Here is a 57,671-nt window from a genome sequence, read left to right on the forward strand (position 1 = left end):
TCATAGGTCCAGAATTTAGTGTCTTTTTCATCAACCCGATAATTGAGTTGCAGACCTTTTTTTGCGTAAACTGCTTCTACACGCTTGTGAAATTCTTCGAAAAGGCCACCTAAGGTTTCCCTGAACATCTGGTTGGAATCACTAAAGCCAAGGCCTCCGCTCATCATCCCCCCAGCAATAGGGAGTGGTTCGATCATGACAACGGATTTCCCTTCACGCGCAGCGGCTACAGCTGCAGTAATGCCAGCAGGTGTTGCACCGTAAACCAGCACATCGTATTCCTTTTTTGGCTTCCATGAAGTAAAAAGGAACAGGATTAAAATAGCTATATATGTGTACTTCATTTTAATTCAATTTAGGATTTGCAGACTAGTACCCCTGGTTTTGAGGCAGTAAAAGCGGGTTAAGGTTGATCTCGCGGTAAGGGACAGGGTACAATTTCCTATCGGCCGTGATACTCATGTTGGACAGCCTTGGATCGATAGAGAGGTATTTGGTTTTGAAGGCTTGCATGGTGCTCACTTCTTTACCCCATCGGATCAGGTCGTGCCAACGGTGCCCTTCAAAGCAAAGCTCAAGCCTACGTTCTTTTTCTATGGCCCATTGCGTATCTGCTTTTGACAGACCCGAAAGTGCAGGTAAATTTGCCCTTACCCGGGTTTTGCTGACATAGGTTAAGGCATCGCCTGTTTTGTCGTTCTGGTTAAGCGCTTCGGCATACATCAGTAAAACATCTGCATAACGCAGCACAGGCCAGTCGGTTTCGCCTTCATTTAAAATAGGCACACTGTATACAAATTTCTTTGCCCAATAATAGATCTTTGGATTGGTACCATCTTTAAATACACCCAGGTAAGCTGTTTTACGCAGGTCTGTGGCTTCAAAGGCATCATACAGATCTTGTGTGCCGGTATTGTTGCTAGTTGCACCTAAGGCTACAATTGAGGTTCCTGATTTTTGGGGTGCAAAAGAATAAGCAAATGAATTACCCAGACCCATACCGCCTGAAATGTACTGCACAGAGAAAATCGCTTCAGAGTTGTTGTCATTTCCGAGCCCGAATAGCTTCGCTAAATTTGGTTCGAAGGTATAAGCAGGAATGACCTGTTCGAGTATGGCTTCTGCTTCTGGCCATTTCTTCTGTTGTAGATAAACCTTGCCCAGTAGAGCCTTAGCTGCGCCACTAGTCGCACGGCCTACGTTTATCCCTGTAAATTTAGGAGGCAACAGGATTTGTGCATCTTTAAGGTCTTTTTCTATTTGCAGATATACCTCATTGGCCGGACTTCGTTTATAAGTATAGGCTTCTTCTTCTGTCTTTAATTCTTTTAAGACAAGGGGGGCATCACCATAGAATCTGACCATATTAAAATACATCAGGGCACGTAAAAATTTAGCTTCGCCGATGTACTGGTCTTTAAGGGCTGCGGCAATGGTTACATTTTCTATGCGCTCAAGAATAATATTTGTGGCGGCTATGGTGCGGTAGGACTGGTTCCATGGGCCTGAAACTCCTCCTGTAGAACGATAGGTTAGCCAATCGAACTCTCCATAGCTACCTTCATTCTCTGAAAATACCTGTGTGTTATCGGATGGTAGTTCGGTATAGATCCAGTAGGCATTGTAAATTTCTCTAAGGTTGCCATAAGCTCCGGTCAGTACAGCACGGATATCGGCTTCTGTCTTGTAATAATTGCCAACATCAATTACATGCTGCGGGCTGAGGTCTACGAAACCCTTTCCGCAACCTCCTGTTATGATGATCATCCCTGCGAGGAGGGTTTTATATATGTTAGAAAGATAACGATCCATAATTTTAGTTTTAAAGAGATTTGAAAAATGGTTAAAAACCTACATTGATCCCGAAAATAAAGACCCGGTTAGCGGGATACGTTCCCTGATCTACACCTGGACGGTACACCGCATCATCGGTATCACTGGTAACACTGGTTTCGGGATTGTACCAGTTGTATTTGGTAAATGTGAGCAGGTTTTGGCCAGTAGCGTAGAAGCGGACGGTCTGCATTTTAATGCTTTTTAATAAACCAGCCGGAAGTCTATAGCCAATGGTCAGGTTACGGATGCGTAAAAATGAGGCGTCTGAAACGGCTTTATTGGTTAAGTTGTTTAATGGTGTTACGCCTGAAGCTAAGGGCGCCGGATATTCAACATCTCTGTCTGGATTCTGGCTGTCGAACATATTGTTAAAATAAGTAGGACTTGAATTGACATTGTGCACACCAAATTGGTGACGGATATTACCGTTAATCACATTTACGCCTTGAACACCCTGTACGATGAGCGAGAGGTCGAAGTTTTTATATTGAAAAGTACTGGATAAGCCGTAAACGAAATCTGGAAAACCATGTCCAACTACAGCCATATCCTGCTCGTCAATTTTGCCATCATTGTTCTGGTCTTTAATGATCCAGTCGCCCACTTTATTGCCGGTCACCCATTGTGGGTATTTACCCAGGTCGGCCGTGTTTTTAAAAATGCCTTCCACCTGGTAGCCGCGCATCAAGCCCAGCGGATCACCAACTTTAACCTGGAATACATTGTCCCATCCAAAAATCGCTGCCTTTGCAGGAAGTGAGGAAGGGCCGCCGAGGTCATCAACTTTAGTCCGGTTTGCCGAAACATTGGCATCTACAGTCCATTTTACGGCGCCCAGATTGAAATTGGCTTTTCCACTAATTTCAAAGCCGCGATTACTTAGTTTTCCAAGGTTGGTGCGAAAAGAGGTGGCATAGCCGATTATACTTGGCAGATCTTTTTGAAACAACATACCTTCGGTATGGCGCGAGTAATAATCAATGGAAAGACTGTATTTGTCATTTAGAAAGCCAGCTTCCAATCCTAGATCTGCCTGACGGTTCTTTTCCCAGGTAAGGTTGTAATTGGCAAAGCCGGATTGCGCCGAGCCATAGCTGCGTTGTGAGCCGAAGCCATAATCACGACTGATGATGTTGTTAGACCAGGTAAAGTCGCCAATATTGGCATTTCCTGTTTCTCCATAACTTGCACGGATCTTTAGTTCATTAAGCACATTTTTTACTGGCTGCATAAAGTTTTCCTGAGTAATGCGCCATGCAGCAGAGACTGAAGGGAATACCGCAAAGCGGTTGTTTGGTCCAAAGCGGGAGGAACCATCCTGACGTAGTGCGGCAGATAAGATATACTTGCCTTTGTAATCGTAGTTTATCCTTCCACCAAGGGATAGGAATGAATTCTGGCTATAAGCGAGCGAACCTACCAGATCTGAGGAAGCCAATGGGTTTTCGAGCAGGGCTGTGGTATAGGTGCCTGATCTTCCATTTACCCCGGTTGATTTTGCCTGGTATTTTTGAAGAGAGTAGAGTAGGAGCGCGCTTAGATTATGGTTGCCTCCAAAAGTTTTATTATAGGATATGGTGTTCTCCCAAAGCCAGTCTAACACGGTAGACTGCGTTTCAGAAGAGAAAATTTGAGTCATGATTGGATTGGCTAAACTGGCCGCAGGCGCACTTCCATTGGCTAAGGTAGCCGGGATGTAAGCATACTGATCGTTCATGTTGAGCGTGGCCCCGATCGAGGTTTTGAATTTTAAGTCTTTAATCGGTTCGTATTCAATGAAGTTATTGCCCAGAATACGATATTCTCGCAGTCGATTTTTATATAACTCCAGCACGCCCAATGGGTTGTAAAGCGCTGCTTGAAAAAATACACCATTTGCAGAGTTTTTTAGACCGCGGTAACCTTGTGCGTAATCGCCGTCAGCAGCATAAACCGGGACAACAGGGGACATCAATACGGCAGAGTGGATTGGACTCGGAAGGGCTCTGGCTCCAGTGGTTTCCCCAGCTGAGGCTTCACTAAATTGACCTCCGGCAGGTTGACGGAACTGCTGAGAGAAGGAGGGAGCCATGGATATGCCTATTCTTAATTTCGGACTCAGGTCTGCATCCATATTAAAACGGATATTATAGCGGTCGTACGTAGTCCCGATCATTGTTCCATCCTGTTTGAAATATCCACCAGAAATGGAGTATCTGGTCTTTTCAGACCCGCCTCTGGCTGAGATTTGAAAATCAGAGATTGGCGCCTGCCTAAATATAACATCCTGCCAATCTACATCTGGCAGGCTTTGCGGGTTTGTATCAAAAATTGTTGGATAAGTGATGCTTCTCATCCGGGCGGCATATTTTGCATATTCAATGTACTGGTCGCGGTTAAGCAGATCCACTTTTTTTGCCACATTTTGTACACCGGTATATGCGGATACGGTAAAGCTAGTTTTGCCGGCCTTGCCACGCTTCGTAGTCACGATAACTACGCCATTTGCAGCCCTTGAACCATAAATTGCTGCCGAAGCTGCATCTTTTAAGATATCTATGGATTCAATATCGGCCGGATTGATCAGGTTAAACTGAGTTGATTCCTGCAAGGGATAACCGTCGACCACATACAACGGGTCGCTGTCAGTTCCTAAAGAGCCTATTCCCCTGATTCTAATGGTTGGGGCTTCACCGGGATATCCTCCACGGCCCGACTGGACCTGTACACCTGAAACAAGACCTGCTAGCGCTTCTCCAGGTGTAGAAACAGGTTGTATACCGATAAACTTGCCTTCGACCCTAGAAATGGCTGTGGATACCTTCTTTTTTGACTGTTCTCCATAACCAATTACGAGCACTTCCTCCAGTGCATTTTTTTGCTCTTTCAGTATGACGTTTATGGTTTTGCTGTCTTTTACCTGGATCTCATAAGTCGTAAAACCTACATAGGAGAACATCAGCAAATCGTTTTGGTCAGCGACAAGGATCTTGTAATTACCGTTCAGATCCGTCACAACGGTATTGGATGTGTTTTTTGTTTTTATGCTCACGCCGGGTAGTGGAAGACCTTTCTCGTCTGTGACTTTTCCTGTGATAGGAATAGCCGCGCTGACCTGTATTTCTACGGCTGCTGCGTTTTTTTTTCTGATCACTACGGTTTGTCCGCTTCTAAAAAGAATATCCACTTCGCGTTCAGAAAAGCATTTTTCAAGGATCTCTTTTAAGGAAGCCTGTCGCATATTTATAGTCACCGGCCCGAGCTCTTTTATCAATCCGGCATCACATATAAAGTTATATCCGGTTTGTTTGGTGAGTAGGGAGAAGACTTCTTTTATCGGCGTGTTTTTTACATTCAGGCTGGCTCTTTGCGCATAACTTGCCGCATTGACCTGTAAAAAAGCAATTAACAAAAAGGCAATGGTCAGTTTCATTCGGAGTACCCATTTAGTTTTGTCTGCCTTATAAAACCTGCTTGCAGGGTTCATAAAGATCAGAGAGCTTAGCGCACAGGAGGTCGTGTTCCTGGACGTAAGTTCAGTAAAATTTTCATACATTTGGTTAGGATTAATATTTGGTTGTCGTTCAATTGATTAGATATCCTATAGCCTTTAAAAGCTAAATGAAGCCGGGAGTGGTCTAAACACTTCCGGTTTTCAGGATATAAATAAGTACTTATTTAGCTATAACTTCGATCCTCCTTCCTTCGATTTTAAAATGGACTTTTTCGGTTAATTCTATATTTTCTAATAGACTTTCCAGGTTTTTATTGCGGGCATAATTTCCTACAAAAGAAATATGATCCATGTTGCCTTTGAAAGTAATCTCTACATCATACCATCTTGCAATCTTTTTCATGATGCTTTTGATGTTTTCATCGTTAAAAATGAAAAGACCATTTTTCCATGCGATTGCTTCTTCTGTATTTATTTCAGCAATGCTGATTCTGTTGTTGTTTAAGGTAGATTGTTGACCGGGTTTTAGAATGACGTTTTCTGCTTTGTTTAGGCTTAGGATGTTGACAGATCCTTCCAGAAGGGTAGTTGTGGTGCTTTGCTCATCCGCATAGCTATTGATGTTGAAATGCGTGCCCAGCACTTTTACTTCCTGTTTGGCTGATTTTACGATAAAGGGACTGGTCTTGTTTTTAGCGATTTCAAAATAAGCTTCTCCTATAAGCTCTACTTTACGTGTTTTTAGGCTGGCAAAGCTAGTTGGAAATGTAAGTGTAGAGGCGGCGTTGAGCCATACTTTAGAGCCATCTGGTAAAATCAATTGATATTGCCCTCCCTTTGGCGTTTCTATGGTATTATAGCTGGTTTTTCCTGATGGGTTGGGTTGATCTGTTAATTGATACACCAACATGCCTGTCGCGGTTTTTGTAATCTGTATTCCAGATTGTTCGGCAAGCTTCCCATTTGTAGCATCAGTTAGCGAGATTTTTTGACCATTTGAAAGGGTAAGGAAGGCCTTATTGCCACCTGGTGCTATGGGATTTGTTTTTGCGGTTTGAGCGAACGGTGTAGGTCGAACTGCAGGGTAAAAATAAAAGGCGAGGCCAAGGCAGAGTAGGATCGAAGCGGCAACGGAAAGCTTTTTCCATAATGGAATGGAAGGTTTACTTGTATTTGGCTTAATTGCTGCCCAGTTTTGCTCATGAGCAAGTTCGAGCTGTTCGTCAGAAAGGCCATGCTCAATTTCGGCATTATAGTTATGCAACCAATTTTCGAGCCTAGCTTTTTCTTCAGCTGTAGCCTGTCCTTGGTGGTATTTTAATAGTAATTCTCTGGCGTCTTTTTCCATGTTTATAGCGCTTTAATCTCTGACGATTATAGCAAAGACAGCTAAGCATACCCGAGTGGGTACTGTAATTGAAAAAAATTATAAGATGTGGCAGAAATAGATCAGGATGCCGAGTTTTGTCCTTAAAATTTTGAGTGCCCTTTTCATGTGTGTCTCTACGGTTTGTTCGGATATGCCTAATTGCTGTGCAATTTCCCTGTTGCTTAGGTATTGATTTTTTCTGAGTTCGAATACTTCCCTCATTTTTGGTGGAAGTGCTGCTATTTCGCGTTCAATTAAGATCGTAATGTCTTTTTCGCGGATTAAAAAATCGGCGGAGAGGGCATCTGAGTCTATCGCGTGTTGAAGTGAGGATATGTATTTTGTTTCGGATTGTTTGCGGGCAATAACATTCAATATCTTGTTTAATACAGCTTTATAGAGGTAGCCTGGTAATGTAGTTTTAAGCTCGAAATCTTTCCTGTTCCTCCATAAGTGTACAAAAACTTCCTGTACAATGTCTTTCGCTTCTTCTGAGTTTTGCAGTTTTTTATAAGCGTAAATGTAGAGTAAGCTATCGAAGCGTTTGAAAATTTCGCCAAATGCCAACTCGTTATCCGCCTTGAGCAAGGTCATGAGTTCAAAATCATCAAGATTGCTTATTAATTGCATTTAATACTATTTGGTTGGTTTGGTTTAAAAGGTACTGTGGGTTTGGTTGGTTCTTAATGCCCTAAGCAATATTAAATAATTATTTCTGAATGTGAAGGGGAACGGCCTTTTTTATGTTCAGTATATTAAAAATGATTATATTATTCGGCATATGCGTTTAAATATATGTCTGAAATTATTGCTTTAACGACAGATCGTTTGATCATTAGAGATTTGAATTGTGATGATTTGGATTTTATTCACGTCATCCATTCACATCCTGAAGTTCAAAAGTATGCCACACTTGATATACCTGAGTCCATAGATGAATCAAAAGATTATCTTAGAAAATATATGGAACAGCAACATCATAATCCTAGAAAAGAATATGGTTTTTGCGTGTCATTAGTTAATCAGGAGCCAATCGGCTTAATAGGGCTTAGTAATGGCTTGAATAAGTTTAAAAATGCCGAACTGTGGTTTAAATTGCATCCTAAGTATTGGGGCAAGGGATACATTACGGAGGCCGCAGTTCTTGTCTTAAAATTTGGTTTTGAGAGATTACTTCTTCATAGGATTGAGGCCGGTGTGGCTACAGAAAATATCGCATCTATTAGGGTTCTTGAAAAAATAGGGATGCAGAAAGAGGGAATGAGAAGAAAAATCCTTCCAATAAGGGGAGAGTGGAAAGATAATTTTCATTATGCAGTTTTGGAGGATGATTTGGTTTGGGAAGATATATAAATAAGAAAGCGGGAATGATCTCCGACCACTCCCGCTTCATCTAAATTAACGCTCTCACATATATAGATGCTAATTAGGGCTAAATATTGTATTGCCCGATAAATAAAAATATAGGATTAAACAAATAAACGGCGAACAACAAAATGTCGCATCTATTTAAAGTCAGCTATTGTCTATTATAAGGATATTATTACCTTTGCGCGACCGTCTCTTATTTAGACTAAAACTAAATAGATAGGAGGATGTTAAAGGAATCATATGTATAAATTTTTTACTCTTTTAGTAATAATGATGCTCTCCTGTTTTGCTTTACATGCGCAAAGCATCGAGGGTACAGTGCAGGATAAGGCCTCGGGAACAAGTGTCCCAGGAGCCAGCATATTAATCAAGGAACGGCCGGGAAGCGGCACAATGTCAGACTCCGAAGGGAAATTCAGCATCGTTCTTCGATCGGGCGAAACTTTAGTGGTTAAAATGATTGGTTATAAATCATTTCAGCGACAGTTTACAAAAGTTCAGGACGCGCAGCATGTTGATGTAAAGCTGGAGGCGGGTGTTACGCTGGATGAAATTATGATCACGGCCAGTTTGGCGAACTCCAGGAGCAAGAAGGCTATCGGAACAAATGTTGACCATATTGACGCTGCCGCCATTGTGGCTAAAAGCAACCCTTCGTCATTAGCCGATCTGGTTAATGGGCGAATCAGTGGAGCGCAGGTATACAATACAAATGGTAAAGTGGGGATGCCCATCCGTTTTGATATCCGTTCGGCAGCCACCTTCAGCATGGAGCGAGATCCGCTTATCTTTATTGACGGGGTTCGCTATAACAACAATAATACGGCAGACGTGAACTCTTCACAGGAAGCCATGAGCGCCTTGAACGATCTTCCGATGAATGATATTGCGTCTATTGATGTGATCAAGGGACCTGCTGCTGCTGCTTCATACGGAGCAGAGGCAGCCAATGGTGTGGTGATTATCCAGACAAAGCGTGGCCTAAACGGGAAAAAAGGGATAGCTATCAATGCAAAATATACTGGTGGTTTTAGTGAACTCGCGAACAAATACGATCAGTATGTAAATAATGATGCATTGAACGATTTCTTTGCTCGCGGTGTCCAGAATCAGTTCTATGCTAATTTATCCGCAAAACTTGACCAGTCGAACAGTCTTTTCTTTTCAGCCAACTCGAACAGAACTTCGGGTACAATACCTGGTAACAAGGACAACAGGCAAACTTTTCGTGCTGGTTATGACTTAACAAAAGATCGGTTTAAACTTGCCTTTACTGCGGGGTATGTAAAAGGTAAACTGAATATTCCTCAATCGGCATCGGGACGAGATGACGCTATCTGGAACCTAATGCGCGACCGAACTCCATGGCCATTTTTAACGGAAGAAGCCTGGAAATCGATTGAGAAAAGCTATACCAACGACCGTATTACTGGTAGCCTAAAACTCAATTATACTTTTCCATTTGAAATTAAAATGGAAAGTCTTGTCGGTTTGGACCTGAATTACATAGATGGTTTAAACTATCTTCCATATGGCTATTTAGTTGGCACCAACAAGACAGGCACCAAACAGATTAGTGATAGACGTAACCAGAACTTGAACTGGGATGTGAAACTGTCGCGCAATTTTGTTCTGAATAGCAAATGGCAGCTTAACTTAGCCCTGCTTTCTCAACTGACTGAGGCAAAAGAGCGCGTAAATGGTATCAGTGTACGCAATTTCGCAGTACCAGGCATCAGTAATATTTCATCAGCAGCTGAAATTCTAGGTACTACGGATACAAAATTTGAAAAACGCACCCATGGTATTTATGGAGAGGCATTTCTTAGTTATAACGACCAGCTTTTTATCAATGCCGGCTTAAGAAGGGATGTTTCTAACATGATCGGAAGGAATGTAGCCAGTATTTGGTACCCAACAGTAAGCGTTGCTTATAACGTTAAGGCTTTCGGTTTCTTAGAAGGAAAAATTGACGAATGGAAATTAAGGGCTGCCTATGGAGAGTCAGGTCGTTTGCCTTATCCGAATGATGCGCAGACAGCTTATCTGGTAGAGAACTCATCTTTTGGTACGTTGGTTAGGCCACTGAGAAAAGGGAACCCCGACATCAAACCTGAAAGAACAGGAGAATTTGAGATCGGAACTGACATCAGCTTTTTTAAACAGCGTTTAAGTTTTACTTATTATCAACAGCACACCCGAGATGCGATTGTATACACGACGTTACTGCCTTCATTGGGCTGGCCATCTAGCTTAAGCGGCGATTATCCAGAGAATGTAGGTGAAATCAAAGGTAAGGGTATTGAGGTTACTTATAACAGCAGGGTTTTTACGAGCAGCAACCAGAAACACAGCTTAGACCTGTTTGTGATCTTCAACCATCAGTCCAATAAAGTAATTAACTCTGGCGGCCGTGATATTATCAATACTGTAAATTTGATCCGTGAAGGATTACCGGCGTTTGCATTTTATACTGGTGTTTCTGAAGGTGCTATTTTTAACAGTGGTGGTGTGTATACCGGTGCAAAAGAAAGTGGCCCACAGGTATTGGGTAAACCATTCCCAACTTATCACGGGTCTTTTGGCTTTAATCTTCAGTTGATTAATAACCTGAACTTGCAATCTTTGTTCACCTATTCGCAAGGCGCAAAAGTATACAACATCTCCAACAGGAATGTAGCCAGTCAGGGCACGAATTTTAAGGCTAGTGAAGATCTAAAAGCCCAGCTTGCCACCCAGACTCCGGGAACGGCAGATTATATAAGCACTGCAAATGAACTGTCTAAATATGCAGGTCCAAGGGGTAATTTTATTGAGAAGGCTGATTTTATTAGGTTGAGTAACCTTACGCTTTCTTACGATCTGGGGGCATGGGCAAAAAAACAAAGTAATGGTGTTTTAAAGAACTGTGTGGCATCCATAACTGGAAACAATTTGTGGCTTACAACCAACTATGGCGGAATAGAACCTCAGATCGATTCACAAGGGGGAAGTAAACGTAGTAGGGGAATTAGTTACTTATCGTCTGACTGGACAGCTGTGCCTGCGCCACGTACTTATGCATTGAGTTTAAATATTGGATTTTAACCTGTTCTAGAAACAGCGAGATTAAAAATAGAATTATGTCAATTAAAATAAAAGACTTCTGGAAAGCCGGTGTGGTATGCATATGTGTACTGATGCTTTCCTCTTGTGATAAATGGGTAAATGACACTGAATTACCTGACAATACCATCGATGAATCTCAGCTAAACAGCATTGCTATGCTGGGTCGCATAGAGAAAGGAGCTTATATTCCGGGGCCCGTAATTGCAGGTGTTTGGCGCGCAGGTGCAACATCAGCCGCTGATTTACTCGTTGCCTCAGGAGCAATTTCTGATGAGATTGTACCCACTGCTGTTCCAAATTCTCCTTTCTATAAAGAACTTGATGAAGACAAGTTAACTCCTGACAACACTTCGTTGTTTAGTGTATGGTCTAATATTCAGAATTACCGTGCGCGTGCTGAAGATGCCATTTTGAATGCAGAATCATTGGCTCCGGCTGATGAAGATGGTGTTAAAGTAAAACAAGCCGCATTTGTAAATGCACGTCTGCATGCTGGATATGCCTGGATGCTGCTGGCCGATTACTTTAGTGTTACCAATACAAGCCATTCTATATATGCAGACCATAAAGAGCTGAGTCATCAGGAGGCATATGGCAAAGCAAAGGCTTACTGGGAGCAGGCCATCCCAACTGCCAGCGATGCTGAAAAAAGATTATTACACTCGTTACTGGCCAAAATGGGAATACATACGGGTAATTATTCCTTGGCTGTTCAGTATATTAATCAGTCATTCGGAGCTTCAGAAAATTTCAGCTTCTTAAATACTGTTGGCACGGTAAGTAATGGCTTTTTTAATGCCTTAAATGTCAATTCTAGGGATGCTGCAGTAGATCCGACATTGGTTGTCGCTTTGAAAACTACTGCCGATAAGGCTCGTAACCCTGTTGTAAAAGCGGCGAAAGGTCATTGGTCACTTACTTTATTCAAGGAAAGAGATCCTCTGGTGGTGAGCGATTATGAGGAGATGCAATTGATCCGGGCTGAACTGATCATCAGGGGGCTGTTAACTGGCAACGCAACCGATCTGGTCAATTCTGTGGTTGTTAAATATGATGCCACAGGACTTTCCAACTTCCCAGCTGGGCCGGCGCTAACACTTAACGATATTGTTTCGATCCGCAGAATATTTCTATCCTGGAGAGGAACCCGTTTAATTGATTTAAGAAGGTTTAACATTGATGGGGATTTAATACCTGGTTTTACCCAGAGAAAATGGCAATGGATCGGTGTGCCGGAAATCGAAACTCAAAAATAAATTCAGCCCCTAGCAGTGCTGATAATAACATTTACTATATAAGAAAGCGGGAATGATCTCCGATCACTCCCGCTTCATCTAAATTAACGCTCTCACATATATAGACGCTATTTATGGCTAGATATTGTGTTACCCGATAAAATAATTAGAAATTCGTTATATCCATAAGCATATAACTCTGGTCTATATATTTAAATTATATCTATATACATATAATTATTTGTAAATAATATTTTTTATATTCATTTACATATAATTTTGCTATATTTATCTAAATAGATGTAAATGCATATAATGAAAGGATTAGCGTCATTTGTAAAAGAAAAAAGAAAGCTTGCTGGATTGACCCAGGAAGAGTTTGCTGAACGGGCCGGTGTAGCGCTCACGGTGATCCGTAAAATTGAACAGGGAAAAGAAACATTGAACCTTTCCAGTGTGAATCAGGTTTTGCTGATGTTCGGGAGCACACTTGCGCCAGTTAGTACTAGGGAAATAGAAACGGAGACATTATGAGAAAGGGCTTGGTATGGTATAATAACAAGCTTGCTGGTGAGCTGACTGAAACTGATGAGGGGGAATACGAATTTGAGTATGATGAGTCTTATATCTTGGCTTACCCTGATCAGTTTATTACTTTTTCTTTACTGGTAAGAAAAGAGAAATATGTATCGAACAGACTTTTTCCTTTTTTTGAGGGTTTAATCCCTGAGGGATGGCTGCTTGATATAGCCACTAAAAACTGGAAGCTGAACCCGAATGACCGCATGGGACTGGTTCTTGCCTGTTGTGGGAATTGCATTGGGGCGGTAAGTGTTGAACTTGTTAATCAAGAAGATGAATCGTAAATGTTTATATTGTTATAACGAACTGAAGGATGAAGTGGACTACCATGAAAAGTGTAGTCTTGAATTCTTTGGAACTAAGATTCCTCCACTGATGGAGTATTCACTAAAGGATATGGACAGGCTTGCAAAAGATGTCGTTGAGCGTAGCGTGGCAATTCCTGGTGTACAACCTAAGTTATCACTTACACTGGTCAAACAGAGTTTGGATCAGGGGAGTGTTTCAAGACTTACCGTTGTTGGTGCATTGGGGGGAAACTATATATTCAAACCCCCTTCTGTTCATTATAAGTCGATGCCTGAAAATGAACATGTGACCATGCGGATAGCAGAAGAATTCGGTATCCCGGTAGTGATGTCATCGCTGATCCGGCTAGCTTCAGGTGAGCTTGGCTACATTACCAAAAGGATCGACCGTACTAAAGAGGGAGAAAAGATCCATATGTTGGATATGTTCCAGATCCTGGAAGCAGTAGATAAATACAAGAGTTCTATGGAAAAGGTTGGTAAGGCTATCGGCGACCATTCTGTAAATACACAACTTGATAAATTGTATTACTTTGAGCTTGCACTTTTCTCTTTTGTATCGGGAAACAGCGATATGCACCTGAAAAATTTTTCCATGATCCTATCTCCCCAGGGTTGGATATTATCTCCCGCGTATGATCTATTAAATGTAACGCTGGCTAACCCTGCCGATAAGGAAGAGTTGGCACTGACTCTGGGAGCTAAAAAAAGAAAGATTGGCCGTTCCCAATTTGACGACCTTGCTGAGCGATTGGCTTTGACAATCATGCAACGGGACCGGGCCTACAATCGCCTGCAGAAAAACAGGAATAAAGCATTTGACTGGATAAGCAAGTCGTTTTTGTCTAATGAGGCAAAGGAAGAATATATTGCTATTCTGGACTCCCGTTATAGGCAACTGGGTCTGTTATAAATTACAAAAGCCACAACATCCATTGTGCCTGGAATCGCAAGATCCCAGGCTTTTTGTTTACTAGGATTTGCTACCTGCAAATAACCTGAGTCCATAGATGAATCAAAAGACGCTATTTATGGCTAGACATTGTCTGACCCGATAAATTATTGTTATTTTTATAAAAGCGACAGTACTGAACTTACATCATAATTGCTCCGAAATGAAAAAAACAATCTACTTCCTGATAGGAATAGCTGGATTTGCTGCCTGTAAACAAAAAGACGGTGGAAATGGACAGGAGAATAAGAATTTCTCCAAACTAAAAAGAGCTGGGTGCCAAATTTAACCTGGCTGAATTCCATAATCAGGTGCTTAAAGATGGTTCATTGCCCTTAAGTGTATTCGAAAGTAAAATGGATGCCTGGGCTAAAACTATCGCCCAGACGTCCATAAAAACAAAAAAGTAACAAACAAAACAGAATAAAATATATGAAAATAATAACGCTAATTTTTGCTTTAACTTTTGGGCTTACAGCATTCGGACAGGTTCAGAAAACAAAAATTTTATTAATTGGAACTGTTCATTTTGAAACCCCACATACAGATCAATTTGAATTAAAAACGGACGATTTTTTAAGTGCTAAGCGACAAAGTGAATTAGAAGACTTAACTAATGCGCTATCTCAAACAAAAGCGACTAAAGTAATGATTGAAAGATCAGTTGAAAATCAACGTTCTAACGACAGTTTGTATAGTTCATATTTAACAGATCATTATAAACTTCCAGTTTCGGAAAGGGAACAAATTGGCTTTAGGCTGGCTAAAAAATTAAAATTAAATCATGTAAATTGTATTGACAAATTTTATGGAATGTCGCACGATAGCTTAATGGCTGCGACCGCAAAAGAAAATAATCAACTTTTTTTGCTAAAAGATTTAGGGACCGAGGCAAATTTAATGAAAAATGATTATGATAATCAATTGAAAAAAGGCACAATAACCGAAGTTTTAAAACACATAAATAGACCCGAAGAATTAAGAAAAAATTTATCACTTTATCTAAAGTTTATGGCAAAGGTTGGAGCTGGTAAAAATTTTGCAGGAGCAGAATATGTATCAGATTGGTATTTAAGAAATCTTGCTATTTATTCAAATATTATAAATCAAGTTGAACCTTCGGACAAATATGTTATTTTAATTTTTGGGCAAGGACACATTCCAATATTAAAACATCTTTTAGAAAATAATGATAACTTTGATGTTGTGGAACTTAAGAGCGTATTGAAATAATTCTTCTACCTCTATTAACAAACAACTGGTAAAATTTGTATTGAAAAGTTTTGAAGGGAATGAAATTAATTTGATTGACCTTAACGATTATGCAATGCCTGATTAACGGCATCGCGCCATACGCTGTCGATCCGGATGTTTTTGTTTTCTTCTATTTCAGCATATCGGAAAGGCAATACTTCGCCAATATATTCTGGCATAAGAATGGCTTTAGATCCTGTATTTTGTTTGTCAGGACTAAACTTTGGCTCGTAATTATGGGTGCCAGCCTTTAATGGAATGGATAGCAGGCGATAACGGATGTGGCCTTTCGGCGGTCTCTCAATCTGCCCAGCGGCTGTAATGGCTTCTCCAATATGAACGCGCAGGGTATCTGTTCCGGTTGAGGAGGATGTTTTGATACAGAATTGTCCAAATGCGGCTTTGCCAAAGTCGTACCGGAGGTTGTTACTGTTTAGCTGACTATTTCTGCTGAACAACCATTTCGGGAAGCGTGACAATTAACCGCCAATTTATAACTATATTACTACAATGCATAGCAAATTGAAAGTCAATGTTTTCAGCATGAAGATCTCAATTTTCGGATTCATTTGTGCCATTAGTTTTTTTTTAATCTTGTGCTGCTTAGAATTAAAAGCTCAGACTGTTCAAACGAACGGAAGCTCAAGTACAAATATTATTACAGGTGTCCCTTTTTTACTTATTGTACCCGGCGCCAGGACAGGGGCTATGGGGGATGCTGGCGTGGCATCTTTGCCAGATCAGAATGCCTCGGCAATTAACCCCTCAAAATTAGCTTACATGGAACAGTCTTATGGCATATCTCTGTCCTATTCTCCCTGGTTAAGCAATTTAAAAGCAGGCATCAACCTTGCCTTCCTTCAGAAGAGCTGGATATGGTATTGAAAGATATTATAAAAAAAACACACTATCATTTATCATGAAATAGCTTTGTTCAATATAAAAAAGAAAGCGGGAATGATCTCCGACCACTCCCGCTTCATCTAAATTAACGCTCTCATATATAAAGACGCTATTTATGGCTAGATATTGTGTAAGCGCATTTTTTTTGTGCGCTGGAAATGTGTTTGTTTCTGGCAGGCTTATTGCCGTTTATAGGTCTTAACCTATTGATATGCAATCGAAGATGGTAGTGAAATTGTACCTGATCTACATGTTGGTATGTTGCTGGAGTTTTTCTTTTGGGCAAGATGCGGGTGACGCGATTATTCAGAACAAGAAGAATTTGGATACAGGCAGGCAAACGGACCTTATTGATATTGGGAAAGCCCTATTTCGCATCCATCCAGGGAAGATCCGGGAGGAAAAAGATAAGAAGCTCTATTTTTCTATTCTTCCTATAGGAGGTACTGTACCCGGCGGAACCGGAAATGCGCTCATAACCAGCACTTCGGCTATGATGTACCTTGGCTCTAAAAAGACGACAAACCTGTCAACTGCTACCTTTACACCGTACTGGAATCTCGGCAGTCGTTTTGGATTACCCGTCAGGACCAACATCTGGCTGCCTGATAATACCTGGCTGATCCAGGGAGACATCCGATTTTTGGTTTATCCGCAGTATACCTGGGGGCTTGGTGAATCGAAAGGGGAGGAGGAGCGAACTTTGCTGAGCTATAAATACATCAGGTTTTATCAAAGCGCGCTTAAACGAATCAAGCCGTATTTATATGCTGGCCTTGGCTACAACCTGGATTACCGTTTTAATATCAGTACTGAGGATTCTTCGCCAACGCTGGAGCAATATGCTGGTTATCGATACGGGGTAGGCAGTAACTCATTTTCATCAGGACTGAGTTTTAATCTTGTTTATGATACCAGAAGCAATGCGATCAATCCATTGCCGGGAATGTATGGAAACCTGGTCTATCGGGTAAATCCAACGTTTTTAGGGAGCAACGAAAGCTGGAGCTCAGTTTACCTGGATATTAGAAAATACATTCCGATGAGTCCTGGGAAATCCCATCAGCAGAATACGCTTGCCCTTTGGTCTTATTTCTGGACGGTGCTGAACAACAAAACCCCTTATCTGGATTTGCCGAGTACAGGATGGGACCCTTATAACAGGTCTGCCAGGGGAATAGATCAGAACAGGTACCGCGGCAGAACATTGTTTTATGCTGAGAGTGAATACCGACGGGACATTACTGCAAATGGCTTGCTGGGGTTCGTGGTATTTGCGAATATTAACACGGTCAGCGGTTCAGGCTCCTTATTTACCTCCTGGAAACCGGCAGCGGGCACCGGTTTACGCATTAAGTTCAATAAATTAACCAATACCAATCTCGGTATTGATTATGGCCTGAGTAAAGGATACAGTGCTGTGCTGCTTAATCTTGGAGAAGCATTCTAAAATCTATACATATGTTAAAGGAATATCCATTTTACATTTTATACCAATATCCTGAGCTGCCTTTGTGCGGCTCTTTTATTTTTTTGTTATGGAAGCAAGTTTGGGTATAGCAACCTATGGTTAAGTGTCAGAAAGATATTTTGTTTATAAATTATTGAGTAAAATAAAATTTTACATTTCTATTTATTTTGAAATAAAATTTTTTATGTGAGGATTTTGACTACCTTTGGGTGTAATTAAATAAAATACAATGCAATTAGGAACAGTGAAATTTTTCAATGAGACAAAAGGTTTTGGATTTATCGTGCCAGCGAATGGTGATAGCGAAATCTTTGTTCATTCTTCTGGTTTAATGGACAACATTCGTGAGAATGATTCAGTAAGCTATGACATCGAGCAAGGTAAAAAAGGCTTGAACGCAATTAATGTTAAAATCAGCTAATTAGATTTCAATTATAATTGATTAAACACCTGCTTTTTTAGCGGGTGTTTTTTTTGGCCGGAATCTGCCGTATTTCAGATCGTGTTTGTGTGCGACCGGCGTGCAGATTACCCTTAATGTATGCTGAAATTATGTCTGATCTTTTCATTAATCTGGGCATAATGCAGAATAAAATCATGTTTTATGCAAAGCAAAAATGAACAGATCAATTCACTGATCGAACTCAATGATGAACTGGAGAATTATTTCCGCAACACCATCATTCCTCAGCTTTTTGTTGACACGCAGCTGATCCTGAGGAAGTTTACGCCTCCGGCGATGAAACAGTTTAACCTCCGGGATGAACACATTGGGCATCCATTCGCCAATGTAAAAGAGAATTTTAGGTTTCCGACCATTCTGGACAACATCCAGCATGTGATTGATTCCAGTGAGATCCTGGAAAAGGAAATTCAAACGACCGACCGACGCTGGTATCAGATGAATGTGTTGCCCTATATTGTTCAGAAGAGTGGCAAGACCGATGGGGTAATCATTACATTTATAGACATCACTGCCAGGATCAGGGATCTGAAGGAACAGGAAAAGCTCATATCTGAGCATGAGCTGCTGCTGGATACTATTGCGCATGACATTAAAAATCCCCTGACTTCGCTTGGGCTGACCATTGAGTTGCTTAAAAAGCTTCCTGAAAAAGGAATGGCTAAGTTTCCGGTGCTGCTCAGCAAGGTGGAAGGCAGCTTGGTGAAGATGAAGGATATTATTGCTGATCTGGTGCACAACCGTTGGCAGGGCCAAAGGTACCAGGCGATGGAAGAGCTGCTGGATTTGCAGAACATTTTAGAAGATGTCCGGCTGACCCTGTCGGCCCAGTTACAGGAGTCGCAGGCAGAACTTAAGGTGGAAATTGGCGTGTCTGAAATTACTTTTGCGCGGCGTAAACTCCGTAGCATCTTGTATAACCTGGTGAGTAACGCGATCAAATACGGTGCTGCTGACAGGGTGCCAAAGATCCTAATCAAATCAACTGAGCAAGATGGTTACATGGTGATTAGCGTCACCGACAATGGGATTGGTATTGATGACCAACACCAGGCTTCAATTTTTGAAAAATATAACAGGGTTGCCCGTACCGTTGAAGGCAATGGCGTGGGCCTGTACCTGGTCAGACAGACGTTGGAAACCGCTGGCGGGAAAATTACAGTAAGCAGTACACCAGGCCGGGGTTCGGTTTTCAGTGTGTTCCTTCCCCTGGCTGAACAGCCTGTCTTAGATTAATGTTATTTCGGTAGAGTAAACCAAAAAGTTGTTAATTGCATGTCATTTAAAACAGGTAATTGGAATATCTGAAAATTCCGATATAACTTCGCATTACGAATTATTTCGTAGGGTCCGTAGATTTTTTGTTATGACAAATTCAAACACTTTTCAACAACCATCTTTATCGGAATTGTCTCCGGTAGAGAAAGTTCTGCATTTTTGGAACAATGTGTGGAGCTATCCGTACAATTTAGACCTAATTGACGAACTCATGGTCGAAGATTTTATGATCACCTCTGCTGGTGTAGAAATCAAGGGGCGAGCGCAATTTAAGCAGTGGGTCGCTGGATTTTTGAAAACAATCAGCCAGAGTAATTTAGAAAACCTGGACATATTTGAAAGTAAGGACGGCTCACAAGTCGTGTCAAGATGGAGATTAACTGGTTTCCACAACGGCATGTTTGGACTGGAACCTAACGGCCAGCCTATAAATTTGACGGGAATCGCTATATGGGAAATCCGGGATAATAAATTAGCACATAACCGGGTGGAACGAAGTGCCTTCGAAGTATATCAGCAGCTTATAAAGTAACCTTCTTTCTTTTCGATTATTTGATATGAGAAGATATCAAAGGGACTAACATTGGAACAGCTATGCTTAAAACATCAGGAGGTAAACGATTTTTGAGTAAAGAAATACCACGCATCTTTTGATTGTTAACTGTACTGATCGTAATCCCAAGTGCAGCAGCAATCTCCTTTGGTTTTTTACCTTCCTCAAAGGTCATCGAGATGACTTTTCGGCATTGTTCGGGTAGGGTATCCACTGCATCAAAAATCTGCCGGAGCACCTCGGCTCGTACAATAACCTGAAGGATGGTACCTTCATAGCCTTCTTCTTGTGCCAATAGATATTGTTGGTGTTTATCTTTGATTTGATTGCTCGAAAGATAATTGAGAGAGGAATTTTTAACGCTGGTATATAAAAAAGACTTAAGTTCTGTTATATCTTCTAAATTTTTCTGCTTCTGCCATACCCGAATGAATACTTCTTGTACAATATCTTCAGAATCCAGGGAATTACCCGTGATTTTACTACTAAAAAAACAGAGCGGCTGGTAAAAATGCTTGAAAAGAAGCTTAAATGCTTCCTGATCTCCATTTTTAAATGAAGACAGTACTTCCAATAGTTCTATATCCCGCATTTTTTAACCTAGCATAAGCCCCTGAAACAAATATACCGTTTTTATAAACAATTGGTAAATTAAAGCTGAAATTTTATGGTTTAAAACGCAAAGAGACAGGTCGATACGCTCGAAACCTGTCTCCATGCCATCTGACCAGAATTTTATTTTTGAAGTTTCCTGTATTTATCTGCCAGGGCTTTTTCGCCAGCCAATGCGTATAGCTTGGTCAAAGTTCGGTAATTGTCATCATAAGCCATTACATCGGTATGTTCCTTAGGCAGGGATGCCAACAAGCCTGTTGCCGCAATCAGTGCTTTTTTATCTTTGCAAGATTGCATCATGTATTGGACGTACTTGTAAATAAATTCGGTAGATTTCCCCAATGCCTGAATCCTGTTGTAAAATTTCATGGCAGTGATCATCTCATTCCAGTTTCCTTTTAAGGCCAGGTTATGTACATCAAAGATTGCTTTAATGGCTTCTGTATGCTTAAACTTGTCAATATCTTTGACATAGCCCAGTATGATGTTCTCTTTTTCCGGCTGGTTTGGCAGGCTTAACTTATTGTCTTTTTCCACTGGAGTCACCAGTTCATTTGCAGCCCTTTGAATAGCCGTACGCAACTGAAATTCCAGAAAACCTACATCAGTAACCTTATTTTGATAAAATGGCCAGTAATTTTTAACTACCCGGCCAAAAAGTGCTGAATAAGGATCGGTAACTGAACGTCCCAACAACTGCCACATTTTTGGGTTTACCATTTCCGCGTCAGAAAGACGGTTTAAGATGTCAATACTCATCTTTTGATCCTCATCCCGCAGGTAGCCGTCCGCTATGATTTTCTTATAGGCCTGTACAAAGGCAAGTGACTTTTCTCCCGCCTGCATACGGACACGCATAGTGCTGAGGTTAGTACCATTCAAGGCATCTTTCATTTTAGTGATCAATGAATCCGCAGGATGAAAACCACCTATTTTATGGATCATTTTGCCATCTTGATCAAGTAAAATAAGCGATGGATAGCCTGTAACTACATCTCGGTATTTTTCCTGTACCTTTTTACCCTCAGGCTCGTCAAGGTCATATTTTACATTGATAAAGTTGGTATTAAAGTAATCGCCAACTTCCTGCAATGGAAAAACCTTTTTATCGAGTTCTTTACAAGGCGCACAGGTTTTGGTGTAACCATCTATAAAAATGATTTTATTTTTTTCTTTTGCCAGGCTTAAAACTTTTTCAAGCGGCTCGTCCTGTAAAAACCGGATACCCTGTCCAGATACATTTCCCACATGGGCTAGTAAAACACTGCAAAGCGTTAGGTATTGAAATATTTTCTTCATATTTTATTTCTGTTTATTGTTAAATGGGATTGGCCTTCCAGTGCATTTAGGACAAATGCGCCCAGTACATCAGCAGGCAAAGCCAAGTTGGATGTTCTGCTTAACCTGGCGATATTTATTCCCCGGAAGTTTCCATTCAGATCAAACACGGGACCGCCGCATTCTTCTGGCCTAACCATGGCATCCTGAATAAACACATGGTTAAAGCCCTCACTTCTAAGACTCATGCCGCCCTCAAATTCGTCTGCAAGATGCTTATTCATCGTTTTGGGCGCCCGCTCCACCAGACCATGTATATTTAATCTTTCATTTGCTCTTTTGATCCCAATCACGACTTCTTCTCCTGGTTTCATTGCGGCACCATTAAAATTTAGCTGTCTTGTTGAGGTGATCTGTTCGCCATTTAGTGAATCTATCACATCATTTACTTTGAGTCCGTATTTTTCAAAAACACTTGTCCGAAAGCCTGTTATTTTTACGATGCTGCTGTCCTGATCTTCACAGATTACGCCGAGGCTGGGACTCGACAAGACCTCTACTTCTGCAGAATCATTACCCAGGATGCCTATCCTAACAGTGTCCATATAAGATGGTGAGATCAGAAAAGTGCCCTCGTCCTTCTTACTAAACACATTCGGTTTACTATTATCCAATACAATAGACTCCTCAAGACCTTCAGCTTTTAGCAATACCAGGTCATTTTCCGGATCCCGTTTGATCACAACCGCCGGTAAATTTTTCAAGCCTGATGTAATCAAGACAGGATGCTCAGCTACGATTGAGCTTTTGCTCAGCACATATCTGGCCTTACTGTTGTTTTTCAAGGAAATCACACTGCCCCATGCAGAGAAGTTGACCGAGCCCATTTTACTGCTGATGCCTACACTTGTGTTTCTATGTGCTTTAATCAAAGCAGCAAATGTAATGGGCAGCTGAGTTAATTCAGGCTCCTGTCGGATCTGTCGCCTTAAATCGGTACCTGGCTTTTCTGGATCCGGAAAAAAATCTTTCGGATAATCCTTCTGTTCTTTCAGTAACTCCCAGTATTTTCGGTAATTGTCTATCGGGTTTTCCAGGTTCACTGCTAAGGACCTTTCAATTTTACTGTGAAGGCCAATCACCCGTCCATATAGGTCAAAAACCGGTCCACCGGAATCTCCAGGCTCCATCAGACAGGAAGTCTGCATTTTTCCTTCCGGGGTGATCAAACGGGTAATATAGCCAAGTCGTACCACTGGACTTTTGATTTCACTGAGCGAGCCCGGGTAAGCAATGCTTAGGCAAGGCTGGTTTACTTTCAGATTGTAAGACCAGCCCATTTCGCAATACGGTAATTGAGACCCGGCACTGTCAATCTTTATCATAGCAGCATCTACAACCGGAATACGTGCCAAAGCGGTCCCCCTGTATTGCTTGCCATCCGGAAATTCGATCAGATAGGATTCTCCTGTGATCGTGGCATGTGCGGCTGTAAGTACAAAACCATCAGCTGATATGGCGACACCACTAAAGCCCCCAAATCTTTTCTGACCCGTACTGTCATACCTCGAAATCTTAACACATGCGGGGCTAACTTTTTCGACCACCCGCTGTACCTGCCGCTGAAAAGGCTTAGGATTAAAATGCTGAGCACTGGCAAAAAAAATACAATGCCCCAATAAAAAGCTTAGTAAAATAATGAATCGCTGGAAACTGTTCATCAGTACTATTTTTTATTAAAAATTTCAGAAAGTTTAGCATCCAATCTGTTGGGATCAACATTGCCAGCATTGTTACCGTCACGATCAATCAGGACCATAGCGGGCATCTGATAAATCCCATAATAATTTGCAATAGGATCATTGGCTCCTTTTAAAGAAGAAACCTGAACTCCGCTGATTTCATGTTTTTTTAAGGATGCAATCCAATCCTGACGTTTCGTATCTAGAGATACGGCAATAATTTCGAAGCCTTGTGTACGATAGGTATCGTAAAGTTGTTTTACGTAGGGCGCCATACGCAAGCAAGGAAGGCATGTTGACGACCAAAAATCAAGCAATACATACTTACCTTTGTAATCAGCTAACTTGATTTCCTTGTTGTCATAAGTAGTGGCTGCAAACTGGAATCCTGGCCTTCCTACTTTACGCTGTGCGGTGGTGATCATGATATTTTTAGCCGCTAATCCGTATGGGCCTTTTCTAACCCGTTCTGATAAGCTGTTGAGCTGCTTTTCTCCTTCTTCGATAGATAAGGAACCGATTCTTTTGGTTAAAATAAAGCCGGCAATGTCTTTATCAGCATATTTCGTTGTTACATAATCCTGTACACGTGTTAAGCTGTCAAAACTTGGCTTATAGAAGTTTATAATAGAATCTTTTTTTACCTGATCAATTTTTGATTGATCAGGGCCCAGTTTTTTTAGTGCCTGCGTGCGGGCTAAGTTGATCATCAATCCGGAGGAAAAGACATTGTTATATTCCTGGAAAAGGTCCTGATCAAGACTTCCTTTAATTTTGGCTGTACTTTTAAACATAGGATCTAATGAATTGCTAATTTCTACATCTATTGAACCTGCATAAGCTAGTATCTCTTTCATATAGTTATTATTGACCCCCATATATATTGCAGTATACTTATCTGGCGCGGGCATGTTCAAAACAGCAGTACCATTTACCACATTTGCGGAATCAATAGTTACCGGGCGTCCATTCTGGTTTGTTTGTAAAACGATGTGTTTACCATCTCCGCCCGGCCATTTTACGTTTACGCTAAAAACTTTACTTTGTGCTGAGCTTAGCTGCGAAACAAACAAGCCAGATACAATCATTAGCCCGGTAAGGCCATATTTTAAATTCGTCATATTCTTATATAGGTTTTAATGAATAAATTCTGTCAGTTTTTTTTGAAGTTCTGATCCGCGTAGTCCGATGGCCAGTATTTTCCCATTGGGATCGATCAGGAAATTCTGCGGAATAGTTTTAACACCATACAAATCAGAAACTCTTCCGCCGGCACGGTTAACATCCCTGATTTGTGTCCAGTTTAGCTGATCTTTTTCTATGGCAGCAAGCCATTTGATTTCCCCATCTTTTCCATCATCCAATGAAACCGATAATACCGTAAAGTTTTTACCTTTAAACTGATCGTAGGCTGCTTTCACATTTGGATTTTCTTTACGGCAGGGTACACACCAGCTCGCCCAGAAATCAAGCAGTACATATTTTCCGCGAAAAGAAGCCAGGGAAACGGGCTTATTAGAGGTGTCATTTAAGGTGAAATCAGCTGCTGTACCTCCAATTTCTCTACTTTTAAGGGTATTAATGGTCTCAAGCAGCCCCAGTCCAAGCGTGGAAGTTTGCAAGGCTCTGGACAGCGCTCTATACTTTGGTTCTAATACGGAAAGGGGAGCAGTACTTGTTGTATTTGCGACTAGATATACACTTAAATAGGAATTCGGATGTTTAGTGATATACAGCGAATCTTTTACCGCAGACTCACTCATCGCAGCCTTCATCACCTGCAGGTGGTTCTTCATGAAATCGGGGGCCTTTCTCTGTTCTTCCGTCGCTTCCATAAAACGTTTTGAAGCCGCTACCATCTTTGCCCGCTCCGGTGCTTTACTGGCATCTAATAGCTGATAATCTGAATTCAATATTCCTCCTGTAATCAGGGGTTTAGACACTGGATCTGCAAAGGTTACTTTTGTAAGTCCTTTTTCCAGCCATATCATGGCATTGAAGATCGATTTATCTTTCATAGAAGCGCCATCTTTCCGGATAAAAAATTGGGCTAGTGTAGGCTCAGTAACTACTCCGCTAAAAATATACTGGCCAGTGTTTAAAGTGGCCGAATCAGTAATGAGTTTACCATTCAGCTGATAGTTTAGAAAGGCCTTCTCTGTATGGTTAAGGTGGTCGGCCTTAACCATAATTGTGTACTTTTGCTGGGCAAATGATAACGCAGGGGCTACCATTAAGACCCAGAGGAGTGATCTTTTAATATTCATATTTTGTGTGTTTAAATTTTCGTCAGATCAAATCCAAGTGTAGTTATGGCCGCTTTTAAAATGTTATATTTTGACATAATAAGGGGGTACGCTCCATATTGAGCCTGGAAATCAGCCGTCGAGAGTGTAAACGTTTTTGTCAAAAAAAGTTTCAAATCGGCCGTCTGGTTGCCTATACTGTAGCCACTGGGCGATTCTGTGCCATCAGGGATAAGTCCATAAGTCCGCTTATCCGCTAATGGAACGTAACTTATGGTGAGCTCCGTACCATAGGCATATTTATTATAAAAGTTTGCAGAAACGGCATTAAAGCTTTTTAACAGGTCGGAAGCGTTTAAAGGATTTAAAACTACGTTAGTGAAAATGTCCGCTTTGTAAGCACTCAACTGTGTAGCGGTCATGTTTTGTATTTTTGGAATATTGGCAATCCCAAAAGTAGTTAAGCCCGGCAATACGGTAAAATAAGCCGTTACACTATAGGTAGGGCTGTAAACTGTTACCGTTTTTAAAGTATCCAGTAAGGTTATGGAATACATTTTAACCTTATTTAATGGGGGTAAGATTTGATTTTTCACAAAAGCTATCCCATTCAAAATATCGGCTTTATTTTTAGGATAAGTATAGACATAATTGGTATTTGCGCCAGACAGCGTATAGTTAAGGTTTACCACATTCAATGGCGTTTTCCTGAGGGTATCACTATACAATAATGGAATATTGGATTGCTGATAAAGAAGGAATATCTGGTGATCAACATCGTTTGCGGGATTATCCAGCCTTGCATAAGCATCAGTATGCGGCTCAGATGCTGTAGGCATACTGTCTTTCTTACATGCAGCTATTACTGCGAAGATCAGTATAGCAAGATATTTTATATTTGTTTTCATCTTTTTTATAGTTTGAAGTGATGAAGCTATGTGTTCGTTAAATTAAAATGCGCGATTAGGTCTGTCAGGGTTTTGCAGCAGTTGCCCCTTATTAAATTCAATTGCAGGATCTGGTAATGGAATTAAATAAGCGGGATCATTGGGCAGTAGGGTCAATGTAGCGGCTAAAGTTGCGTTGCCTTGGACTGTATTCGAATAAGGATGGACTATCGTTTTGGAATAAGGATAAAGCTGGTTAACTGCATATCGCCTTAAGTCAAACCATCTGTGACCTTCAAAACACAATTCCCTTCTTCTCTCGTCCCTAATGAAACTAACCAGGTCTGTTCCAGTCAGATTAGTTTCCTGATAATCCTGTGGTAAAAATCGGGCCCTTCGCAAGGTGTTTAATGCAGTGTTGGCTTCAGCTTCTTTTCCCTGGAGCATAGCTGATGCTTCGGCCAGGTTTAAATATGCTTCTGCATTGCGCATAAAAAAGTTATCTGAATAAAGTGCTTCCGGGGTTACACCTGCATTGAGCGTAGAGCGGTAAACTTTGGTATAGCGATATTTTCCTTTAGGATCAATTTCAAAAAATGTAGTTCTTCTTAGGTCTTTCATTCCATAAAGCTGGATCAGCTCATCTGAAGGACGGAAAGTAGTCAGACCATTTTCATACATGAGATACATCATGATGTTTGTGCCCTGTGTAAATATGGCCTCAGGTGATTTAGAAGTAAAGAAACTGGTTTTCGGCTGGTAGGTAGCCAGGTTGTAAAGTGTATTTTTACGAGCAATTACCTTTTTCGCTGCAGTGGCTGCATTTTCCCAATCCTGCATATAAAGGTAAATCCTGCTTTGTAATAAATTTACAGCATTTACATCGGCGTGGTAGAGCGATTTTTGAGGAACATCCGAAAGTGCTTGTTCGGCTTCTGCTAAATCAGCAACAATTTGCTGATAAACCTGCTCTACAGTTGCTCTTGTAGCCAGATTTGCATCTACAAATTCTGTAATTTTTAAAGGTACGCCTAAATCTGTTTTTGCTGTTGCAGGATTATAAGCCTTAGCATAAATATTGATCATGTAAAAATAATAGCCTGCACGTAAAAACAATGCTTCTCCTAGTATTCTTTTCAGTTCTGTAGGGTTATCATTTAATTCTGTGGCTTTTTTGGCTATAATGTTAGTGGCATTGATATGTTTGTAAAATTTAGCCCAGGTATCATCTGTGTAAGGTGCATACAAGTAATTTACAAATGGTTTACTTTGCCAGGTGTAAAAACCGAATAATGGCTGCCTTGAATCAAAAACGTAGGAACCTGTAGCAAATTCAGTAATGTCGTCATCCATCACGTTTAACCAGGGTAGATATTTTCCGCTTGTGCCAGTTGTGAAAGCATTGGAATGTGCCATATATCCTTCGCCAACAAGTAATTCGTCTAGCTGAGCAAAATTATTGACATATTGTAAGGTTTGTGACCGTTCGGCCAGGAACTTTTTACATCCCACTGAAATGACCAGCAACACGGTAAAGAAAACTATATTTTTAAATTTAAGTGAGTTCATAACTAATATTTTATAGTGAAATATCTATTCCCAGTGAAAATGATGGACGTTGTGACAATTGTATTGAGCTGGAAAATCCTGCTTGTTCCGGATCCTGGCCATTTAGCTTTTTACTGGCAAAAGTATACAGGTTGGTACCCGCGAGGGAGATAGATGCCATCCTGAGACCCAGTTTTTTGCTTTGTTCTGTCGGCAATGCATAGCGGAGCGACCATGTCTTTATCTTCACAAAATTTCCACTAGCGGTTCTAAGGTCAGAACTATCGTACATTTGCCACATGTTTGTTGCATATACATAAGGTTGTCCGGTAGACCAATGTGTTCTTGATACGTTATAATCAAGTGAATTTAATAATCCTGGTATATTGGTAAATGCTTCATCTCCTGGTTTTTGCCAGCGATTGAGTAATTCAGTACTCACATTATTTTCCGGCATTGGGGCAGCAGTACTTATACTTGAACTTCCGCCATACCTGCTTTCATATAATTTCATGAGACGAATGGTGGAACCAAAGCTGTAGCTTAAGTTGAAACTTAGTGAGAAGCCATTATAAGAAAGTGAGTTGCTTAAGCCTCCCTGTAGTGTTGGTACCCGGTTTCCGCTGGGTATCATTACGTATTGGAAGACTTGATCTGAAGTCATGGCTTTTAACTTTGGCCCGTTTGTAGTCTCATCATTATAAAATAATGGTTTTCCATTTACCGGACTTAAGCCTGCATACTTGTAAGAATAAAAAGAGTTAATCGACTTGCCATCCAGCACCATCGAACCATTTAAATAGGTAAGATAAGTATTGCTGTTGAAGGTTGCTACATTTACGCTTTTGCTACCTATTAATGAATTAATGGCTTGTCCGATTTCCGGATCTACACGCCAGGTAAAGCCTTTTCCTCCTTTTAATGCATTGTCTATAGGTGTAAAGCTTAAGGCAACCTCAATTCCCTGATTGGAAATTGTACCGGAATTAACCACATAGGCTGTGCGGCCATTGATGTCACTTACCTCTGCATTGACGAAGGCATTTACCGTTTTCTTATGATAATAGGTGAATGATCCGTTTAATTTACTGCCAAATAAAGAGAAGTCTAGCGCAGCATTTACCTGTCCTGTTTTTTCCCATTTTAAATTTGGGTTGGGATAATAGGCGATCGTAGAACTGTATTCTCCGGTTACCGGATCAAGTCCACCTGTTTTCATGATTACTTCTGGAGTTTGATTGGCCAGCATATTTCCCTGGTAGCCATATGACCCTCTGAAAGCGAGCATATTTACATTTTTTGAATTTTTAAAGAAATCCTGGGCTACATCCCACCTTCCCGAAAAGGAATAAGATGGCAGAAATTTTTCATTGCTGCTGGCACCAAACTTATTGGAATAATCTGTTCTTGTATTAAAGTTGATGGTGTAGCGGTTTTTGTAAGTATAGCTGGTTGTAAAATAAGCAGAAATTAAATTGGTGAGCTGATCTGTTTTCTTAACCGGATTGTTTAAGGCCCAAACTGCATACTGAGGATAGGTAATAGGATCAACAGCAGCAAAAACGCTACCTCTGTCGGGCAAAAAGCCTCTGTCTACAGTCTCTGTACCATCGTATTTTGTAGAGGAAAGTTCACCGCCTATAGCAGCTGTAAGTAAATGATCATTACTTCCGCCCAGATTCTTCTTATAGTCAAACTGAGGACGTAATAAATAAGAATAGTTTCGTGTGGTATTGGATTGAAGCTCGCCACCAAAAGGCATTAATGTTTGCGATGCATTTGGAACTACTTTGTAATTACTGCGACGGAGTACGGCAGAATAGTACGTATTCTCTCCATAATTGCTCTCTTGACTTGTATTATTGAGGGAATAGGAGAACAATAGTGTACCTCTTAACGCGGGACTGAAACGGAAGCCTAGACTGTTGGTCAGGTTGATTCCAGACAGATTAGTAATATCGCGCGAATTATTGATCTCATTTAAAATATTGAAATTATAGTAACCATTAATATCATATCTGTTATAATAACTATATGAACCGTCATTAGTGTAAGCAGGTACAGCCCTGCTGGTATTGTAGGCATAATCGAGTGCATTTACACTGTTTGCTACATAATTCTTTTTGCTAACGTTAGACCTGAAGTTCATGTCCCAGGTTAATCTTTCTGTAAGGTTGGCGTTTAGCTTTAAAAATGCGGTATACTGGTTTACCTTATCTCCTTTGATGGTACCGTTCTGATTAGCAGCTCCTAAAGAGGCAAAATACCGCATTTTAGGTGTTCCTCCTGAAATGCTGATGTCATTTTGTGTAGAAAAAGCATCCTGGTTAATCAGACTGAACCAATCGGTGTTCATCGTCTCCATCTGACTGACCCTTGCCTGAAACTGCTCATAACTGATGGCATTGGTATAAAGGTCGTGAAGCGCACCTTCATAGCCCACATAATTGATATTAGCAGGGTAGGACATGTTATTGTTGATCAGATCCCTGGAGTAATCTACGCGCTGGCGGGAATCCATCACATTGATGTTATGATCTGTATATCTTGGTCTTGCGGTATAGGTTGAAGCCGAAGAAAAATTAATAATAGGCGCACCAACATGACCTTTTTTAGTGGTAATTACAATAACACCATTTGCAGCTCTCACGCCATAAAGCGCAGTTGCGGAGGCATCTTTGAGTACATCGATACTTTCTATATCAAAAGGCTTTAATCCTGATATAGAATTACCGAGCCTGTTTACAAAGTCGAGATCATTAATGGTTGCAGGATCAATATTTACCGGGTCGTTCACAACTACACCATCTACAACCCATAACGGTTCGTGGTTTCCCAGCACTGTAGAGGTACCGCGAATCCTGATCTTAGGTGCGGCACCAATTTCTCCGGAGTTGTTCATGACAAAGAGTCCTGCAACCCTGCCTTCCAATGCCTGGTCGATAGAAAAAATACCTGGAACAAGGATATCCTTAGCCTTTACAGTGGTAATGGCGCTCGTTAAAGTTCTTGGATCCAGTTCCTGGTAACCATTGGTAACGGTTACTTCATTAAGGGCTTTCTCATCTGCCTTCAGGACAATATTTTTAACGCCTTGTGAAACCCTGATCTCGCGTGTGATATAACCGAGATAGGATATCGTCAGGGTAGCATCTGTAGACACTTGCTGCATTTTAAACTCACCATTTTTATCCGTCAGTACACTTCTGGTGGTACCTTTTTGGCGTATAGTTGCGCCCTGCAAAGGTGTACCGTCTGTATCTGTTACTTTACCGGCTATATCTACAGGCACACTGAGCAGGATAGTTACTGTATTTTTAGAGACGGGATTGATTACAATAGTCTTATCAACAATCTTATAGCTCAGCTGCTGATTTAGCAGGATATATTTCAATGCTTCATTGAGCGGTACCTGGTTCAGATTAACAGAAACGGGTTTAGTGTTTTTAAGAAGATCGATATTATACCAGAACTTATAGCCGCTTTGTTCCTTGATTTTTTCCAGCAGGGTTTGTAGGGGAGCATTCTTTTCATTCAATGTCACTGACTGGCTGTATGCCGATGCACTTACCTGCATACAAGTAACAATGATTATTAAAGTGCACAACTGAATACGCATAATTATTTTTTTTAGCAGCCCGTTTCTACTGGCGGGCAGTACTTTGTGGTTCAATAATGGTAATCCCTGACATCTTCCAATGCCCTGGCTCTGAATTGTAAAGAAATTCATATTTTTGTTTAGTTTAGGTTGTTACGATAAATAATCAGCGATTGTTTTTTTTGCGCCTAAGCATTTTACCGGATCCCGATGGCCGTCGGGATTCGGTTACTATTCTTTAAGCGAAAGAGTTTCATTTAAATTGGTGTAAAGGTTCAGGTCATAGTTGTTGATTTTTGGTTTAAAACTTATTGATTTATTGCGGGTCTTTAACAAACAGCGTTCTGTTGGTCAACGTAGTTTCTATTCCGCTTTCTCTTAATATATCCATCATCTGTTCCAATGTGATATTTCTGGATGCTTGTCCGGCGAATTTTGACACAGGAACATTTCCAAGATATACGATATCGACATTGTACCACCTGCTCACTTGTCGCAGGATATATTGGATGTCATCTCCTTTGAAGAAAAATTCGCCATTTTTCCAGGCTGTAATCTTTTGAACATCTGCCTTTCTCACTATTATTTTCTGATTCGCAGCGATTAATGTTTGTTCTCCGGGGCTGATGGTTTCTGTATCTCCGAGCTGATTGGTTACTTTCACAGCTCCTTCTGTCAATGTAGTTTCTACTACCTTTTCATCATCATAGGCGTTGATGTTAAATTCTGTTCCAATATCTTCCACCTGCTGTCCTGCCGTCTTAACCAGGAAGGGCTGTTTTTGGTCATGTTTCACCTGAAAATAAGCTTCGCCGGTTAGTTCTACAACCCGTTGTTTAAGCCCAGCAAATTTTGAAGGATATTTTAAGGAAGAAGCCGCATTTAACCATACTCTTGTTCCATCTGGTAATATGACCTGGTATTGCTGACCTTTTGGAACAGATAGGGTATTGTAGACAGTGGATCCGGTACCGGTTACCTGGTAAAGTAGTTGACCTTCTTTAGTTTTACTGATTTTTACGCCTTCTTGTTCTATCAGGCTTCCACTGGCTGCGTCTGTTAAGGAAATTCTTTTGCCATTGGCTAATGTGAGGTAGACATCTTGATCTTCTTTAGCGCCTGTATTTTTTATTGCATATTTTTGTTCTGATTTCTGCTGCTGGGCCTGAAAGTAGAGTAGGGTACCCAAACATAAAAATAATGAAGCAGCGATGGCGATATAGGTTTTGTAGCTGGTCTGAGGCTTAAGAACCCGAATGTCTTCCAGCTTTGGGAATACTTTTTGCCAGGCAGATTCCATATCGAATTTAGCTGATTCTTTCCGGTCTTCTAAGAGTTGCTTTTCGTCTACAATAGCGCAGAATATTGCATAATTGGTTTCATCTTGCGCTACCCAACTAAACAATTCGTCTTGTTCTGACGGGCTTAGCGTTGAATTGAGATATCCTGAAATGTGGTTGGCAATCCAAAATGGATCCTGCAGTTGGCTTCCTTTCATTATAGTTTAGGCTTTCTATAACACTAAGACAAGTAGAATCGGATTTTATCTAAATGAATTGAAAATAAAAAAATATTTGGGGAAATTGTAACTCATTAAAATGCAAAAAGCCTGAGATCTTGCGATTTCAGGCTTTTTGTAGGTTTTGATACCTTGGCGGAGAGTGGGGGATTCGAACCCGCGGACCCTTTGACAAGTCAACAGTTTTCAAGACTGCCGCAATCGACCACTCTGCCAACTCTCCGCGACAAAAGTACGAATACCCCTTGGTTTTGCAAACTAAGGCAATATTATTTTAACGATAATTTGTTAATGGCTTAAAAATGAGTCAGAAAATTTTTCTATTCGTCCGAATTAGGGGTGTTTGGAACCGGTTTTTTGAACATATTGAAGTTCGGCTTGATGATTTTTACACTGCGTTTCGACAGATCTACGCTTGCATTCAGCTCAAAACCGATCAAAAGTATCAAAGAATTTAAATAAAGCCAGATCATCAGTACAATCAAAACACTGATAGAACCATATACTTTATTGTAAGAACTGAAGTTGTTGATGTAAAAAGAAAATCCCAGAATAGTTAAAAAGGCCAGGATAGTAGCCAACCAAGAGCCCGCACTAAAAAAGCGCCATTTCTTTGCATGCGCAGGACCGTATCTGTACAAAACCGATATGGTTACAAAATACAGCACACCCAATAACGACCACCTTGTCAATTGAATCAGGTAAGCAATGAAGTTGCCCTTTAAATCCAAGTGAGTGTTGATATAATCTAAGGCATACTTGCCAATAAACATCGCGGTAATACAGATGATCACAGACAGGACAATAATCACTGTCAACACGATTGCAATAAGTCTTTGCTTGATCCAGCTGCGGGTTTCAATAATGAGAGAAGACTTATTAAAAGCCATCATCAGGCTATGCACGCCATTGGTGGCAAAAAGTACAGACAGAAGAAAACCGAAGGATAATAGTCCTCCGTTTTGCTTGTTTACGATCTCATTTAAGGTCGTTTCAAAGGCTTTAAAGGCGTCGCCCGGTAAGATGAGCTTAATAAACTCCATAAGTTGCTCCTGGAAGCCGATACGCTTCGGTATAAAAGGGATCAGTGTAAATAAAAAGATGATGGCAGGAAAAAGAGCCAGCATAAAATTATAAGCCAATGAAGAAGCCTTATTGATTAAAGAATCCTTACTAATCTCTTTAAAAAAGAATGTGGCAACAGTATAAAGGGGGAGTGGACTGAACCCTGGGAGTACACAAACCTTCGTCCAGTCTATGAATAAAGCGTAATATTTGATTTTTAATAGCTGATTATGAATCCACTCCATCTATCAAATTTAGTTAAAAAATACTTTTAACTTCTCCATGAAATTTTCTGGAGGAGAGCAAGGTCTATTCTTGACCATATCCACAAAAACAAGTGTAGTAGTGCCAATGTTAATCAGCTCTTCTGCTTGATTAAACAGCTCGTACTTAAAATGAATGCGAACACCTGGCAGATCTTGAATAGTCGTCTTGATCGTTATTTCCTGGTCATACAACGCAGGTTTAATGTATTTGCAGTTCAGCTCCAACACCGGCATCATGACGCCACTGCTTTCCATCGAAGCGTAATCCATTCCAAGGCTCCTCAGCATTTCTACCCTCGCAACTTCGTAATATTCAGCATAATTACCATAGTAAACATATCCCATCTGGTCTGTTTCACCATACCGCACCCTAACCTTCGTACTATGTGTATACATCTATTTGAAAATATTTCTTTTGTTTAAAGCTTCTCTGTATTTCTTAGCGTTTAGCTCATGCTCTTGTACGGTAACCGCAAAGTTGTGATAACCCGAAAAATCTTCTTTGGCGCACATATAGATATAATTGTTCTGCTCCCTGTTTAACACCGCATCAATCGCATTGATACTAGGCATCATAATAGGACCCGGAGGCAAACCGGCATATTTATAAGTGTTGTACTTTGATTGTACTTGAAGTAACGAATTGGTAACGCGTTTTACCGTGAAGTCATTGTTTGCATAAATCACAGTAGGATCGGCCTGAAGCAATATCCCTTTATTCAATCGGTTTAAATATAGACCTGCGATAATTGGCATTTCTTTGTCATACAAAGCCTCAGCATCCACAATAGAAGCCAATATTGAAACTTGTATAGGCGTAAGGTTTAAGGCAGCAGCTTTTTGCTTACGCTCAGGATTCCAAAACTTCTCGTATTCCGTATGCATTCTGTCGAAAAATTCCAATGCGGTAACATTCCAGTACATCTCGTAAGTGTTTGGAATAAACATGACATAGCTGTTATCTTTATTGAAACCGTATTTCTCTATCAGCGCTGCCGAATCCAATACACTGCTAAAAGTTAAGGAGTCAGGCTCTAAATTATTAGCTAAGTAACCTGCAAAGTTTTCCTTTTTTCTAAGGTTTTGGAATTTAAGCTTTACTGGATCCTGGTTTCCTGATTTCAGCATATTGATGATGCTGCGGTTGTTCATTCCTTTGGTCAATTTGTAACGACCAGGTTTTAAAGAACGTGCCAGATCCATTTTGGCAGCTGCCTGACTAAAGGTACCTATCTCCCTTAAAATATCCTTGTGGCGAAGCTCTTCGAACAAGTTATCAAGGTTGCTACCTGTTCTTACGTATAAGTATTTCTCTTTTCCTGTTGTATTTGGAGCGAAGAAAACTTTATAAAACTTGATTCCAAAATAGCCACCTACTGCTAAAACAACTAATAAACTAAGCAGTATTATTTTAATGCCAGTTTTCATGCTTTTCTTTTCGTTAGTCATATACTAAAAATAAATATTATTTGTTGGAAAGGGTAATGTTTACCGGACTGCCAATTTTAACCTTAATTAAAGAGTCGGTAGCAAAAGGATCTTGTCTAACAACCACCGCAGTAGTCGAATCTGTAATGGCACCTTCATAGCTTACTATGCCCAGGTTTAGCTTTGCCCCAGTTCTGAGGGCAAATAAGGCCTCATCCTTTGTTAAGCCTATCAATGATGGAATGGCTACTTCCTCATTTCCGTTACCATCACCAAGTACTAAATCAATCCTTGAACCTTTTGGTAGGCTTTCTCCTGCTTTAATCACTCTGCCTTTGAACGAAGCTTGAAGTACATCTGTACTCATATCTGGTTTAGATGAAGTATCGCCTAGTTTAAAACCAAAGCTCTCCATCATGGCTTGTGCCTCTCTTAATGATTTAAATTCTATATCCGGAAATTTAGCATCCGGAGCAAGGGCTGTATTTATGGTCAGGTAAATGGTACGGTTATCTTTTACAAAAGTTCCAGAACTTGGGTCTTGATCTACGACAATGCCCGGAGGGGAGTCCATAATGTATACCGAATCTACTTCGTAACGCAGACCTAGTTCTTCTAGTTTAGAAACGGCCTGTTCAAATGAAAGTCCTTTTAAGGTTGGCACATCTAGTCCCTGGCCATGTTTAGTGTAGTATCTTAAGCTAAAGAAAGCAGCCATTAAAAGCACAACTACGGTAAGCACAGCGGCAATAAGGTTGTTTCTAAAAGAAGTCGTCTTTAGATAAGATATGAATTTAGCCATATTAATTTTGTTTCATTTAATAGATAAGGGCCAAATTTAGACTAAAAAAATATTTTATTGGAATTAAAATAACATCTGCATCAACTAATTTATATTTGTGGTTGTACAGGATCAGGTATAGATAATTAAATCAATGAAGAAAATAATAGCATTGTTAACCGGGGGAACTACCGGAGAATGGGTAATTTCTGTTAAAAGTGCAGCTACCATCGCTCAAAATCTGGATGCGGATAAGTTTGAGGTGTATAAAATTATGCTTACTCAACAAGGCTGGTTTTATGAACCTGCAGATTCTATGAAGATTGAAGTGGATCGGAATGACTTTTCTTTAACCATAAAAGGAAAAAAGATAACGTTTGATGGGGTTTTTATTGCGATACATGGTGCGCCGGGTGAGGATGGTAAATTACAAGGGTATTTTGATATGATTGGCCTACCTTATACAACTTGTGATGCGTTGACTTCGGCTGTAACTATGAATAAGGGCTATACAAAGGCGATAGTGAATGGGATTGATCAGTTGCATATCGCTAAATCTGCTCAGATTTTTAAAGGTGGAGATTATAGTCTTGAGCAATTGAAGAAAGATCTTAAAGCACCTTATTTTGTGAAGCCTAACAATGGTGGTAGTAGTATCGGCATGACAAAGGTTAATCACCCTAATGATTTACAGGCTGCAATTGATAAGGCTTTTAAAGAGGATACTCAGGTGTTGATTGAGGAGTTTATCTCGGGTCGAGAATTTACTATTGGTGTGGTTAAGCTGGATGGAAAGGTCACGGCATTGCCAGCTACTGAAGTAGAAACGGCTAAAGAGTTTTTTGATTTTGAAGCTAAATATACGCCGGGGGTAGCGACAGAAACTACGCCAGCGGTGATTAGAGATGAAACGCGTGTACGTGTAGAGCAAATAGCTAAAAATGTGTATGCGAAGCTAAATTGTAGTGGAGTGGTGCGTATTGATTTTATCCTGACAGAGGATGAGGGTGATTTTTACTTTATCGAGATCAATACTATCCCTGGACAAACGGCTACTAGTTTTATACCGCAACAGGTTGCTGCTGCAGGGATAAAATTGAATGATTTTTATACCAAATTAATCAGAGAAACGATTGGATAGTACGATCGTAATTGTGCAGTAGCAATAGCACGATCGTCATCCTGAATTTATTTCAGGACCTCGTTTAGGCAGGTTTTAATCGCAGGTGAGTGGTCCTGAAATAAATTCAGGATGACGGGGCGCCATAATAAAACAAATAAAAAAGCGTGACACAATCAAATGTGCCACGCTTTTTTGTAGTTAGTTTTTTACAGTCCCAGATTAGAATCTGAAACCGATACTTAAACCTGCTCTAAGGTTTGCCCATGGACCATCAAAGTCGACTTTTGCACCTTCGCTGTTAACTTCAGATTTAACTTTAACCAATGGAAGGTCTTCAAGATCTTCAAGTTGTTCTTTCAATGCTTTTTGCTCGTCAGAATTTAGTGTCTTTTTACCTGAAATGCTTCCAGATGAGGTACCATAACTAGCACCTATAATCCACCAATCCAGGTAAACCAATTTGCTTAATTTCCATTGTGCACCCAAAAGCAAACCACCAGTGAATGTTTTGATATCTCCACTAAGTGGGATTACACCCTTCTGATTAACATCAGTACCACTAACATTAACAGTTACATCATAGTTAAATGGACCTTCTACGCTGTATTTTGCATATCTAGCAAATGGTGCTACATAGAATCCTCTGAAAACGCTTTGGCCCATATAGAACCTAACCTCAGGTGTAATCGCAAAGTTTCCTGTTTTAAAATCTTTGATACTGTTCCAGGTATCTTCATCGTCGATTAATTTTTCGAATTGTGATTTGAATGGAACACCAGATTTTGGTGCAAATCTTACGCCTAAGCCTACAGATATTTTTTTAGCTATTGCGCGCTCATATTGAAATGAATAGTTTTTCAGCGCCATGGCTGCAAAGTTCCATTTTACAAGGTTCTTACCTTCAACTTCGCTCGACGCTTCTTGCGTAGCTTTAGTTTTATCTTGTGCATTTACTGTTCCGAAAGAACATGAAATTAACACAAGAGTTGATAATAATAGATTTTTAGTAAAGTTTGCTTGCATAATTAAGGGTTTAAGTTTAAATTTTTCTCGGCGAAGTTACGTTATGTTCGTGATTTTAAAAATACCTATTAATAGGTATTTTTAAATGCTATAGCTACCTTCGGAGAGGTCAAACATTATCCGATCCTATGATTATAAAATACCTGTTAAGCAATAAGTATCAGGCAGTTCATTATAAAAAGGGAGCTGTCATTTATCAACCGGGGGCAGAGCCCAAAGCTGTTTACTTCATTAAAAGTGGTGAAGTGCGGATGGTGACGGTAAATGATGATGGGAAAGAGTTTATACAAGGGATTTTTAAAGAGAACCAATATTTTGGTGAACCTGCTTTACTTTTAAACAAACCATACCTGGCTTTTACCATTGTAACCAGAGATGCCGAAATTATAGCCGTAAACAAGAATGACTTCTTTAAATTGATAGAAGAAGACCGTTCTTTTAGCATGGAATTGATCAAAACTTTAAGCAATAGGTTATTTTACAAATCTATGATGTTAGAAGAATTGGCAAACGAACAGGCCGAACATCGCGTAAAAACATTGATTGCCTACTTGCTCAAGAATATGGAAAAAGGGGCTTCTTTAGATATTACAAGGCAGCAATTGGCCGATATGAGTGGTTTAAGAGTAGAGACCGTAATTCGTATTGTAAAGAAACTGGCGGATGAGAAAGTGCTGAAGTTACAGAAGGGGAAGATCATTAAAATGGAAACATGATCTATATCATAAATTGAAAATAGAGGGTTGCTTATCTTTGTAGTAACATAATATGATAGATATGAAACCGATCTCAAAATTACAGGCAGTTGTAGAATGTAAATGTCCAAGATGTCGCGAAGGCGCTATTTTTCCTGGAAAGATGTATTCTTTTAAAGGGCAAGGTATAAACGAGAATTGTCCGGTTTGCAACCTACGCTTTGAACGTGAACCCGGATATTTTTATGTAGCCATGTTTATTAGCTATGCGATGAATTGTGCTGAAATGATTACCATAAGTGTAGCCACTTATATATTAGGTGTTGCATTGGTGTACGAAAACCTATGGGTTTATGCAGGTATTATCGCGATAGGAGTGCTTTTGTTTGCGCCATTCAATTATAGATATTCACGCGTTTTCCTATTACATTGGTTAACTCCAGGTTTAGGTTACGAACCCAAACCTGAAGCGATAAAGTCTTAAACTTTAACCGTTTTCCATTTCCCTTTTTTAAACAGAATGAAAGCCGCAACAGCAATGGCTGTTTCGGCTACAGGGATGGCGATAAATACGCCTACTGGACCTAATTCGAAATGTTTAGCTAATAAATAAGCCAATGGAATCTGGAACATCCAGAATCCAAATAGGTTGATCCAGGTGGGTGTCCAGGTATCACCGGCACCATTAAAGGTACTCATCAATACCATTCCTATGCCATAACAAATATACCCAACACTCATGATTTGCAAGGCTTTTATAGCCATCTCCTGAATCAATACATCATTGGTGAAGAATGCAATAAAAAATTGGCCACCAGCAAAAGTGAATACCATCACAGATAGCATATAAATAACAATGTATTTCGCTGTTTTCATAACTGACTGCTCAGCTCTGTCGATCTGTTTGGCGCCTAGATTTTGTCCTACCAAGGTAGCTGCAGCATTACTCATGCCCCATGCTGGAAGCATAAAGAACATCATTAACCTTAGCGCAGTTTGATAGCCTGCAGATCCATGGTCGCCCCCAGTGGTGGCGACCAGTTGTGCTAGAAATATCCAGCTGCAGGAAGCGATTACAAATTGGAAGATACCGGGAGTTGCTATTTTTAGTAAAGCTACAATTTGTTCCCAATGTGGTTTTAAGTATGCCAATTTGATCTTTAAAACGCCTTTGCCATTAAATAAATGATACAATTGATAACATACACCAGTGCCGCGACCTATAGTAGTGGCTATTGCAGCCCCAGTTAAGCCAAATGCAGGTATCGGACCAAATCCATTAATCAGGATAGGGCATAGGATGATATTGGCAATATTGGCTATCCATAAGCTTTTCATGGCTATAGCGGCATTTCCAGCACCTCTAAATATCCCGTTGATGAGGAAAAGCAAGACAATGATGATGCTTCCACCCATCATAATGCGCATGAAAGGCGTGCCTTGTGTTGCGGTTTCTGCGGACGCGCCCATCAATAGTAAAATGTCTGTAGCGAAAATTAGTCCGATCACGCTAATGATGACGTTGAAGACTACGGCGATAAAGATGGCTTGCATACCTGCCTTCCCGGCAGCTTCAGGATTCTTTTCGCCAACTCTACGGGCTACTACGGCTGTTGCGGCCATACTCATACCGATGGCTAATGAATAGATTATCGTAAGCACAGATTCTGTTAAACCTACAGTTTGTATGGCATGACTGCTATTGTGTAAGTGACCTACGAAATAAAGGTCTACTAGTGCAAAAACTGATTCCATTGCCATTTCCAACATCATTGGAATGGCCAGTAGGAGTACAGCCCTACGCATACTGCCTTGCGTAAAATCGAGGTCTTCGCCTTTAAGTGCCTGTTTTAAAAGTGTAAAAATTTGAGATAGCTTGCCCGTTGAAGCTGTTGTTTGTTGTGACATAAAAAAGGAAAAATATGAGATAAACCGTAACGCAGCGCGATGCGCCGTTATTTGATGTTTTCGGGAAGGGTGGAGTCCTTGGTTGTTAGAACCTCAAACGGACTGCAACTACTTTCATCGTAATGCGGTTATGTTATAGAGCAAAGATATAATTATATCTTTAAAATAAAAACGGGAGGTACTAAATGCTGTAGGCCTGGATCATTTCTTCAGTTACCTTGCAGCCTCTTCCAGTCGTGGTATCAATCATTACATAATCAAACCAACCATCAGAAGCCACTTTGCCAGTGCGTTTGTTTTCAATCTCAAACTGTACACGGCAGCCTTTTTCATTAATGGTAAGGATTCCGGTGCGGATCAAGATCACATCTCCCAAGACAAGTGGACGTTTAAAATCAACTAGCGCAGTACGAACTACCCAACCGAAACCGCTTTTTAGAAAGGATTCCATTGGCATTTTATAAAATTCGGCCATTTGGTCGTAGCGGGCGGCAAGTACATAGTCAAAGTATTTGCTGTTGTGCACATGGTTAAACATGTCTATATCATCCGGACGCACCTTTAACTCACTCTCGAATATGCTATATTGATTTTTTTCCATGGAACAATTTTATGATGGCGCAAAAATATGATTTAGAATTTACTTATGTTTGATAGTGTTGGGTATAATTAAAACCAGATGACATTTCGATCAGTTATTATATATACTTGGTAATCTTTAAAACATACAGTATCTTTGCAGCAATTAATTAATTTATAAACAACTTTAGTATCATTCAAGAATGTATTTAAGTAAAGAAGTAAAGGCCGACATTTTCAAAAAACACGGCGAAGTAGAAACAAACACGGGTTCTGCAGAAGGTCAAGTAGCGTTATTTACATACCGTATTGCGCACTTAACAGAGCATTTAAAGAAAAATCGTAAAGATTTCTCTACTCAGTTATCACTACAGAAATTAGTAGGTAAACGCCGCGGTATCTTGGCTTATCTATTTAAAAAAGATATTAATCGTTACCGTGCTATCATTAAGGCTTTAGGTCTAAGGGATATTATCAAACCTTTAGGGGTTAGAGACGGTAAATAATCGTATTTTTATCAAGAAAAGCCATTCTTTAGGGGATGGCTTTTTAATTGAAAAGTAAAAAAACTATATATAAACAAGGTGCGTCGAAAGAGGAAAATGCACCATAACTATTATTAAATGAATGTAATAAAAAAATCGTTCGATCTGGGCGATGGAAGAACAATTGAAATCGAAACAGGTAAATTGGCTAAACAAGCTGATGGTTCTGTAGTTGTTAGAATGGGTGATACCATGTTATTGGCTACTGTAGTATCTACAGTTGGTGCAAAAGCAGGTGTTGATTTTTTACCTTTATCGGTAGATTACCAAGAGAAATATGCTGCTGCTGGACGTATCCCAGGTGGATTCTTACGTCGTGAGGCTAGATTATCAGACTATGAAGTTCTAATTTCTCGTTTGGTTGACCGTGCTTTACGTCCGATGTTCCCTGAGGATTATCACTCAGATACACAAGTAATGATCTCGTTGATCTCTTCTGACAAAAATATAATGCCTGATTGTTTAGCTGGTTTAGCGGCTTCTGCTGCTATCGCGGTTTCAGATATTCCTTTTAACGGACCTATCTCTGAAGTACGTGTAGCTAAAATTGATGGTAAATTAGTAATCAACCCTTACGTAAACGATTTAGAGCGTGCTACAATGGAATTCCTTGTTGCAGGTACTGAAAGAGACATCGTAATGGTGGAAGGTGAATGTGATGAGATCTCTGAGGCTGAAATGGTTGAAGCGATTGAATTTGCACACAAAGCTATCGTTATTCAGGTTCAAGCTCAAAAAGAACTTGCTGAATTGGTAGGTAAAACAGTAAAACGTACTTATTCTCATGAAAACAGCAACCCTGAATTAAGGGAGCAAGTATTTGCTGCTACTTACGATAAAGTATATGCTGTTGCAAAAAGCAATACGAGCAAAGGTGAGCGTACTGAGGCATTTGCTAACATCCTTGCAGAATTCGTAGTTACTTTGGGCGAAGGAATTGATGACGTAACTAGCTTCTTAGCTAAAAAATATTTCCATGATGTACAATATGATGCCATCCGTAACCTGGTATTAGACGAAGGAATTCGTTTAGATGGTCGTGATGCACGTACAGTACGTCCTATCTGGAGTGAGGTAAGTTATTTACCTGCTGCTCACGGATCGGCTGTATTTACACGTGGTGAAACTCAAGCATTAACTACCGTTACTTTAGGTTCTAAAGACGATGAGCAAATGATTGATGGTGCTTTCATCAATGGATACAACAAATTCTTATTGCACTATAATTTCCCTGGTTTCTCTACTGGCGAGGTTCGTCCGAACAGAGGAGCTGGCCGTCGTGAAATTGGTCATGGTAACTTAGCAATGCGTTCATTGAAGAAAGTATTGCCAGGATTGGAAGAAAATCCATATACCATTCGTATCGTTTCTGATATTTTAGAATCTAACGGTTCTTCATCAATGGCAACTGTTTGTGCTGGTACATTAGCGCTAATGGATGCAGGTATTAAAATCAAAGCTCCGGTATCGGGTATCGCAATGGGTTTAATTACTGATGAGAAAACTGGTAAATATGCAATCCTTTCGGATATTTTAGGTGATGAAGATCATTTAGGAGATATGGACTTTAAAGTTACTGGTACTGAAAAAGGTATTGTAGCTTGTCAGATGGACTTAAAAATCAATGGTTTGAAATGGGAAGTGTTAACTAACGCTTTAAACCAAGCTAAAGAAGCTCGTTTACACATCTTAAATGAGATGAAGAAAACGATTGCTGCTCCTCGTGAAGATTACAAGGATCATGCTCCACGTATCGTTTCTTTAAGTATTGATAAAGAATTTATTGGTGCTGTAATTGGCCCAGGTGGTAAAATTATTCAGGAAATGCAACGCGAAACTGGCGCTTCGATCTCTATTGAAGAGGTTGGTAACAAAGGTATCGTTGAGATCTTTGCTGATAATAAAGCTGCAATTGATGCTGCTGTTGCACGTATCAATGCAATCGCTGCTAAACCAGAAATAGGTGCTACTTATGATGGTAAAGTAAAATCAATCATGCCTTTCGGTGCTTTTGTTGAAATCATGCCAGGTAAAGACGGTTTATTGCACATCTCTGAGATTGCATGGGAGCGTTTAGAAACTATGGATGGTGTACTTAAAGAAGGTGATAAAATTCAGGTTAAACTTTTGGATGTTGATAAACAAGGAAAAATGAAGCTTTCTAGAAAAGCATTATTGCCTCGTCCACCAAGACCAGAAGCTGCACCAGCTGAAAATCCTGCTTAATTAAGCATCGTCATGCTAGTACGATTGTTATGTTAGTACAATCGTCGTTCTAGTACGATCGTCATCCTGAATTTATTTCAGGATCTCGAAAGAGAAAGACAGATATAGCATGTCCGAGGTTCTGAAATAAATTCAGGATGACGGAAAACATAAAAACAGAGACCCCGCAAATTGCGGGGTTTTTTATTTACATGGGTTATTTATTTATATTTACAACATAAACAACGCCTAGCGAAATATGAAACATCTAATAGCCCCTTCCGTACTTTCAGCAGATTTTGCAAACTTGCAGCGCGATATAGAAATGATCAATTCAAGTGAGGCCGATTGGTTTCATGTGGATGTAATGGATGGGGTGTTTGTTCCTAATATTTCTTTTGGTTTTCCAGTAATGGAAGCCATAAAAAGACATGCAAAGAAACCTTTGGATGTACACTTGATGATTGTTAATCCTGATCAGTACATTGAACGCTTTGCTGCTTCTGGCGCGGATGTAATTACAGTGCATTACGAAGCTTGTACACATTTACACCGAACAATTCAAGCCATTCATGCCGCAGGATGTAAAGCCGGAGTTGCATTAAATCCACATACCCCTGTAGCTTTACTTAAAGATATATTAACTGATTTGGATATGGTGCTGATCATGTCGGTAAACCCCGGCTTTGGCGGACAACAATTTATCCCTAATTCTCTTCGCAAAATCTCCCTGTTAAGGTCAATGGCTACTCATGTAAATCCAGATTTAAAGATAGAAGTAGATGGCGGTATCAGTATTCATAATGCAGGTCAGTTGCTAGAAGCTGGGGCTGATGTTTTGGTAGCAGGAAATGCAATCTTTGGAGCGGCTTCGCCAACAGAAATGATTGCCGAATTGAAACAAGTAAGTGGCGGAATAGTACAAAGTTAATGCTCAGAACCTGTCTGTTGCTATTTGTTGTTTTATTAGGAGTTACGCAGCTAAGCGCACAGCCACTGATCAAAATATCAGGTCTGGTGGCCGATGAAGCTAATCGTCCTTTACAGCAGGTAACGATTACGATATTGGGCCAAAGCCAGAGTACAGTAACCGATGTGCATGGTAGTTATCATATCTATTCGAGAAGTAAAATTTTTACCTTAAAATATTCACTTTTAGGCTATAATCCAGTCTTGGTTAATGTTAGACAAGACAAGGCGGGCCGAATTATGCAAAATGTTACCTTAGGCATTAATCCGAATGAGCTGGAGCAGGTAACGATTACCAATAAACAGAACCAGCTGAGTAATAGCATTACGATAAACATTAATGATGTGACCTCACTGCCTTCTGTGTCTGGAAACTTTGAGAGTATTCTAAAAACTTTACCGGGCGTATCGCCTAATAATGAACTGAGCGCTCAATATAGCGTTCGTGGTGGTAGTTTTGATGAGAATTTGATCTATGTAAATGATATCGAGATCAACAGACCTGTACTGGTTAGAAATGCGCAGCAGGAAGGATTAAGTTTTATAAATAATGATTTACTGAGTTCGGCAAAGTTTTCAGCAGGTGGTTTTGAAGCCCGGTATGGTGATAAACTTTCGTCTGTACTGGACGTAAAGTACGATAGGCCCGATAGCAGTACTGCCATATTAAATGCTGGTTTGCTTGGGGTATCCTTTAGCTCAAAAATTGTCAGCAAAAACAGTTACCTGTTGGCAGGAATAAGGTATAAGAACAATACTGGGATATTAAGCAAGCAGGATAGTAAGGGTGTTTATACCCCTAATTTTACGGACGTACAGGTGGTTTATAACCATGATTTGTCTGCGAAAATGAGCCTGAATTTATTGGGTAATTTTAACAGCGGAACTTTTAGGCTGATCCCCGAAAGTCGCGTGACGGAGTTTGGTACTTTAAATGCGACGATGCGTTTAGACGTGGATTATACCGGTGAAGAGAAGGATAGCTATCAGACTGCAGGTGGGGCTGTGACGCTAAAGTTTATTCCGAAGTCAAATTATGTAATGAAATGGATAAACAGTTATTTTAGGACGGACGAAAAAGAGCATATTGACTTGGAAGCTACTTATGATTTTTATAAAGGAGGTGTTTCTGGAAATCAGCCTGCAAATTGGGGGACTGGCGGTTATACCAATTTTGCCATGAATGCGCTTACTTCCCAGAATTTTAGTTCGGAGTTAAAGGCGGATCAGACCTTTAAAAGTCATACATTTTCCTGGGGGATAAGGTTTGAACAAAAGCATTACAATGATAATTTAAAGGAGTATAGCTGGGTTGAATCTTCTGCCAGCCTAAATCAGTCACCGAATTTTTACCAGGATAACAACATCGATGCGGCAAATAGGCTAACCATCAAGTATTATACTGCGTATGCGCAGGATAGCTACCGTTTATCAGCCAAGACTGACCTGCAATTGGGCATAAGAGGAAGTTATAACGATTTGAGTACTGAGCTGTTACTGAGCCCAAGATTGCTGTTGGCTTACCGACCAGCAAGTAACAACAAGATATTTCGTTTTACAGCAGGGGTATATCAGCAAGCTCCGGATTACAGAAGTATAAGAGATTTTAATGGGATATTGAATTTAAAGCAACAAGCACAGCGCGCTTATAATACTTCGGCCGGACTGGATTATGCATTTGATGGATTGGGTACACGCTTAAAGTTTAGTTCGGAGTTTTACTTTAAGTACCTGGATCGATTGATTCCTTATATGATAGATAATGTGCGGATAAAATACCTTGCAACTGAAGAGGCAAGGGGTTACACCTATGGTGCCGATTTTGGTATAGGAGGGGAGTTTGTTAAAGATCTATTGTCTTATTTCAGACTTTCGCTGATGAAGGCTAGTCAGGACATTAAGGGCGATGATTATGGCACTATGAAGCGTCCTACAGACCAACGGTTAAACTTCTCGGCATACTTCCAGGATCGCTTATTGAACAGTCCAACTTATAAGGTGCATTTGAGTTTACTTTATGGATCTAAACTGCCTATAGGCTCGCCACTTATTCAACGATATTCAGATGATTTTCACATCCCGGCATATAAGCGGGTAGATATTGGTTTCTCGAAAGATTTTTTAGATGATTTTGCCGTAAAAAAATCAAGCTTTCTGGAGAAATATTTTAGTTCGTTTACTGCATATGTTGAAGTATTTAATTTGTTGAATATCAATAATACAGTTTCTTATTTATGGTTGAGAGATATGGATAACGTACAATATGCTGTTCCTAACTACTTAACAAGCAGGCGGCTTAACTTAAAATTGGTGGTTAAGTTTAAAAAATCGAAATAATAAACGGCATAAAAATGTTACATTTACAGCAATAAAACTACTATAAAAAATGAGACACAATTTCGGCGCAGGACCCTGCATTTTACCGCAGGAAGTATTCAAGCAAGCATCAAGGGCTGTTTTAGATTTCAAAGACGGCCTGTCTATCCTAGAGATTTCTCATCGTACTTCTGAATTTGAAGGCGTTGTTGAAGAGACTGAAAAATTGGTTAAAGAATTGTTAAATGTTCCAGCCGGCTATTCCGTTTTATTTCTACAAGGAGGCGCTAGCTTACAATTTGCCATGGTACCAATGAACCTACTACCAGAAGGTAAATCGGCAAGTTATCTGGAGACAGGTGTTTGGGCTAATAAAGCCATTAAAGAAGTGAAATTCTTTGGAAAAGCAAACATCGTTGCTTCTTCAAAAGATTCGAACTATACCTTTATCCCTAAAGATTATAGCATCCCTGAAGACAGTGCTTATTTTCATTGCACTTCAAACAATACCATTTATGGAACTGAAATGTTCAGTTTGCCTGAAACCAAAGTTCCTGTAGTTTGTGATATGTCATCTGACATCATGAGCCGTGTAATTGATGTTTCGAAATATGACTTGATCTATGCAGGTGCTCAAAAAAATATTGGCCCGGCTGGTTTAACGATTGTGATTGTTAAAGATGAGATTTTAGGTAAAACAGGTAGAGGAATTCCTTCAATGTTGGACTATAAAGTTCATATTGATGGTGGATCGATGTACAATACTCCACCAGTATTTTCTATCTACGTAGCTATGCTAAACCTAAGATGGTTAAAAGCAAAAGGTGGGGTAGCTGAAATTGAAAAAGAAAACATCGCAAAGGCGAATGCTTTATATACTGAAATTGACAGAAATCCTTTGTTTAAAGGGACTTGCGCAATTGAAGACCGTTCAAGAATGAACGTATGTTTCGTAATGGAGAATCCAGAGTTGGAAAAACCTTTCTTGAAACTTGCTGAAGAGAATGGTATTGAAGGTATTAAAGGACACAGAAGTGTTGGCGGTTTCAGAGCATCAATGTACAATGCTTTGCCAATTACTAGCGTTCACGCCCTAATAGAATTAATGCAGACTTTTGCAGAGAACCACAAATAAAAATAAATTAATGATTAAAATACTTGCAAACGATGGGATTGATCCTATCGGTAAAAAAATATTAGAAGAAGCTGGTTTTGTGGTGGATACCGAGACTGTTCCTCAGGATCAATTGGTTGAAGCTTTAAAAAACTATGACGGTATTACCGTTAGAAGTGCAACCAAATTACGTCAGGATTTGATAGACCAGGTACCTAATCTAAAATTGATTGGTAGAGGTGGTGTTGGAATGGATAATATTGATGTAGAATATGCCCGTAGTAAAGGAATTGCTGTGGTAAATACACCTGCTGCTTCTTCATTATCTGTGGCTGAACTAGTTTTTGCACACTTGTTTACTGGTATCCGTTTTTTACAGGATTCTAACAGAAAAATGCCTGTTGAAGGTGCTACTAAGTTTAATGCTTTGAAAAAAGCTTATGCTGGTGGTGTTGAATTGCAAGGCAAAACTATGGGAATCATTGGTTTCGGTCGTATTGGTCGCGAAACTGCTAAAGTTGCCCTTAGATTAGGTATGAATGTATTGGCCTATGACCTTTACCCTGCTGAAGGTTCTTTACCTTTGACTTTCCAAGGTGGTGTTTCTGTGGAGATTCCTTTCAAAACAGTATCCTTGGATGAGGTAATTGCAAACAGTGATTTCATTAGCTTACATACTCCTTTTGCAGATAAGCCTATTTTAGGTGCTGAGGAGTTTGCGAAGATGAAACCAGGTGTTGGTGTGGTGAACTGTTCTAGAGGTGGTACGATTGACGAGGCGGCTTTAATTGCGGCTTTAGACAGTGGTAAAGTTTCTTTTGCTGGTTTAGACGTGTTTGATAACGAACCGACTCCAGATGCTGCAATTTTACAACATGCAAAAATATCTTTAACGCCTCATATTGGTGCTGCAACCAATGAAGCTCAGGAACGTATTGGTACGGAACTAGCTTCGTTAATTATTGAGCACTTTAATAAATAAGTAAACATTTAAAAAAGAGGTTGTATTACTATGCAACCTCTTTTATTTTAACCAAATATGCCCTGTATTAAACCTTTCTGCGCATTTATGCCCGCAGTGTCTTTGCAATCCTTGGTTGTGACGCGTCCGCTTGAAAATTACAGTACTGGTGAAGCACGGTTAATCGCTTCCGAAAATGACTGTAGCTTTCTTCATCTGATTGACCCGGAGCTGGATAATCCATATCTGCGCGGCACGAGACAAGAACTCATCTTTAAAAAGATTAGTGAAAATTTAGAAGGTTTTATCGAGCATAAATATTTGGTGCAACAAACTGCTCCTTCCATTTATGTGTACCAGGTAAGACACGACGATCTGGTTCAAACAGGAATCTGGACGCTTACCCATATTGATGATTACCTGGAAGGCAGGATAAAAAAACACGAATCTACAGTAGAACGCAGGGAAAAGCTATTGGCCGATTATCTGCAACAAACGGGTTTGGATGCCAATCCAGTGCTGGTTACTTATCACCCCAATGCGGTTGTTGATCGGGTAATAAAGCAATACCTACAGCTAGAGCCTAATCTTGATTTTACGTTTGCAGATGGTACAGAGCATAAAATCTGGGCCATCTCTGATGAAACAGATCTTGCGGCCATTGTAACTGCATTTGCACAGATGCCTGCTGTTTATATTGCCGATGGACACCATCGTGCTGCGTCTATGGCAAAGATGGGACTGCAAAAGAAAAAGCTCAATGGTGCTAAACACAATGGCACCGAAGCCTATAACTACTTCAGTACGGTTTACATGAATACCAATGAGGTAAAGGTGCTGGAGTTTAATCGGTTGATCCGGGATATTGGAACTTTAAATGGAGCTGAGTTTATCGCTGCACTGCACAGTTCGTTCCTTGTCGAGAAATCGGCTGTACCTGTAAAACCTAAGGCTTTACATAAGATAGGTATGTACTTTGATCATCAATGGTATGTGCTTAGTCCGAAGCCTGTGATATACAATGAAAATGATCCTGTTGAAGTGCTTGACGTGAGCATTTTACAGAACTTTATATTGGAGCCCATATTGAAGATTCATGATCCAAGAACAGATGCCCGGATTACTTTTGAAGGTGGGCGGACTCCTATAGCTGATTTGCAAACTAAGGTAGATAATAGCTTGTTTGCGGCAGCTTTTGTGTTGTACCCAACTTCTGTAGCACAAGTGATCGCTGTAGCTGATGCGGGCGGGGTAATGCCGCCTAAATCAACATGGGTTGAGCCTAAGTTTCTGGTAGGCTTACTCACTAGCTATTTCAATTAAAGCGAGTTTGTAACTGTCCAGTATTTGTAGCCGAGTATTGCTTTTTGTACGTTGGTTAATTTCATGGGGTCGACCTTGTACAGTTTTGGCAATAACAGCTTATTGAGCTTAACAAGTATTTTAAAGAATTGCTTTTTCATTACTAAGTATCCAGCAAACTCCATGCCTCAGCTTTAGACTGAAAATTAGGCTTTACAAGCGCCCAGGTAGTTTTGAATAGTTCTGAGTCACGGTAGGCGTTTAAATGCGTCTCGTCGGCCCAATGACTGATGGTAAACCATATTTCGGGATTGTTGTGATCTTGCAACAGTTTTACACCTGTGCAGCCGTTAAAGGCTGCAATTTTTGGCTGTACAGATTGGAACAGGACTTTGAATTCGGCTATAAAAGCCGGAGAAAAATGCATTTTGACTACACGAACTAACATAAGGTTGTTTAAGAGTGGAATTCGACCCTAACGATATCATTAAGGTGTAGGCCCAGTAAGCCGCTGGCCTTGCCTTTGTTGATGGCAATTTCGAGGTGGTTACTGATGCCAAACAAGCATAACTTTTCTCCTTCCGGAACTTCATTGTAATGCCAGCTTAACTGGTTGATGGTCTCGTTTTTACGGAAGTAAAGCGTGAAATCTCTATTCTGTTGAATTTTAGTAAATAGTTCTTTAGTAATGTTGGTGATCACATTGCTAAAAGTATCGATGTAAATTACACTTCCCCTAATGATATCGCGTTCGATAACAGGGTTTAGTAGCATTCTTTCTTCTATGTTGTCGGTAGCAACGCCAATATCTTGCAGTTTGGCGCCTTTGGCCAGCTGAGTTGCTGCCTTAACAAAAATATCGACAAGGGGGAAGTGCAGGTATTTTAAGTCCTGCATAATGTTTAGTTCCACAATTTCTTCGGGCTTTTCGTCAAATAGTAAGGAGAAAATACCATTATCGGCACCTACAAAAAAATGATCTTTATATTTTAAAGCAATGTATTTAGTGTGCTGACTGAATACAGAATCGATCCCAATTAGGTGAACTGTTCCTTTTGGGAAGTAGGGGTAAACATTCTTTAAAACAAAAGCTGCATGCGAAATATTAAAGGATGGCACTTCATGTGTTACATCAACAATTGTAGCTGTAGGTAAGATACTCAGTATACTTCCCTTAAGGGCAGCCTGATAGAAATCTTTTGAACCTAAATCTGTTGTTAAAGTAATAATGGCCATTAAAAATTGAATATTTATTCTTAATCTTGCGTAAGCGGCAAATCGCGTACAAATATTCAATTTTTATATCAAAATATACACTCATATCTAAAAAACAATATTTTGAACGAACTCAACTTAACATTAGAATCGGTAGATCCGGCCCAGTTTTGGGGCACAAATAATGAGCATTACGAGCTTATAAAAAATGCTTTTCCCAAAATAAAACTGGTAGCAAGAGGCACAGAAGTAAAGGTACTAGGTGATGATCAAGAGCTTAAGGGTTTTGAACATAAGTATAACCAGCTGCTTGAGCATTTGGAGAGATACAGCGCTTTAACCCCAAATGATGTGGAGTCAATTTTAGGATCGAAAAAAACATCAAGCACAGCTGAACAAGGTGCTGAAAAGCCTGGAAGTACTGGCGGTGGTGGTGAAGTGATCGTTTTTGGTACGAATGGTTTATTGGTAAAGGCCAGAACCGCCAATCAGCGTAAGATGGTGGAGAGCATTGTTAATAATGATGTACTTTTTGCTATTGGTCCTGCAGGAACTGGAAAGACCTATACTGCCGTAGCCTTAGCGGTTAGAGCATTGAAAAACAAAGAGATTAAAAGGATCATATTAACCCGTCCCGCTGTAGAGGCTGGGGAGAACTTAGGTTTCCTTCCAGGAGATTTGAAGGAAAAGGTAGATCCGTATCTTCGCCCATTGTATGATGCATTGGACGATATGATCCCTGCCGAGAAATTAAAGACTTATATAGAAAACAGAACAATTGAGATTGCTCCTTTGGCATTTATGCGTGGAAGGACATTGGATAACTGTTATGTGATTTTAGATGAGGCACAGAATTCAACAGATTTGCAATTGAAAATGTTTTTGACCCGTATGGGGCCATCTGCAAAGATGATTGTAACTGGGGATATCACACAAATAGATTTACCGAAGAAAACGATGTCGGGGCTGCACAATGCATTGCGCATACTTGATGATATACCGGGTATTGATATCATTTACCTGAATGGTGATGATGTGGTAAGGCATAAACTGGTGAAAAGAATATTAAAAGCTTACGGCGATATACAATAAAGAGCAAAGATTAAGGAGCAAGGATTAAAGAGTAAGAATTAAAATGACAGCAATTAAAGAAACAAATTTTAGCTTTCCAAAGCAGACCAATTTTTACAAGGGAAAAGTGCGCGACGTGTACACCATTGATAACCAGTTTATGGCTATGGTGGTTACAGATAGAATATCTGCGTTTGATGTGGTTTTACCTGAGGCAATACCTTTTAAAGGACAAGTATTAAACCAGATTGCGGCTAAGTTTTTAAATGCCACAGAGGATATCGTGCCTAACTGGGTAATTAGTGTACCTGATGAAATGGTAACTGTAGGTCGCATTTGCGAGCCTTTTAAAGTTGAAATGGTTGTGCGGGGATATCTGGCAGGACACGCCTGGAGAGAATACAGTGCAGGCAGACGTAGCGTTTGTGGCGTTGCTTTACCTGAAGGATTGAAAGAGAATGACAAGCTTCCTAAGCCGATCATTACACCAACGACCAAGGCGGCTGTTGGCCATGATGAAGACATCTCGAGGGAAGATATTTTAGCAAAAGGCATTGTGTCTGAAGCAGATTATGTACAGCTTGAAAAATATACTTTCGCTTTGTATGAGCGTGGTACACAAATGGCTGCTGATAGGGGATTGATCCTGGTGGATACTAAATATGAGTTTGGTAAAGTTGGCGAAGAGATCTTTTTGATCGATGAAATCCATACGCCTGATTCTTCACGTTATTTTTACGCAGAAGGTTATGCCGAGCGACAAGATAAGCTAGAACCTCAGAAACAACTGTCTAAAGAGTTTGTGCGCAAGTGGTTGATCGAAAATGGTTTTCAGGGTAAGGATGGCCAGGTAGTGCCTGTAATGACGCCTGAGATCGTAAATTCTATATCAGATCGTTACATTGAACTTTACGAGCAAATTACCGGTGATCAGTTCATTAAAAATGAGCAGTCGGATGTAGTAGCCCGTATTGAAAAGAATGTGGTAGGGTTTTTAAATAGCCTTTAGCCTTTTAAATTGCTATTATTGCGTTTGCAATAGTACAAAAATGTTGTAAATGCCTGTTTAAATACGGATAAGTTTTAAACAGGGCATTTATATACAGATAAAATTAATTACTTTCGTATTAGACTAAATTATCAATATCATGAAATTTTCAGTAGATAAGCATGAAAAGTATGTTGTTTTAAAACTCAACGAATCGAAGTTAACAAACGACAATACACCGAAGTTGAAATCTGAGTTCATTTTATTGAACACAGAAGGGTACTGTAACATCGTATTAGATCTATCAGCGGTAAAGCAGTGTGAAGATTCACAGGATTTGAGCAGTTTACTTTTTGGAGACAGACTTTGTAAAAAAGCAAACGGATTATTTATTGTTACGGGCATAAACAGCGTTGTAGCAAAGATTTTAGAGATGTCAAATCTTGATCAGTCCTTAACTATCGTTAACAAAGTAGACGAGGCTACCGATTTAATCTTTATGGAAGAAATCGAAAAAGAACTTTTAGGGAGCGTAGATAAAGGTTAATGAAGTTTGAGGTTACTATTTTAGGCAGTAGTTCTGCTACCCCTGTATACAATAGGAATCCTACGGCACAGCTTTTAAACTGCAACGAAAAGTTCTATTTGATCGATTGCGGCGAAGGTACTCAACAACAACTCATCAGATTCGGGTTTAAAGCAAATAAAATAGATTTTATTTTTATCAGCCATTTGCATGGTGATCACTACTTCGGATTGATCGGACTGCTTTCTAGTCTGCATTTAAACGGTCGTGTGAAGCCTATGATGATATTTGCTCCTGCTGCGCTAGCCGAGATCCTGACTTTGCAGTTTAAGCATTCGGAAACCGTAATTAGGTATCCTATTGAGTTTGTCGTCATAGAAGCAGATAAGTCTGTTCAGATTTTTGAGAATGCAGACTTGACCGTTGAAACTATTATTTTAAATCATAGGATTCCATGTACTGGTTTTTCTTTTGTACAAAAGAAAAGGTTACGCAAGTTGATGGTTGAAAAACTGGAAGCCGAACAGGTTCCACTGGAATATTACCCTTTGCTAAAAAGAGGGGTAGACTTGGATTTACCAGACGGCAAGGTATTGCTAAACATAGACTATACAACCGATTCAGAGCGCCCGAAAAAGTATTGCTACTGCTCGGACACTTTGTTTGATGAAGGTTATTTTGAAACTATAAAAGGTTGCGATACCTTGTATCATGAAGCCACTTTCTTGCACGAGATGTTAGATAGGGCCAATCAAACCCATCATACCACTGCATTACAGGCTGCTCAGATTGCTAAAGACACCGGAGCTGCTAAATTGCTTATCGGACACTTTTCGTCTCGATACAAGACATTACAGCCCTTGTTGGAAGAAGCCAGGTCGGTGTTTGAAAATACAGAGCTCGCAATAGAAGGAAATACTTATTCCATATAAAAGAGGATATTCTCAATAAAACAAAAGAGCTTCAGCATTTGCTGAAGCTCTTTTTGTTTTATCGAGAACTTACAGTTACTTATCCTTTTTACCAAATATAGAGAAGTGAACGTAACGTTTAGGATGTTGCTTTAAGTCAATCATCAGACTATCTAGATTTTTAGATGCACTGGTTAAGTTTTCATACATCTTTGTGTCATTAACCAGCAGTCCTAACGTGCCCTGTCCGTTATTAATTTTACCTACTATCCCTTGCAAGTCAGCAACGGCTTTATTTGCATGCTCAATAGTTTGCTTAAAGTTGGCAGCAGCTACCTGATCGGTGATGGTATGGATGTTATTTAAAATGGCATTGATCTTTTCGTTGTTCTGCTTTAAGTTGCTGGAGATTGATTCAGCATTGGCTAAAATTGCAGAAATTTTTGAACTTTCAGAACCTACCAGGTTATCTACTTTTTTAGAAGTACCTTCTAAAGACGACAGGGTAGAAGCAATGCTGTTAAAGCTTTTATCTACATTTTTCTGGAAGTTAGGATTTAAAATAGAGTTTACACTGGTTAGTATAGAGTCCATTTTTCCAATGATCAATTCCGCTTTTCTCTGAACTGGCTGAACAGTTTCAAGCAGTCCTTTTGCAACATTGGCATTCAGGAAGTCGCCATCCTGAGCATAATCAGTACCTGTGCCTAAAGTCAACACAATAGCTTTACTACCTAAAAGATCAGTTCCTTCCAATCTTGCAATACTGTTTTTTGGGATGTCATACTGGCCTTTGATTTTTAATGTAGCCAAAATGGATCCATCTGATTGTAGTTGTAATTGGTCTACACGACCGATCTGATAACCGTTGATTAAAACCGGTTTTGATACACCTAATCCATCAACTCTAGGATACTTAGCATACAGGACGGTCTCATCGGAAAAAATGGCATTACCTTTTAAGAAATTATAACCTACAATTAATAGAGTGATAGAAAAGGCTGCCAATATGCCTACTTTGGTTTCGTTTGCGATCTTCATTCAGTATGAGTATTAATTTAATTTATCTCAGTTTCTTTTTTATATGTTTTGACAGCTTTATAAATGGAATTTACAATCTCGTCCTGCCCA

53 protein-coding genes and 1 tRNA gene (2 of these 54 running past the window's edge) are annotated in these 57,671 nt (G+C 40.0%); 27 read left to right on the forward strand and 27 right to left on the reverse strand.

Features of this window, described 5'->3' with window-relative positions:
• The 5 genes from FBD94_RS18195 to FBD94_RS18215 all read right to left on the reverse strand — a co-directional run.
• Positions 1-344, reverse strand: partial view of an FAD-dependent oxidoreductase gene (locus FBD94_RS18195; RefSeq protein ID WP_136881266.1) — the beginning only. Its footprint begins 1,246 nt before the window's first position; 344 of the gene's 1,590 nt are visible here — the first part of the coding sequence; it begins with the start codon at positions 342-344; the stop codon falls past the left edge of the window.
• Positions 345-369: 25 nt separating this feature from the next.
• On the reverse strand, positions 370-1,812 hold the full coding sequence (locus tag FBD94_RS18200; RefSeq protein WP_136881267.1) for a RagB/SusD family nutrient uptake outer membrane protein: 1,443 nt from the start codon (positions 1,810-1,812) through the stop codon (positions 370-372).
• 31 nt (positions 1,813-1,843) lie between these two features.
• Positions 1,844-5,371 carry a SusC/RagA family TonB-linked outer membrane protein gene (locus FBD94_RS18205; protein WP_136881268.1) on the reverse strand — a complete coding sequence of 1,176 codons (3,528 nt, stop codon included), beginning with the start codon at positions 5,369-5,371 and terminating at the stop codon, positions 1,844-1,846.
• Between the two features lie 118 nt (positions 5,372-5,489).
• Positions 5,490-6,617: a FecR family protein gene (locus FBD94_RS18210; RefSeq protein ID WP_136881269.1), complete on the reverse strand. Its 1,128-nt coding sequence runs from the start codon at positions 6,615-6,617 to the stop codon at positions 5,490-5,492.
• 78 nt (positions 6,618-6,695) lie between these two features.
• The gene (locus tag FBD94_RS18215) at positions 6,696-7,268 is read right to left on the reverse strand and encodes an RNA polymerase sigma factor (protein ID WP_131606068.1); all 573 of its coding nucleotides are present in this window, start codon (positions 7,266-7,268) and stop codon (positions 6,696-6,698) included.
• A 165-nt stretch (positions 7,269-7,433) separates the two neighbouring features.
• Between FBD94_RS18215 and FBD94_RS18220 the strand changes: the two genes are divergently transcribed.
• The 8 genes from FBD94_RS18220 to FBD94_RS18250 all read left to right on the forward strand — a co-directional run bounded on the left by FBD94_RS18220 (position 7,434) and on the right by FBD94_RS18250 (position 15,427).
• Positions 7,434-7,991, forward strand: coding sequence for a GNAT family N-acetyltransferase (locus FBD94_RS18220; RefSeq protein ID WP_136881270.1), 558 nt, complete (start codon positions 7,434-7,436; stop codon positions 7,989-7,991).
• 258 nt (positions 7,992-8,249) lie between these two features.
• Positions 8,250-11,096, forward strand: a complete 2,847-nt coding sequence (locus tag FBD94_RS18225; protein WP_136881271.1) for a TonB-dependent receptor domain-containing protein — start codon at positions 8,250-8,252, stop codon at positions 11,094-11,096.
• Between the two features lie 35 nt (positions 11,097-11,131).
• Positions 11,132-12,373 (forward strand): RagB/SusD family nutrient uptake outer membrane protein, encoded by a 1,242-nt coding sequence (locus FBD94_RS18230; RefSeq protein ID WP_136881272.1) that lies wholly within the window; start codon positions 11,132-11,134, stop codon positions 12,371-12,373.
• A 285-nt stretch (positions 12,374-12,658) separates the two neighbouring features.
• Positions 12,659-12,886, forward strand: a complete 228-nt coding sequence (locus FBD94_RS18235) for a helix-turn-helix domain-containing protein (protein WP_235884555.1) — start codon at positions 12,659-12,661, stop codon at positions 12,884-12,886.
• Positions 12,883-13,218 (forward strand): HipA N-terminal domain-containing protein, encoded by a 336-nt coding sequence (locus tag FBD94_RS18240; RefSeq protein ID WP_136881273.1) that lies wholly within the window; start codon positions 12,883-12,885, stop codon positions 13,216-13,218. The genes FBD94_RS18235 and FBD94_RS18240 overlap by 4 nt, the downstream gene beginning before the upstream one ends.
• On the forward strand, positions 13,208-14,155 hold the full coding sequence (locus FBD94_RS18245; RefSeq protein ID WP_136881274.1) for a HipA domain-containing protein: 948 nt from the start codon (positions 13,208-13,210) through the stop codon (positions 14,153-14,155). Before FBD94_RS18240 ends, FBD94_RS18245 begins: the two co-directional genes overlap by 11 nt.
• A 202-nt stretch (positions 14,156-14,357) precedes the next feature.
• Positions 14,358-14,483 (forward strand): hypothetical protein, encoded by a 126-nt coding sequence (locus tag FBD94_RS26480; RefSeq protein WP_262710994.1) that lies wholly within the window; start codon positions 14,358-14,360, stop codon positions 14,481-14,483.
• Positions 14,484-14,626: 143 nt separating this feature from the next.
• Positions 14,627-15,427 carry a DUF5694 domain-containing protein gene (locus FBD94_RS18250; RefSeq protein WP_136881275.1) on the forward strand — a complete coding sequence of 267 codons (801 nt, stop codon included), beginning with the start codon at positions 14,627-14,629 and terminating at the stop codon, positions 15,425-15,427.
• 80 nt (positions 15,428-15,507) lie between these two features.
• Here FBD94_RS18250 and FBD94_RS18260 read toward each other — a convergent pair whose 3' ends face one another.
• Positions 15,508-15,927 carry a hypothetical protein gene (locus FBD94_RS18260; RefSeq protein ID WP_136881276.1) on the reverse strand — a complete coding sequence of 140 codons (420 nt, stop codon included), beginning with the start codon at positions 15,925-15,927 and terminating at the stop codon, positions 15,508-15,510.
• Between the two features lie 64 nt (positions 15,928-15,991).
• Here FBD94_RS18260 and FBD94_RS18265 point away from each other — a divergent pair, with 64 nt between their 5' ends.
• From FBD94_RS18265 to FBD94_RS18285, 5 genes are all read left to right on the forward strand, one after another.
• Positions 15,992-16,333 (forward strand): hypothetical protein, encoded by a 342-nt coding sequence (locus FBD94_RS18265; RefSeq protein ID WP_136881277.1) that lies wholly within the window; start codon positions 15,992-15,994, stop codon positions 16,331-16,333.
• A 229-nt stretch (positions 16,334-16,562) separates the two neighbouring features.
• Positions 16,563-17,801, forward strand: coding sequence for a BamA/TamA family outer membrane protein (locus FBD94_RS18270; protein ID WP_136881278.1), 1,239 nt, complete (start codon positions 16,563-16,565; stop codon positions 17,799-17,801).
• A 250-nt stretch (positions 17,802-18,051) separates the two neighbouring features.
• A complete protein-coding gene (locus tag FBD94_RS18275) occupies positions 18,052-18,243 on the forward strand; it encodes a cold-shock protein (protein WP_131594910.1) in 192 nt (63 codons plus the stop codon).
• 183 nt (positions 18,244-18,426) lie between these two features.
• Positions 18,427-19,521, forward strand: a complete 1,095-nt coding sequence (locus tag FBD94_RS18280; protein ID WP_136881279.1) for a sensor histidine kinase — start codon at positions 18,427-18,429, stop codon at positions 19,519-19,521.
• Positions 19,522-19,651: 130 nt separating this feature from the next.
• On the forward strand, positions 19,652-20,095 hold the full coding sequence (locus FBD94_RS18285) for an ester cyclase (RefSeq protein WP_136881280.1): 444 nt from the start codon (positions 19,652-19,654) through the stop codon (positions 20,093-20,095).
• Between the two features lie 16 nt (positions 20,096-20,111).
• Here FBD94_RS18285 and FBD94_RS18290 read toward each other — a convergent pair whose 3' ends face one another.
• The 14 genes from FBD94_RS18290 to FBD94_RS18355 all read right to left on the reverse strand — a co-directional run bounded on the left by FBD94_RS18290 (position 20,112) and on the right by FBD94_RS18355 (position 37,110).
• A complete protein-coding gene (locus FBD94_RS18290) occupies positions 20,112-20,708 on the reverse strand; it encodes an RNA polymerase sigma-70 factor (protein WP_136881281.1) in 597 nt (198 codons plus the stop codon).
• 143 nt (positions 20,709-20,851) lie between these two features.
• Entirely contained in the window at positions 20,852-22,030 is a 1,179-nt protein-coding gene (locus FBD94_RS18295; RefSeq protein WP_136881282.1) for a thioredoxin family protein, read from the reverse strand.
• Entirely contained in the window at positions 22,027-23,730 is a 1,704-nt protein-coding gene (locus FBD94_RS18300; RefSeq protein WP_136881283.1) for a trypsin-like peptidase domain-containing protein, read from the reverse strand. The genes FBD94_RS18295 and FBD94_RS18300 overlap by 4 nt, the downstream gene beginning before the upstream one ends.
• Before the next feature lie 5 nt (positions 23,731-23,735).
• On the reverse strand, positions 23,736-24,872 hold the full coding sequence (locus FBD94_RS18305) for a TlpA disulfide reductase family protein (RefSeq protein WP_136881284.1): 1,137 nt from the start codon (positions 24,870-24,872) through the stop codon (positions 23,736-23,738).
• A gap of 15 nt (positions 24,873-24,887) precedes the next feature.
• Complete coding sequence (locus FBD94_RS18310) at positions 24,888-26,018, reverse strand: TlpA disulfide reductase family protein (protein WP_136881285.1); 1,131 nt, start codon at positions 26,016-26,018, stop codon at positions 24,888-24,890.
• Between the two features lie 11 nt (positions 26,019-26,029).
• Positions 26,030-26,905 carry a hypothetical protein gene (locus tag FBD94_RS18315; RefSeq protein ID WP_136881286.1) on the reverse strand — a complete coding sequence of 292 codons (876 nt, stop codon included), beginning with the start codon at positions 26,903-26,905 and terminating at the stop codon, positions 26,030-26,032.
• Between the two features lie 42 nt (positions 26,906-26,947).
• On the reverse strand, positions 26,948-28,453 hold the full coding sequence (locus tag FBD94_RS18320) for a RagB/SusD family nutrient uptake outer membrane protein (RefSeq protein WP_136881287.1): 1,506 nt from the start codon (positions 28,451-28,453) through the stop codon (positions 26,948-26,950).
• Positions 28,454-28,463: 10 nt separating this feature from the next.
• Entirely contained in the window at positions 28,464-32,162 is a 3,699-nt protein-coding gene (locus FBD94_RS18325) for a SusC/RagA family TonB-linked outer membrane protein (RefSeq protein ID WP_136881288.1), read from the reverse strand.
• 184 nt (positions 32,163-32,346) lie between these two features.
• Positions 32,347-33,528, reverse strand: coding sequence for a FecR family protein (locus FBD94_RS18330; RefSeq protein WP_136881289.1), 1,182 nt, complete (start codon positions 33,526-33,528; stop codon positions 32,347-32,349).
• 154 nt (positions 33,529-33,682) lie between these two features.
• Positions 33,683-33,772: transfer RNA gene (locus tag FBD94_RS18335), tRNA-Ser, on the reverse strand.
• A 97-nt stretch (positions 33,773-33,869) separates the two neighbouring features.
• Complete coding sequence (locus FBD94_RS18340; RefSeq protein ID WP_136881290.1) at positions 33,870-34,859, reverse strand: YihY/virulence factor BrkB family protein; 990 nt, start codon at positions 34,857-34,859, stop codon at positions 33,870-33,872.
• Positions 34,860-34,868: 9 nt separating this feature from the next.
• Positions 34,869-35,276 (reverse strand): acyl-CoA thioesterase, encoded by a 408-nt coding sequence (locus tag FBD94_RS18345; RefSeq protein ID WP_131606040.1) that lies wholly within the window; start codon positions 35,274-35,276, stop codon positions 34,869-34,871.
• Positions 35,277-36,329 (reverse strand): endolytic transglycosylase MltG, encoded by a 1,053-nt coding sequence (mltG, locus tag FBD94_RS18350; protein ID WP_136881291.1) that lies wholly within the window; start codon positions 36,327-36,329, stop codon positions 35,277-35,279.
• 16 nt (positions 36,330-36,345) lie between these two features.
• Positions 36,346-37,110 carry a PASTA domain-containing protein gene (locus FBD94_RS18355; RefSeq protein ID WP_131606036.1) on the reverse strand — a complete coding sequence of 255 codons (765 nt, stop codon included), beginning with the start codon at positions 37,108-37,110 and terminating at the stop codon, positions 36,346-36,348.
• A 133-nt stretch (positions 37,111-37,243) separates the two neighbouring features.
• On the opposite strand from FBD94_RS18355, the gene FBD94_RS18360 reads away from it, so the two are divergent.
• Entirely contained in the window at positions 37,244-38,230 is a 987-nt protein-coding gene (locus tag FBD94_RS18360; protein WP_131606034.1) for a D-alanine--D-alanine ligase, read from the forward strand.
• A gap of 201 nt (positions 38,231-38,431) precedes the next feature.
• Here the strand turns inward: FBD94_RS18360 and FBD94_RS18365 are convergent, their stop codons facing one another.
• Positions 38,432-39,235 (reverse strand): DUF3575 domain-containing protein, encoded by an 804-nt coding sequence (locus tag FBD94_RS18365; protein ID WP_136881292.1) that lies wholly within the window; start codon positions 39,233-39,235, stop codon positions 38,432-38,434.
• 128 nt (positions 39,236-39,363) lie between these two features.
• Here FBD94_RS18365 and FBD94_RS18370 point away from each other — a divergent pair, with 128 nt between their 5' ends.
• Both FBD94_RS18370 and FBD94_RS18375 read left to right on the forward strand, forming a co-directional pair.
• Positions 39,364-39,951, forward strand: a complete 588-nt coding sequence (locus tag FBD94_RS18370) for a Crp/Fnr family transcriptional regulator (RefSeq protein WP_136881293.1) — start codon at positions 39,364-39,366, stop codon at positions 39,949-39,951.
• Between the two features lie 61 nt (positions 39,952-40,012).
• Positions 40,013-40,414, forward strand: a complete 402-nt coding sequence (locus FBD94_RS18375; protein WP_131606028.1) for a DUF983 domain-containing protein — start codon at positions 40,013-40,015, stop codon at positions 40,412-40,414.
• Here FBD94_RS18375 and FBD94_RS18380 read toward each other — a convergent pair.
• Positions 40,411-41,838, reverse strand: coding sequence for an MATE family efflux transporter (locus FBD94_RS18380; RefSeq protein ID WP_136881294.1), 1,428 nt, complete (start codon positions 41,836-41,838; stop codon positions 40,411-40,413). The two genes, FBD94_RS18375 and FBD94_RS18380, sit on opposite strands and share 4 nt — an antisense overlap.
• A gap of 181 nt (positions 41,839-42,019) precedes the next feature.
• Entirely contained in the window at positions 42,020-42,439 is a 420-nt protein-coding gene (locus tag FBD94_RS18385; protein WP_131606024.1) for an acyl-CoA thioesterase, read from the reverse strand.
• A gap of 181 nt (positions 42,440-42,620) precedes the next feature.
• On the opposite strand from FBD94_RS18385, the gene rpsO reads away from it, so the two are divergent.
• The 7 genes from rpsO to FBD94_RS18420 all read left to right on the forward strand — a co-directional run bounded on the left by rpsO (position 42,621) and on the right by FBD94_RS18420 (position 51,850).
• Positions 42,621-42,923, forward strand: coding sequence for a 30S ribosomal protein S15 (rpsO, locus tag FBD94_RS18390; RefSeq protein ID WP_131606023.1), 303 nt, complete (start codon positions 42,621-42,623; stop codon positions 42,921-42,923).
• Between the two features lie 117 nt (positions 42,924-43,040).
• On the forward strand, positions 43,041-45,188 hold the full coding sequence (gene pnp / locus FBD94_RS18395; RefSeq protein ID WP_136881295.1) for a polyribonucleotide nucleotidyltransferase: 2,148 nt from the start codon (positions 43,041-43,043) through the stop codon (positions 45,186-45,188).
• A gap of 238 nt (positions 45,189-45,426) precedes the next feature.
• Positions 45,427-46,098, forward strand: a complete 672-nt coding sequence (rpe, locus tag FBD94_RS18400) for a ribulose-phosphate 3-epimerase (RefSeq protein ID WP_136881296.1) — start codon at positions 45,427-45,429, stop codon at positions 46,096-46,098.
• Positions 46,098-48,473, forward strand: coding sequence for a TonB-dependent receptor (locus FBD94_RS18405; protein WP_136881297.1), 2,376 nt, complete (start codon positions 46,098-46,100; stop codon positions 48,471-48,473). Before rpe ends, FBD94_RS18405 begins: the two co-directional genes overlap by 1 nt.
• Before the next feature lie 49 nt (positions 48,474-48,522).
• Positions 48,523-49,587, forward strand: a complete 1,065-nt coding sequence (gene serC, locus FBD94_RS18410) for a 3-phosphoserine/phosphohydroxythreonine transaminase (protein WP_136881298.1) — start codon at positions 48,523-48,525, stop codon at positions 49,585-49,587.
• A 10-nt stretch (positions 49,588-49,597) separates the two neighbouring features.
• Complete coding sequence (locus tag FBD94_RS18415; RefSeq protein WP_169472352.1) at positions 49,598-50,548, forward strand: D-2-hydroxyacid dehydrogenase; 951 nt, start codon at positions 49,598-49,600, stop codon at positions 50,546-50,548.
• A gap of 57 nt (positions 50,549-50,605) precedes the next feature.
• Positions 50,606-51,850: a DUF1015 domain-containing protein gene (locus tag FBD94_RS18420; RefSeq protein ID WP_136881299.1), complete on the forward strand. Its 1,245-nt coding sequence runs from the start codon at positions 50,606-50,608 to the stop codon at positions 51,848-51,850.
• 142 nt (positions 51,851-51,992) lie between these two features.
• Here the strand turns inward: FBD94_RS18420 and FBD94_RS18425 are convergent, their stop codons facing one another.
• Both FBD94_RS18425 and FBD94_RS18430 read right to left on the reverse strand, forming a co-directional pair.
• Positions 51,993-52,277 (reverse strand): putative quinol monooxygenase, encoded by a 285-nt coding sequence (locus tag FBD94_RS18425; RefSeq protein ID WP_136881300.1) that lies wholly within the window; start codon positions 52,275-52,277, stop codon positions 51,993-51,995.
• Between the two features lie 8 nt (positions 52,278-52,285).
• Positions 52,286-53,065, reverse strand: coding sequence for an SAM hydrolase/SAM-dependent halogenase family protein (locus FBD94_RS18430; RefSeq protein WP_131606009.1), 780 nt, complete (start codon positions 53,063-53,065; stop codon positions 52,286-52,288).
• Between the two features lie 102 nt (positions 53,066-53,167).
• Between FBD94_RS18430 and FBD94_RS18435 the strand changes: the two genes are divergently transcribed.
• The 4 genes from FBD94_RS18435 (at position 53,168) to FBD94_RS18450 (ending at position 56,561) form a co-directional block, all read left to right on the forward strand.
• On the forward strand, positions 53,168-54,136 hold the full coding sequence (locus FBD94_RS18435; RefSeq protein ID WP_136881301.1) for a PhoH family protein: 969 nt from the start codon (positions 53,168-53,170) through the stop codon (positions 54,134-54,136).
• A gap of 43 nt (positions 54,137-54,179) precedes the next feature.
• Positions 54,180-55,124 (forward strand): phosphoribosylaminoimidazolesuccinocarboxamide synthase, encoded by a 945-nt coding sequence (locus FBD94_RS18440; RefSeq protein WP_136881302.1) that lies wholly within the window; start codon positions 54,180-54,182, stop codon positions 55,122-55,124.
• A gap of 139 nt (positions 55,125-55,263) precedes the next feature.
• The gene (locus tag FBD94_RS18445) at positions 55,264-55,650 is read left to right on the forward strand and encodes an STAS domain-containing protein (RefSeq protein WP_131606003.1); all 387 of its coding nucleotides are present in this window, start codon (positions 55,264-55,266) and stop codon (positions 55,648-55,650) included.
• Positions 55,650-56,561, forward strand: coding sequence for a ribonuclease Z (locus tag FBD94_RS18450; protein ID WP_136881303.1), 912 nt, complete (start codon positions 55,650-55,652; stop codon positions 56,559-56,561). The genes FBD94_RS18445 and FBD94_RS18450 overlap by 1 nt, the downstream gene beginning before the upstream one ends.
• 75 nt (positions 56,562-56,636) lie before the next feature.
• On the opposite strand, the gene FBD94_RS18455 is transcribed toward FBD94_RS18450, so the two are convergent.
• Both FBD94_RS18455 and FBD94_RS18460 read right to left on the reverse strand, forming a co-directional pair.
• A complete protein-coding gene (locus FBD94_RS18455) occupies positions 56,637-57,581 on the reverse strand; it encodes an MlaD family protein (protein ID WP_136881304.1) in 945 nt (314 codons plus the stop codon).
• 17 nt (positions 57,582-57,598) lie between these two features.
• On the reverse strand, positions 57,599-57,671 hold the end of the coding sequence (locus FBD94_RS18460) for an N-acetylmuramoyl-L-alanine amidase family protein (protein ID WP_136881305.1). The gene runs 770 nt beyond the window's last position; the window shows 73 of its 843 coding nt (coding positions 771-843); the start codon falls outside the window, past its right edge; the stop codon is at positions 57,599-57,601.

The sequence above is a fragment of the Pedobacter hiemivivus genome (assembly GCF_005144565.1).
Lineage (GTDB): Bacteria > Bacteroidota > Bacteroidia > Sphingobacteriales > Sphingobacteriaceae > Pedobacter > Pedobacter hiemivivus.

What these genes read in the sequence shown, in the direction of transcription:
- FBD94_RS18200 (WP_136881267.1), bottom strand. Translation starts at nt 1,812, where the DNA reads ATGGATCGTTATCTTTCTAACATATATAAAACCCTCCTCGCAGGGATG.
- FBD94_RS18205 (WP_136881268.1), bottom strand. Translation starts at nt 5,371, where the DNA reads ATGTATGAAAATTTTACTGAACTTACGTCCAGGAACACGACCTCCTGT.
- FBD94_RS18210 (WP_136881269.1), bottom strand. Translation starts at nt 6,617, where the DNA reads ATGGAAAAAGACGCCAGAGAATTACTATTAAAATACCACCAAGGACAG.
- FBD94_RS18215 (WP_131606068.1), bottom strand. Translation starts at nt 7,268, where the DNA reads ATGCAATTAATAAGCAATCTTGATGATTTTGAACTCATGACCTTGCTC.
- FBD94_RS18220 (WP_136881270.1), top strand. Translation starts at nt 7,434, where the DNA reads ATGTCTGAAATTATTGCTTTAACGACAGATCGTTTGATCATTAGAGAT.
- FBD94_RS18225 (WP_136881271.1), top strand. Translation starts at nt 8,250, where the DNA reads ATGTATAAATTTTTTACTCTTTTAGTAATAATGATGCTCTCCTGTTTT.
- FBD94_RS18230 (WP_136881272.1), top strand. Translation starts at nt 11,132, where the DNA reads ATGTCAATTAAAATAAAAGACTTCTGGAAAGCCGGTGTGGTATGCATA.
- FBD94_RS18235 (WP_235884555.1), top strand. Translation starts at nt 12,659, where the DNA reads ATGCATATAATGAAAGGATTAGCGTCATTTGTAAAAGAAAAAAGAAAG.
- FBD94_RS18240 (WP_136881273.1), top strand. Translation starts at nt 12,883, where the DNA reads ATGAGAAAGGGCTTGGTATGGTATAATAACAAGCTTGCTGGTGAGCTG.
- FBD94_RS18245 (WP_136881274.1), top strand. Translation starts at nt 13,208, where the DNA reads ATGAATCGTAAATGTTTATATTGTTATAACGAACTGAAGGATGAAGTG.
- FBD94_RS26480 (WP_262710994.1), top strand. Translation starts at nt 14,358, where the DNA reads ATGAAAAAAACAATCTACTTCCTGATAGGAATAGCTGGATTTGCTGCC.
- FBD94_RS18250 (WP_136881275.1), top strand. Translation starts at nt 14,627, where the DNA reads ATGAAAATAATAACGCTAATTTTTGCTTTAACTTTTGGGCTTACAGCA.
- FBD94_RS18265 (WP_136881277.1), top strand. Translation starts at nt 15,992, where the DNA reads ATGAAGATCTCAATTTTCGGATTCATTTGTGCCATTAGTTTTTTTTTA.
- FBD94_RS18270 (WP_136881278.1), top strand. Translation starts at nt 16,563, where the DNA reads ATGCAATCGAAGATGGTAGTGAAATTGTACCTGATCTACATGTTGGTA.
- FBD94_RS18275 (WP_131594910.1), top strand. Translation starts at nt 18,052, where the DNA reads ATGCAATTAGGAACAGTGAAATTTTTCAATGAGACAAAAGGTTTTGGA.
- FBD94_RS18280 (WP_136881279.1), top strand. Translation starts at nt 18,427, where the DNA reads ATGCAAAGCAAAAATGAACAGATCAATTCACTGATCGAACTCAATGAT.
- FBD94_RS18285 (WP_136881280.1), top strand. Translation starts at nt 19,652, where the DNA reads ATGACAAATTCAAACACTTTTCAACAACCATCTTTATCGGAATTGTCT.
- FBD94_RS18290 (WP_136881281.1), bottom strand. Translation starts at nt 20,708, where the DNA reads ATGCGGGATATAGAACTATTGGAAGTACTGTCTTCATTTAAAAATGGA.
- FBD94_RS18295 (WP_136881282.1), bottom strand. Translation starts at nt 22,030, where the DNA reads ATGAAGAAAATATTTCAATACCTAACGCTTTGCAGTGTTTTACTAGCC.
- FBD94_RS18300 (WP_136881283.1), bottom strand. Translation starts at nt 23,730, where the DNA reads ATGAACAGTTTCCAGCGATTCATTATTTTACTAAGCTTTTTATTGGGG.
- FBD94_RS18305 (WP_136881284.1), bottom strand. Translation starts at nt 24,872, where the DNA reads ATGACGAATTTAAAATATGGCCTTACCGGGCTAATGATTGTATCTGGC.
- FBD94_RS18310 (WP_136881285.1), bottom strand. Translation starts at nt 26,018, where the DNA reads ATGAATATTAAAAGATCACTCCTCTGGGTCTTAATGGTAGCCCCTGCG.
- FBD94_RS18315 (WP_136881286.1), bottom strand. Translation starts at nt 26,905, where the DNA reads ATGAAAACAAATATAAAATATCTTGCTATACTGATCTTCGCAGTAATA.
- FBD94_RS18320 (WP_136881287.1), bottom strand. Translation starts at nt 28,453, where the DNA reads ATGAACTCACTTAAATTTAAAAATATAGTTTTCTTTACCGTGTTGCTG.
- FBD94_RS18325 (WP_136881288.1), bottom strand. Translation starts at nt 32,162, where the DNA reads ATGAATTTCTTTACAATTCAGAGCCAGGGCATTGGAAGATGTCAGGGA.
- FBD94_RS18330 (WP_136881289.1), bottom strand. Translation starts at nt 33,528, where the DNA reads ATGAAAGGAAGCCAACTGCAGGATCCATTTTGGATTGCCAACCACATT.
- FBD94_RS18340 (WP_136881290.1), bottom strand. Translation starts at nt 34,859, where the DNA reads ATGGAGTGGATTCATAATCAGCTATTAAAAATCAAATATTACGCTTTA.
- FBD94_RS18345 (WP_131606040.1), bottom strand. Translation starts at nt 35,276, where the DNA reads ATGTATACACATAGTACGAAGGTTAGGGTGCGGTATGGTGAAACAGAC.
- mltG (WP_136881291.1), bottom strand. Translation starts at nt 36,329, where the DNA reads ATGACTAACGAAAAGAAAAGCATGAAAACTGGCATTAAAATAATACTG.
- FBD94_RS18355 (WP_131606036.1), bottom strand. Translation starts at nt 37,110, where the DNA reads ATGGCTAAATTCATATCTTATCTAAAGACGACTTCTTTTAGAAACAAC.
- FBD94_RS18360 (WP_131606034.1), top strand. Translation starts at nt 37,244, where the DNA reads ATGAAGAAAATAATAGCATTGTTAACCGGGGGAACTACCGGAGAATGG.
- FBD94_RS18365 (WP_136881292.1), bottom strand. Translation starts at nt 39,235, where the DNA reads ATGCAAGCAAACTTTACTAAAAATCTATTATTATCAACTCTTGTGTTA.
- FBD94_RS18370 (WP_136881293.1), top strand. Translation starts at nt 39,364, where the DNA reads ATGATTATAAAATACCTGTTAAGCAATAAGTATCAGGCAGTTCATTAT.
- FBD94_RS18375 (WP_131606028.1), top strand. Translation starts at nt 40,013, where the DNA reads ATGAAACCGATCTCAAAATTACAGGCAGTTGTAGAATGTAAATGTCCA.
- FBD94_RS18380 (WP_136881294.1), bottom strand. Translation starts at nt 41,838, where the DNA reads ATGTCACAACAAACAACAGCTTCAACGGGCAAGCTATCTCAAATTTTT.
- FBD94_RS18385 (WP_131606024.1), bottom strand. Translation starts at nt 42,439, where the DNA reads ATGGAAAAAAATCAATATAGCATATTCGAGAGTGAGTTAAAGGTGCGT.
- rpsO (WP_131606023.1), top strand. Translation starts at nt 42,621, where the DNA reads ATGTATTTAAGTAAAGAAGTAAAGGCCGACATTTTCAAAAAACACGGC.
- pnp (WP_136881295.1), top strand. Translation starts at nt 43,041, where the DNA reads ATGAATGTAATAAAAAAATCGTTCGATCTGGGCGATGGAAGAACAATT.
- rpe (WP_136881296.1), top strand. Translation starts at nt 45,427, where the DNA reads ATGAAACATCTAATAGCCCCTTCCGTACTTTCAGCAGATTTTGCAAAC.
- FBD94_RS18405 (WP_136881297.1), top strand. Translation starts at nt 46,098, where the DNA reads ATGCTCAGAACCTGTCTGTTGCTATTTGTTGTTTTATTAGGAGTTACG.
- serC (WP_136881298.1), top strand. Translation starts at nt 48,523, where the DNA reads ATGAGACACAATTTCGGCGCAGGACCCTGCATTTTACCGCAGGAAGTA.
- FBD94_RS18415 (WP_169472352.1), top strand. Translation starts at nt 49,598, where the DNA reads ATGATTAAAATACTTGCAAACGATGGGATTGATCCTATCGGTAAAAAA.
- FBD94_RS18420 (WP_136881299.1), top strand. Translation starts at nt 50,606, where the DNA reads ATGCCCTGTATTAAACCTTTCTGCGCATTTATGCCCGCAGTGTCTTTG.
- FBD94_RS18425 (WP_136881300.1), bottom strand. Translation starts at nt 52,277, where the DNA reads ATGTTAGTTCGTGTAGTCAAAATGCATTTTTCTCCGGCTTTTATAGCC.
- FBD94_RS18430 (WP_131606009.1), bottom strand. Translation starts at nt 53,065, where the DNA reads ATGGCCATTATTACTTTAACAACAGATTTAGGTTCAAAAGATTTCTAT.
- FBD94_RS18440 (WP_136881302.1), top strand. Translation starts at nt 54,180, where the DNA reads ATGACAGCAATTAAAGAAACAAATTTTAGCTTTCCAAAGCAGACCAAT.
- FBD94_RS18445 (WP_131606003.1), top strand. Translation starts at nt 55,264, where the DNA reads ATGAAATTTTCAGTAGATAAGCATGAAAAGTATGTTGTTTTAAAACTC.
- FBD94_RS18450 (WP_136881303.1), top strand. Translation starts at nt 55,650, where the DNA reads ATGAAGTTTGAGGTTACTATTTTAGGCAGTAGTTCTGCTACCCCTGTA.
- FBD94_RS18455 (WP_136881304.1), bottom strand. Translation starts at nt 57,581, where the DNA reads ATGAAGATCGCAAACGAAACCAAAGTAGGCATATTGGCAGCCTTTTCT.